The sequence below is a fragment of the Arthrobacter sp. NPDC080031 genome (assembly GCF_040702485.1).
Taxonomy (GTDB): Bacteria; Actinomycetota; Actinomycetes; order Actinomycetales; family Micrococcaceae; genus Arthrobacter.
On sequence record NZ_JBFBLA010000019.1, the window covers coordinates 57,672 to 110,050 of the forward strand.

The 52,379-nt window shown below is 64.5% G+C and carries 47 protein-coding genes and 1 pseudogene (1 of these 48 only partly in view); 21 read left to right on the top strand and 27 right to left on the bottom strand.

Annotated features, from left to right (window positions below):
- The 3 genes from AB0323_RS16240 to AB0323_RS16250 form a co-directional block, all read left to right on the top strand.
- Positions 1 to 779, top strand: the 3' portion of a protein-coding gene (locus AB0323_RS16240) for a transketolase C-terminal domain-containing protein (RefSeq protein ID WP_366178238.1). Its footprint begins 214 nt before the window's first position; 779 of the gene's 993 nt are visible here — the last part of the coding sequence; its start codon lies beyond the left edge, outside the window; it ends in the stop codon at positions 777 to 779.
- 123 nt (positions 780 to 902) lie between these two features.
- Complete coding sequence (locus AB0323_RS16245) at positions 903 to 1,562, top strand: GntR family transcriptional regulator (protein ID WP_366178274.1); 660 nt, start codon at positions 903 to 905, stop codon at positions 1,560 to 1,562.
- A gap of 115 nt (positions 1,563 to 1,677) precedes the next feature.
- Entirely contained in the window at positions 1,678 to 3,093 is a 1,416-nt protein-coding gene (locus AB0323_RS16250) for an MFS transporter (RefSeq protein ID WP_366178239.1), read from the top strand.
- A gap of 1 nt (position 3,094) precedes the next feature.
- Here the strand turns inward: AB0323_RS16250 and AB0323_RS16255 are convergent, their stop codons facing one another.
- From AB0323_RS16255 to AB0323_RS16275, 5 genes are all read right to left on the bottom strand, one after another.
- Positions 3,095 to 5,485: an excinuclease ABC subunit UvrA gene (locus AB0323_RS16255; RefSeq protein WP_366178275.1), complete on the bottom strand. Its 2,391-nt coding sequence runs from the start codon at positions 5,483 to 5,485 to the stop codon at positions 3,095 to 3,097.
- Positions 5,486 to 5,541: 56 nt separating this feature from the next.
- Entirely contained in the window at positions 5,542 to 5,901 is a 360-nt protein-coding gene (locus AB0323_RS16260) for a VOC family protein (RefSeq protein ID WP_364539572.1), read from the bottom strand.
- A 117-nt stretch (positions 5,902 to 6,018) separates the two neighbouring features.
- Positions 6,019 to 6,492, bottom strand: coding sequence for an NUDIX domain-containing protein (locus AB0323_RS16265; RefSeq protein WP_366178240.1), 474 nt, complete (start codon positions 6,490 to 6,492; stop codon positions 6,019 to 6,021).
- Positions 6,493 to 6,511: 19 nt separating this feature from the next.
- Positions 6,512 to 7,159: a TetR family transcriptional regulator gene (locus AB0323_RS16270; RefSeq protein WP_366178241.1), complete on the bottom strand. Its 648-nt coding sequence runs from the start codon at positions 7,157 to 7,159 to the stop codon at positions 6,512 to 6,514.
- A gap of 79 nt (positions 7,160 to 7,238) precedes the next feature.
- A complete protein-coding gene (locus AB0323_RS16275; RefSeq protein ID WP_234753344.1) occupies positions 7,239 to 7,490 on the bottom strand; it encodes a DUF2630 family protein in 252 nt (83 codons plus the stop codon).
- A gap of 159 nt (positions 7,491 to 7,649) precedes the next feature.
- On the opposite strand from AB0323_RS16275, the gene AB0323_RS16280 reads away from it, so the two are divergent.
- Complete coding sequence (locus tag AB0323_RS16280; RefSeq protein ID WP_366178242.1) at positions 7,650 to 8,261, top strand: DUF1992 domain-containing protein; 612 nt, start codon at positions 7,650 to 7,652, stop codon at positions 8,259 to 8,261.
- A gap of 7 nt (positions 8,262 to 8,268) precedes the next feature.
- On the opposite strand, the gene AB0323_RS16285 is transcribed toward AB0323_RS16280, so the two are convergent.
- Complete coding sequence (locus AB0323_RS16285) at positions 8,269 to 9,072, bottom strand: SDR family NAD(P)-dependent oxidoreductase (protein WP_366178243.1); 804 nt, start codon at positions 9,070 to 9,072, stop codon at positions 8,269 to 8,271.
- Entirely contained in the window at positions 9,069 to 9,848 is a 780-nt protein-coding gene (locus AB0323_RS16290; protein ID WP_366178244.1) for a hypothetical protein, read from the bottom strand. Before AB0323_RS16290 ends, AB0323_RS16285 begins: the two co-directional genes overlap by 4 nt.
- 97 nt (positions 9,849 to 9,945) lie before the next feature.
- Here AB0323_RS16290 and AB0323_RS16295 point away from each other — a divergent pair, with 97 nt between their 5' ends.
- Both AB0323_RS16295 and AB0323_RS16300 read left to right on the top strand, forming a co-directional pair.
- A complete protein-coding gene (locus tag AB0323_RS16295; RefSeq protein WP_366178245.1) occupies positions 9,946 to 10,455 on the top strand; it encodes a MarR family transcriptional regulator in 510 nt (169 codons plus the stop codon).
- A gap of 141 nt (positions 10,456 to 10,596) precedes the next feature.
- Positions 10,597 to 10,899, top strand: coding sequence for a DUF4193 domain-containing protein (locus tag AB0323_RS16300; RefSeq protein WP_059389433.1), 303 nt, complete (start codon positions 10,597 to 10,599; stop codon positions 10,897 to 10,899).
- A gap of 54 nt (positions 10,900 to 10,953) precedes the next feature.
- Here the strand turns inward: AB0323_RS16300 and AB0323_RS16305 are convergent, their stop codons facing one another.
- Positions 10,954 to 12,459, bottom strand: a complete 1,506-nt coding sequence (locus AB0323_RS16305; RefSeq protein ID WP_366178246.1) for a CYTH and CHAD domain-containing protein — start codon at positions 12,457 to 12,459, stop codon at positions 10,954 to 10,956.
- A 500-nt stretch (positions 12,460 to 12,959) separates the two neighbouring features.
- Between AB0323_RS16305 and AB0323_RS16310 the strand changes: the two genes are divergently transcribed.
- Complete coding sequence (locus AB0323_RS16310; protein ID WP_366178247.1) at positions 12,960 to 13,259, top strand: hypothetical protein; 300 nt, start codon at positions 12,960 to 12,962, stop codon at positions 13,257 to 13,259.
- A 66-nt stretch (positions 13,260 to 13,325) separates the two neighbouring features.
- On the opposite strand, the gene AB0323_RS16315 is transcribed toward AB0323_RS16310, so the two are convergent.
- From AB0323_RS16315 to AB0323_RS16325, 3 genes are all read right to left on the bottom strand, one after another.
- Complete coding sequence (locus AB0323_RS16315) at positions 13,326 to 13,667, bottom strand: hypothetical protein (protein ID WP_364539545.1); 342 nt, start codon at positions 13,665 to 13,667, stop codon at positions 13,326 to 13,328.
- Between the two features lie 173 nt (positions 13,668 to 13,840).
- Positions 13,841 to 15,553, bottom strand: a complete 1,713-nt coding sequence (locus AB0323_RS16320) for an alkaline phosphatase family protein (protein ID WP_366178248.1) — start codon at positions 15,551 to 15,553, stop codon at positions 13,841 to 13,843.
- A 225-nt stretch (positions 15,554 to 15,778) separates the two neighbouring features.
- A complete protein-coding gene (locus AB0323_RS16325; RefSeq protein WP_366178249.1) occupies positions 15,779 to 17,953 on the bottom strand; it encodes a transglycosylase domain-containing protein in 2,175 nt (724 codons plus the stop codon).
- A 205-nt stretch (positions 17,954 to 18,158) separates the two neighbouring features.
- Here AB0323_RS16325 and AB0323_RS16330 point away from each other — a divergent pair, with 205 nt between their 5' ends.
- The 4 genes from AB0323_RS16330 to AB0323_RS16345 all read left to right on the top strand — a co-directional run bounded on the left by AB0323_RS16330 (position 18,159) and on the right by AB0323_RS16345 (position 22,051).
- Positions 18,159 to 18,431 carry a hypothetical protein gene (locus AB0323_RS16330; RefSeq protein WP_366178250.1) on the top strand — a complete coding sequence of 91 codons (273 nt, stop codon included), beginning with the start codon at positions 18,159 to 18,161 and terminating at the stop codon, positions 18,429 to 18,431.
- Positions 18,432 to 18,565: 134 nt separating this feature from the next.
- The gene (locus AB0323_RS16335) at positions 18,566 to 19,498 is read left to right on the top strand and encodes a threonine/serine dehydratase (protein WP_366178251.1); all 933 of its coding nucleotides are present in this window, start codon (positions 18,566 to 18,568) and stop codon (positions 19,496 to 19,498) included.
- A 106-nt stretch (positions 19,499 to 19,604) separates the two neighbouring features.
- The gene (locus tag AB0323_RS16340; RefSeq protein ID WP_366178276.1) at positions 19,605 to 20,180 is read left to right on the top strand and encodes an adenylate kinase; all 576 of its coding nucleotides are present in this window, start codon (positions 19,605 to 19,607) and stop codon (positions 20,178 to 20,180) included.
- A gap of 41 nt (positions 20,181 to 20,221) precedes the next feature.
- Entirely contained in the window at positions 20,222 to 22,051 is a 1,830-nt protein-coding gene (locus AB0323_RS16345) for a glycoside hydrolase family 15 protein (RefSeq protein ID WP_366178277.1), read from the top strand.
- On the opposite strand, the gene AB0323_RS16350 is transcribed toward AB0323_RS16345, so the two are convergent.
- On the bottom strand, positions 22,016 to 24,658 hold the full coding sequence (locus AB0323_RS16350; protein WP_366178252.1) for a phosphatidylglycerol lysyltransferase domain-containing protein: 2,643 nt from the start codon (positions 24,656 to 24,658) through the stop codon (positions 22,016 to 22,018). The genes AB0323_RS16345 and AB0323_RS16350 overlap by 36 nt on opposite strands.
- 222 nt (positions 24,659 to 24,880) lie before the next feature.
- Here AB0323_RS16350 and AB0323_RS16355 point away from each other — a divergent pair, with 222 nt between their 5' ends.
- Positions 24,881 to 25,741 carry an SGNH/GDSL hydrolase family protein gene (locus AB0323_RS16355; RefSeq protein WP_366178253.1) on the top strand — a complete coding sequence of 287 codons (861 nt, stop codon included), beginning with the start codon at positions 24,881 to 24,883 and terminating at the stop codon, positions 25,739 to 25,741.
- A gap of 54 nt (positions 25,742 to 25,795) precedes the next feature.
- The gene (locus tag AB0323_RS16360; RefSeq protein ID WP_364539505.1) at positions 25,796 to 26,035 is read left to right on the top strand and encodes a hypothetical protein; all 240 of its coding nucleotides are present in this window, start codon (positions 25,796 to 25,798) and stop codon (positions 26,033 to 26,035) included.
- A gap of 74 nt (positions 26,036 to 26,109) precedes the next feature.
- On the opposite strand, the gene AB0323_RS16365 is transcribed toward AB0323_RS16360, so the two are convergent.
- The 6 genes from AB0323_RS16365 to AB0323_RS16390 all read right to left on the bottom strand — a co-directional run bounded on the left by AB0323_RS16365 (position 26,110) and on the right by AB0323_RS16390 (position 34,086).
- Positions 26,110 to 27,507 (bottom strand): ATP-binding protein, encoded by a 1,398-nt coding sequence (locus AB0323_RS16365; RefSeq protein ID WP_366178254.1) that lies wholly within the window; start codon positions 27,505 to 27,507, stop codon positions 26,110 to 26,112.
- A gap of 29 nt (positions 27,508 to 27,536) precedes the next feature.
- A complete protein-coding gene (locus AB0323_RS16370) occupies positions 27,537 to 28,745 on the bottom strand; it encodes a serine hydrolase domain-containing protein (protein ID WP_366178255.1) in 1,209 nt (402 codons plus the stop codon).
- 200 nt (positions 28,746 to 28,945) lie between these two features.
- Complete coding sequence (locus tag AB0323_RS16375; RefSeq protein ID WP_364539497.1) at positions 28,946 to 29,758, bottom strand: bifunctional allantoicase/(S)-ureidoglycine aminohydrolase; 813 nt, start codon at positions 29,756 to 29,758, stop codon at positions 28,946 to 28,948.
- Positions 29,759 to 29,768: 10 nt separating this feature from the next.
- Positions 29,769 to 31,049 carry an aldolase gene (locus AB0323_RS16380; RefSeq protein ID WP_366178256.1) on the bottom strand — a complete coding sequence of 427 codons (1,281 nt, stop codon included), beginning with the start codon at positions 31,047 to 31,049 and terminating at the stop codon, positions 29,769 to 29,771.
- A gap of 2 nt (positions 31,050 to 31,051) precedes the next feature.
- Positions 31,052 to 32,647: a malate synthase A gene (gene aceB / locus AB0323_RS16385; RefSeq protein WP_366178257.1), complete on the bottom strand. Its 1,596-nt coding sequence runs from the start codon at positions 32,645 to 32,647 to the stop codon at positions 31,052 to 31,054.
- A 14-nt stretch (positions 32,648 to 32,661) separates the two neighbouring features.
- On the bottom strand, positions 32,662 to 34,086 hold the full coding sequence (locus AB0323_RS16390) for an NAD-dependent malic enzyme (protein ID WP_366178258.1): 1,425 nt from the start codon (positions 34,084 to 34,086) through the stop codon (positions 32,662 to 32,664).
- 210 nt (positions 34,087 to 34,296) lie between these two features.
- Between AB0323_RS16390 and AB0323_RS16395 the strand changes: the two genes are divergently transcribed.
- On the top strand, positions 34,297 to 35,052 hold the full coding sequence (locus AB0323_RS16395; protein WP_184741615.1) for an IclR family transcriptional regulator: 756 nt from the start codon (positions 34,297 to 34,299) through the stop codon (positions 35,050 to 35,052).
- 89 nt (positions 35,053 to 35,141) lie between these two features.
- Here the strand turns inward: AB0323_RS16395 and AB0323_RS16400 are convergent, their stop codons facing one another.
- The 4 genes from AB0323_RS16400 to pucL form a co-directional block, all read right to left on the bottom strand.
- Entirely contained in the window at positions 35,142 to 36,719 is a 1,578-nt protein-coding gene (locus tag AB0323_RS16400; protein WP_366178259.1) for an NCS1 family nucleobase:cation symporter-1, read from the bottom strand.
- Positions 36,720 to 36,859: 140 nt separating this feature from the next.
- Complete coding sequence (locus tag AB0323_RS16405; protein WP_366178260.1) at positions 36,860 to 37,684, bottom strand: MurR/RpiR family transcriptional regulator; 825 nt, start codon at positions 37,682 to 37,684, stop codon at positions 36,860 to 36,862.
- Positions 37,685 to 37,796: 112 nt separating this feature from the next.
- Positions 37,797 to 39,287 carry a nucleobase:cation symporter-2 family protein gene (locus tag AB0323_RS16410; protein WP_366178261.1) on the bottom strand — a complete coding sequence of 497 codons (1,491 nt, stop codon included), beginning with the start codon at positions 39,285 to 39,287 and terminating at the stop codon, positions 37,797 to 37,799.
- A gap of 164 nt (positions 39,288 to 39,451) precedes the next feature.
- Positions 39,452 to 40,366 carry a factor-independent urate hydroxylase gene (pucL, locus tag AB0323_RS16415; RefSeq protein WP_366178262.1) on the bottom strand — a complete coding sequence of 305 codons (915 nt, stop codon included), beginning with the start codon at positions 40,364 to 40,366 and terminating at the stop codon, positions 39,452 to 39,454.
- Between the two features lie 400 nt (positions 40,367 to 40,766).
- Between pucL and AB0323_RS16420 the strand changes: the two genes are divergently transcribed.
- Positions 40,767 to 40,946 (top strand): hypothetical protein, encoded by a 180-nt coding sequence (locus AB0323_RS16420; RefSeq protein WP_366178263.1) that lies wholly within the window; start codon positions 40,767 to 40,769, stop codon positions 40,944 to 40,946.
- Between the two features lie 92 nt (positions 40,947 to 41,038).
- Here the strand turns inward: AB0323_RS16420 and AB0323_RS16425 are convergent, their stop codons facing one another.
- The 3 genes and pseudogenes from AB0323_RS16425 to AB0323_RS16435 all read right to left on the bottom strand — a co-directional run bounded on the left by AB0323_RS16425 (position 41,039) and on the right by AB0323_RS16435 (position 43,247).
- The gene (locus AB0323_RS16425; RefSeq protein WP_366178278.1) at positions 41,039 to 41,566 is read right to left on the bottom strand and encodes a hypothetical protein; all 528 of its coding nucleotides are present in this window, start codon (positions 41,564 to 41,566) and stop codon (positions 41,039 to 41,041) included.
- A 126-nt stretch (positions 41,567 to 41,692) separates the two neighbouring features.
- Positions 41,693 to 41,809 (bottom strand): annotated as a pseudogene (locus tag AB0323_RS16430) (DUF2510 domain-containing protein); the annotation flags it as partial.
- A gap of 40 nt (positions 41,810 to 41,849) precedes the next feature.
- The gene (locus tag AB0323_RS16435; RefSeq protein WP_366178264.1) at positions 41,850 to 43,247 is read right to left on the bottom strand and encodes an 8-oxoguanine deaminase; all 1,398 of its coding nucleotides are present in this window, start codon (positions 43,245 to 43,247) and stop codon (positions 41,850 to 41,852) included.
- 397 nt (positions 43,248 to 43,644) lie between these two features.
- Between AB0323_RS16435 and AB0323_RS16440 the strand changes: the two genes are divergently transcribed.
- The 5 genes from AB0323_RS16440 to AB0323_RS16460 all read left to right on the top strand — a co-directional run bounded on the left by AB0323_RS16440 (position 43,645) and on the right by AB0323_RS16460 (position 51,048).
- Entirely contained in the window at positions 43,645 to 44,139 is a 495-nt protein-coding gene (locus AB0323_RS16440; protein WP_366178265.1) for a nucleoside deaminase, read from the top strand.
- A 15-nt stretch (positions 44,140 to 44,154) separates the two neighbouring features.
- Positions 44,155 to 45,726 (top strand): NCS2 family permease, encoded by a 1,572-nt coding sequence (locus tag AB0323_RS16445; RefSeq protein ID WP_366178266.1) that lies wholly within the window; start codon positions 44,155 to 44,157, stop codon positions 45,724 to 45,726.
- A 314-nt stretch (positions 45,727 to 46,040) separates the two neighbouring features.
- Positions 46,041 to 47,276 carry an XdhC family protein gene (locus AB0323_RS16450; protein ID WP_366178267.1) on the top strand — a complete coding sequence of 412 codons (1,236 nt, stop codon included), beginning with the start codon at positions 46,041 to 46,043 and terminating at the stop codon, positions 47,274 to 47,276.
- Positions 47,267 to 48,226, top strand: coding sequence for an FAD binding domain-containing protein (locus tag AB0323_RS16455; RefSeq protein ID WP_366178268.1), 960 nt, complete (start codon positions 47,267 to 47,269; stop codon positions 48,224 to 48,226). Before AB0323_RS16450 ends, AB0323_RS16455 begins: the two co-directional genes overlap by 10 nt.
- Before the next feature lie 2 nt (positions 48,227 to 48,228).
- A complete protein-coding gene (locus AB0323_RS16460; RefSeq protein WP_366178269.1) occupies positions 48,229 to 51,048 on the top strand; it encodes a molybdopterin cofactor-binding domain-containing protein in 2,820 nt (939 codons plus the stop codon).
- Positions 51,049 to 51,097: 49 nt separating this feature from the next.
- On the opposite strand, the gene nboR is transcribed toward AB0323_RS16460, so the two are convergent.
- Positions 51,098 to 51,727, bottom strand: a complete 630-nt coding sequence (nboR, locus tag AB0323_RS16465) for a nicotine blue oxidoreductase (RefSeq protein ID WP_366178270.1) — start codon at positions 51,725 to 51,727, stop codon at positions 51,098 to 51,100.
- 202 nt (positions 51,728 to 51,929) lie between these two features.
- Here nboR and AB0323_RS16470 point away from each other — a divergent pair, with 202 nt between their 5' ends.
- A complete protein-coding gene (locus tag AB0323_RS16470) occupies positions 51,930 to 52,121 on the top strand; it encodes a YegP family protein (RefSeq protein WP_364539453.1) in 192 nt (63 codons plus the stop codon).
- 56 nt (positions 52,122 to 52,177) lie between these two features.
- On the opposite strand, the gene AB0323_RS16475 is transcribed toward AB0323_RS16470, so the two are convergent.
- A partial coding sequence (locus AB0323_RS16475; protein ID WP_366178271.1) for a hypothetical protein occupies positions 52,178 to 52,379 on the bottom strand: 202 nt, incomplete at its 5' end.

The window sequence follows — 52,379 nt, forward strand, 5'->3', positions numbered from 1 at the left end:
GCATGGCTGAGCAGCTGCTCTTCGGTGCTGCGGCAGGGTTCGCCGAGACCGGCTTGGTGCCGTTCGCCTCGACCTATTCCGTGTTTGCCGCGCGCCGGGCTTACGATTTCCTGTGCCTCGACATCGCCGAGCCGAACCTCAACGTGAACATCGTGGGCGGACTCCCGGGCCTGACAACGGGCTACGGCCCCAGCCACCAGGCCACGGAGGACATGGCGATCTTCCGCGGCATGCCCAATCTGACCATCGTCGATCCATGCGACTCCGTGGACATCGAACAAGCGGTGCCGCAACTGGCCGCCAGCGACGGCCCGACGTACCTGCGCCTCTTGCGGGGCAACGTCCCCACCGTGCTGGACGAGTACGACTACACGTTCGAACTGGGCAAGGCGAAGGTGCTTCGGGCTGGCAACGACGTCGTGTTCGTCTCCAGCGGATTGATGACCATGCGCGCGCTGCAGGCAGCGGAGGCGCTCGCCGCGCACAAGGTGGATGTCGCCGTGGTGCACGCCCCCACCATCAAACCGTTCGACGCCGCCACCGTCCTGGCGGAACTGAACACCGACCGCCTGGCCATCACGCTGGAGAACCACAGCGTGGTGGGCGGCTTGTTCGAAACCGTGGCCTCGGCCGTGGTCACGGCCGGGCTGGGCAAGCGGGTGGTTCCCGTGGCACTTCCGGACGAGTTTCTCGACGCAGGTGCGCTGCCCACCCTGCATGAGCGCTACGGATTGTCGGTGCAGCGGATCGTCGCGAAGGTCCTCGCTGAACTGGGCTGAGCCTGGCAAATTCGTTGGCAGGAGCGCGGAGCAGGCGGGGGCCGGTTCCGCGCTCCTGCCGTAAGATCAACAGTTAACACACCGACTGTAAACAGTCGACCACTGACATTGAGGACGGACATGATGGCCGGAGCAACAGCACCTCTTCTGGGACTGGAAAAGAAGAGCCTCCGCGAGCAGGCGCTTTCTGCTCTGCGCACCGCCATCACGAGCGGCGAGCTGGAGCCCGGCCGGCACCTCGTGGAAACCGAGCTGTCTGACATGCTCCAGATCAGCCGCGGGACGCTCAGGGAGGCCTTGCGGCAACTCGAGCAGGAGGGCCTGCTGTCCGCTGGTCCGCGCGGCCGGCTCTCCGTCCGCCACCTCGATGCCAAGGAAATCCGCGATATCTACTCCGTGCGGGCAGCCCTGGAGTCCCTCGCCGCGCGCACGCTCTGCGAGTTGCCGGACCGCCAACAGGTGATCGCTTCGCTGCGCTCCGCCATCGACGCCATGGCCGCTGCGGCCAAAGGAAGCCTCGAGGAACAGATCGAGTCCGATCTGGAATTCCACCGTACGATGTGCCGTCTCACGGGCAACGAGACCCTGCTCCATTCCTGGGAGTCCCTGGAGGGATCCATCCGGATGTCCATCATGTTCGCCGGACTGGAAAAGGGCGTCAAGAACATGAGCGTCGAGCGGCACCACGACATCGTGGCGGCCATCGAGACCGGTGATGCATCGCTGGCGCGCAAGACCATCCTCGAGCACATGGACAGCGCTGCCGCGGTGCTGGTGGCCTAAGCGCCCGACGGCGGCGCTCAACTTTCGCCGTAACGGCGCTAAAGATGGGGGTCACTGCCAGTACCCCTCAAGACAGAGTCTCCCTTGTTTTCGGCAAGGGCTGTTTCCTTGAACCATGACTCGTCCCGAAACCACGTTGCCGGCTCCGGTTCCTCCCTCGGCCATGAGCGATGGACCCCGGGCACGGCTCACGCTCGTCATTGCCTCGCTGGGGTTCTTCCTGATCACCCTCGACATCCTGATCGTCAATGTCGCGCTCACCAGCATCGGCAAGGAACTCGGGGGCGGAACGGCAGGCCTGCAATGGGTGATCGACGGCTACACGCTGATGTTCGCCGCGTTGTTGCTGTTCGCGGGGAACCTATCGGATCGGATCGGCGCGAAAAGGGCGCTGGGATGGGGCATTGCGTTGTTCCTGGTGGCGTCCGTCGGGTGCGCACTCGCGCCGACGTCGGGAATTCTCATTGCTGCCCGCTTCCTCCAAGGAGGTGCGGCATCGATCATGCTGCCGGCGTCGATGGCGCTGATTCGGCAAGCCTTTCCCGATCCCCGCCGACGAGCACATGCCCTCGGGATCTGGGCGGTCGGCGGGGCCGTGGCCGGAGCAGTGGGACCCCTAGTGGGCGGCCTCCTCACCACGCTGGACTGGCGGCTCGTGTTCGGCATCAACCTTCCCGTGTGCGTCGCGATGCTGGTGCTCCTGGCTTCCGTTGCGACGTCCCCGCGACAGCCAACTCCGTTCGACTGGGCCGGCCAGGCCGCGGCAATCGTTGCCCTGACGGCGTTGATGTACGGTCTCATCACGGGAGGGACCGCGGGCTTCGGCACGGTGCCCGTCATCGGCAGCCTGGTCCTCGCGGCAATCAGCCTCGCTGCTTTCCTTGTAATCCAGGCGCGCGGCCGGCACCCGATGATGCCGCTTGAGTTGTTTCGCTCCACCGGCATGAGAATCTCGCTCTCGGTCGGTTTCGCGTTCATGGTGGGCCACTTCGGTACCGTCTTTGTCGTCAGTCTCTTCCTCCAACAGCACGTCGGACTCACACCGCTTCAGGCCGGTTTCACGTTCCTTCCTTCCGCGGCGTTCAGCATCGTCGGCAACATCGTCAGCGGTACCCTCTCGAACCGGTTCGGGACGCGGGTACCGGTGGTCGTCGGATTGACGTCCATGGTGGTGGGACTCACCGCGATGCTTCTCGCGGCGCCGCTGGGATCTCCACTACTCGTCGGTACCTTCCTGGTTTTCACGGGTTCGGGTGGATCGATCGCGATGCCGCAGGTCACCGCCGTCGTACTCGCGAGCGTCCCGAGCGAAAAGGCAGGCACGGCGAGCGCGGTCTTCAACACGTTCCGCCAGGTGGGCGGCGCGGTGGCCATCGCGGTCTTTGGCGCCCTCATTGCCGAGCGCACCAACTTCGTCCACGGGATGCAGACCAGCTTCATCATCGCGGCGTCGCTTCTCCTCCTCACCGCGCTCGCCAGCCTTTTCATCCACTCACCGGGCGTTGCCAAGGAGAGCCAGCCGTCCCGCTAGCTCACCCGCCGACGTACGCCGCCAGGTGCTCGCCGGTCAGGGTGGAGCGGGCTGCGACGAGATCGGCGGGCGGGCCCTCAAACACGACCTTCCCGCCGTCGTGACCGGCGCCCGGGCCGAGGTCGATGATCCAGTCGGCATGCGCCATGACCGCCTGGTGGTGCTCGATGACGATGACAGACTTCCCGGAGTCCACGAGCCGGTCGAGCAGACCGAGCAGCTGTTCGACGTCGGCGAGGTGCAGGCCCGAGGTGGGCTCGTCGAGAACGAGCACACCGCCCTTTTCACCCATGTGGGTGGCCAGTTTGATCCGCTGCCGTTCGCCGCCGGAAAGGGTGGTGAGCGGTTGGCCGAGGCTGAGGTAACCGAGCCCGACGTCGGCAAGCCGCTGCAGGATCGCGTGGGCCGCCGGGATCCTGGATTCGCCCGCGGAGAAGAACTCCTCAGCCTCCTTCACGGACATCGCCAACACCTCAGCGATGTTGCGGCCGCCGAGGCGGTATTCGAGCACCGATGCCTGGAACCGTTTGCCTTCGCACTCTTCGCAGGGGGTGGACACAGTGTCCATGAACCCGAGATCCGTATAGATGACGCCCGCGCCGTTGCAGGTGGGGCATGCGCCCTCGGAGTTCGCGCTGAACAGCGCCGGCTTCACGCCGTTGGACTTCGCGAACGCCTTGCGGATCGGCTCAAGCAGTCCGGTGTAAGTCGCGGGGTTGCTCCGCCGGGAGCCCTTGATAGCCCCTTGATCAATCGAAACGACGCCGTCCCGCTTGGACAGCGAGCCGTGGATCAACGAACTCTTCCCCGAACCGGCGACGCCCGTGACCACAACCAGGACCCCGAGCGGAATGTCGATGTCGAGGTTGCGCAGGTTGTTCTCTCTCGCGCCTCGGATCTCGAGTGCGCCGCGCGATGTCCGCACCGTCTTCTTGAGGGCGGCGCGATCCTCAAGGTGACGCCCGGTCAGGGTTCCGCTGGACCTTAGCCCTTCGAGCGTGCCCTCAAAGACCACTTCGCCACCGGCGGTCCCTGCTCCGGGACCGAGATCGACGACGTGGTCGGCGATCGCGATCGCCTCCGGTTTGTGCTCCACGACGAGCACGGTGTTGCCCTTGTCCCGCAGTTGCAGCAGCAGCTTGTTCATGCGTTGGATGTCGTGCGGGTGCAAGCCGATGGTGGGCTCGTCGAAGACGTAGGTAACGTCCGTGAGCGAGGAGCCCAGATGCCGGATCATCTTGGTGCGCTGCGCTTCCCCGCCGGAGAGCGTTCCTGCCGGCCGGTCGAGCGAGAGATAGCCGAGCCCGATCTCAGCGAACGAATCAAGGAGGTGCCGCAGCCCTTTGAGCAGCGGGGCAACCGACGGCTCGTCCAGACCCCGCACCCATTCTGCGAGGTCGCTGATCTGCATGGAGCATGCGTCGGCGATGCTGATTCCCTTGATCTTCGACGAGCGGGCCGCCTCGGTAAGCCGGGTGCCATCGCAATCGGGACAGGTGGTGAAGGTGATCGCCCGCTCGACGAAGGCACGGATGTGCGGCTGCATTCCCTCCGGGTCCTTGGAGAGCATGGACTTCTGGATCTTCGGGATCAGGCCTTCGTAGGTCAGGTTGATGCCCTCGACCTTGATCTTGGTCGGTTCCTTGTGGAGCAGGTCGTGGAGTTCCTTTTTGGTGTACTTACTGATCGGCTTGTCCATGTCGAAGAAGCCGGAACCGCTGAAGATGCGGCCAAACCAGCCGTCCATGCTGTAGCCGGGGATGGTGAGCGCGCCCTCTGCGAGCGACTTGCTGCTGTCGTACAGCGCGGTCAGATCGAAGTCGGTGACGGAGCCACGCCCTTCGCAGCGTGGGCACATGCCGCCCGTGATGCTGAAACTGCGGCGCTCCTTCGTTGTGGTGCCGCCCCGCTCAACGGTGACCGCGCCGGCGCCTGAGATCGAGGCGACATTGAACGAGAACGCCTGCGGCGATCCGATATGCGGCTGGCCAAGCCGGCTGAAGAGCATGCGCAGCATGGCGTTGGCATCGGTGGCGGTACCCACTGTGGAACGGGGGTTTGCGCCCATTCGCTCCTGGTCGACGATGATCGCGGTCGTGAGTCCCTCGAGCAGGTCCACGTCCGGCCGCGCCATAGTCGGCATGAAACCTTGCACGAAGGTGCTGTACGTTTCGTTGATCATGCGCTGCGATTCCGCGGCGATCGTGGCGAACACGAGGGAGCTCTTGCCCGAACCGGAGACGCCCGTGAACACCGTCAGCCGCCGCTTCGGCAGCTCGATGCTGATGTCCTTGAGGTTGTTCTCCCGCGCGCCCTGCACCCGGATCAGATCGTGGGTGTCAGCGATGTGCAGCTCAGGCGACTGCGTGTCCGTGCTCGTGGCTGTGCTCATCATGTCTCCATCTTTAGCGCGGGTCGTCTTCGCGGTATTCGTCGGCGTCTGGTTGGCTACTGGGGGTCCTGAAGCAGCCCGAGGACGTTGCCGTCCGGGTCGGTGACGGTGGCTACTAAACGGCCGCCTCCGACGTCGTGGGCGGCTTCGTTCACTGTGGCGCCCGCTGCAGTTACTTCGGCCAGCTTCGCCTCGATGTCAGAAACGTGCCAGTAGGCCACGGGCGAGGTCATGTGTTGGGGACCGCCGCCCGGCACCAGCCCGATGTGCTGGCCCGCGACGTCGAAGCCGACGTAATAGGGTCCGTCGGCTTGCGGTTGTATGCCAAGCAGCGCGGCATAAACGGCTTTTGCCGCCGCGAGATCGGAAACGGGGTGCAGCACGGTCTTGATTCCCTCGGTGGAAGAGTCGCTCATGATCACTCCTGAAGTCATTGCGGACGAAGCTGGCGTGGACGATGTTGTCCATGACCGCCATTCTAGGCGCGGCCCGGAAGCGGCGCTTCTCCATTCCTGACCGGTCTGGGAGCACGCTCAGGCCTTGCTGCCGAGGTGCCGGATCAACGCGTCGAGGATCGGCACCTGCCCGCTCACCAGTTTGGCGCGGGCAACGGAGTCCGTGGCCCATATGGCGCCGTCGATCTCCGGGTAGCTCCGGATCACGCCGGATCCCCGCGGCCACTCCAGCTCAAAGGTGTTGCTCACGATTCTCTCGGGGTCGAAGTCCGACTCCGCCGTGAAGGCTGTGATGAGCTTTCCCGACGGTTGGCGGAAAGTTCCCAGCTGGAGGTATTCGACAGAGGGTGCAGCCACGCCCATTTCCTCCGCGAACTCACGCTTGGCGGCGGCCAAGGGATCCTCCTCTTCGAGGTATTCGCCTTTGGGGATGGACCAGGCGCGTGCATCCTTACGGGCCCAGAACGGGCCGCCCATGTGGGCTATCCACACTTCCAATTCCGCAGTGGAGTTTCGACGGTACAACAGAATGCCCGCGCTTCGAACTGTCATTTGCCCTCCCAGGCATAGGTTATCCGCAGGGCCGGGCTGCCGGGATCCGCAGCACTCCCAGGGCCTCAACCAAATACGGGACCGGATCCGAATCCGTCCCCGCGGCCCACTGCATCCACGCCTCGAACGTCGCCCCGAGATAAGCGGCGCACACATAGCCTGCCGCGCTTTCGCTGATGCCCAACTCCATGAGGTAAAGCCGCGCCCGTTCCCGCTGTGGAGCCAGGGCATCGTAGCTTCTGCTCGCCAACTCAGGGCGCTCTGCAATCAGGCGCAGGCGCCCGCGCGTGACGGAAAGGTCCGGGATCGCCGAAGCCCCGGCGATCGCTGCCGCCCGCAATCCCGCGAGGATGCCGCCCTCGGAAGTGTCGCCATCGGCCGGGCCCGCTGTGCGGGCGTTCTCCAGCACCTGTCCCGAGGCTTCCACCACCGGTTCCATGCCGCCCCAGACGAGGTCAGCCTTGCTCGGGAAGTAGCGGTACAGGCTCTTCCGCCCGATTCCAGCCTTGCGTGCGATGTTTTCCATCGACGTTCGTTCGTAGCCGTTCTCGGCAAAAAGCCGGAGCGCGACGCCGGCCACGGCGTCCGGATCGATTGTCGCCGGTCGTCCGGCGGAGCGCGCACCGGCCGGCTTCGTATGGTCTGAAGGCACCTCTCCAGTATCCACTCTTGCATCATGGCACGGAGTGTCATGAGGGGTGCCTGCGCATCGGGAAAGAAGGCGGGCGTGTGGACGCCCTGCGTCTTCAGCCGGTGTAGCCCTCCACTTGTTTTGGGGGCCGTGGCTTGGCCTCGTTCGGGTTCTCCCCGTACTGTCTCTTTGCGCGCCGTTGCCGCAGCAGGTCCCAGCACTGATCCAGGTCCTGTTCAATTCGCTCCAGCCGTGCGCGGTCAGGGGCATGCGCAGGACCAGGCGGGGCCGCCTCTGCCTTCTCCCGGAGTTCCCGCTCCTCCTCCACCAGCGATTGGATGCGGTGCAGAATGCCCTGTTCGTCCATGGTGACCCTCTTCCTGAACTAGCCGTTACCAGTCAGGTTAGTGAGCTGTGCTGGGTGTGAACAGAGGCGGTAGTCGCGGGAGCCATCCCGGCAGTCTGCCGTTTGCGGAATACTAGGACGCAGATTCAGGATTTCCGCAAGCGAAGGCGGTGATTAGCCGTGAACGGCGAAAGCAGTGCATTCAAGCGCCGGCTGGAGCGAGCCATGGAGCTACGGAATGTCCGCGCGAGCGGAATGACGGCCGAGGAAGAAGCCGAACTTGAGGCCGCTGAGGAAGAAGAGCGGCAGAAGCGTAAGAAGGTGGACGACGCCGCGCGGGTGGAATACCTGATCCGCGATGCCATGGCGCAAGGGAAGTTCGACAACCTGAAGTACGCGGGCAAGCCGATCCCGGGGCTGGGGGAGCGCTACGATCCCGATTGGTGGGTCAAAGGCCTCATCCAGCGCGAGCATCTCAGCGGCCTTGGCCCGAAGGCGATTCTGCTCCGGACCGAGGATGCCGAACTGGAGGCAAAGCTCGATGCGCTGTACTCGGAAAAGCAGGTGCGCGAGCTCGTGGAGGACTTCAACGCCCGGGTCATCGACGCACGGCGCCAGCTCCAGGGCGGCCCGCCGGTGATCACGAAAACCCGCGACGTCGGCGTCGAGCTGGAACACTGGCGCGAGCGCCGGGAAGCGGCCGCCCAGGCAAGCGCGGTCCAGGAAGCCGTGAATCAGGACCTTGCGGTCAAGCGGCCGTGGTGGCGTCGCATTTGGAACGGTTCGGGATAGGCCGGGCTCAGCGGCTCGGTTTGGTGTTGAACGCGGGCGTTCCTGCCAGCCGGCCGCCGTCGACGGTGAGGACGGTTCCAGTGACGAACGAGGATTGGTCCGAGCAGAGCCAGAGGGCCGCCGAAGCAACATCGGCCGTGGAGCCGATCCGGCCCAGCGGCACGGCCGCGGCCACACGGTCCTGGGCGGCCTGGCCCGCTCCTGCAAGCCGCTCCGTGAGGATGGGGCCGGGAGCGATCGCGTTGACCCGGATCCCCTTGGAGGCGTAGTCGAGGGCAGCAACCCGTGTCAGGCCGCCGACGCCGAACTTGCTCGCCACATAGCCGCTCATGCCCGCGACCCCTTGTTCGCCTGCTGTGGAGGACATGTTCACGATCGCCCCGCCGCTCCCGCTTGCCAGCATGAGCTCGATTTCGTATTTCAGGCAGAGGAACACTCCGCGCAGGTTGACTGCGATTGCACTGTCGAACTCCGCGCTCGCCCACTCGGCCAGCGGCGCCGGGGCCCGCCCGCCGCCCGCGGCATTGTTGACCGCAACGTCGAGCCGGCCGAAGCGGTCCCGGATTTGCGCCATCAGGGCTTTCACCGAGTCCTCATCACCCACATCCGCGGGGATGGCTACGGCGCTCCCGCCGGCCGCCGCGATAGCGGCGACCTTCTCGGACAAGCCCGCGCCGTCACGCGAGGCAAGGACGATGTCTGCCCCGGCGCCAGCCAGCGCGGTGGCGATTTCCGCCCCGATTCCGCGGCTCGCTCCGGTGACGAGCGCGACCTTGCCGGACAGCGACCGGGTGGGATCCGCCGTCGTCATGGTGTTGTCCGGCTTGCGCCGCGCGTTTGGCTTGCGCCGGGCGTTTGGCTTGCGCCGGGCGCGTGTCCGCGGGGCTCTTGGTTCGCGGCAGCCCGGTTGCGTGGGAGGAGGAAGCCGGCAGCAACCAGCCAGAGAAGGCCGCCGAAACGTCCGATCGGCAGCAGGAACTGAAGAGGCTCGATCGCCATGGAAAGGAAGCTCAATTCGGACAGTGCGGCAATGACCAGGCCGGTCCACGCCAGCCAACGGGGCATGAAGCCCAGGATCAGGGCCGGGACTGCGATACCCGCCACGAGGAGGCCGATTCCGACGACGAATCCGACCCCTCCGGTGATGAACGCGAGGAACGCGAGTGCGTGGGTGAGGGTGACATCCGTGGTGATTTCGGGCCGGCTCAGCAGCCACGTCACGGACCCCGACAGCATCAGGAAGATGGCTGCGCTGACGCCGCCAAAGAAGCTGATGGCCGGTCCGGGAACGCGCACGCCGAGCCGGAGCTGCCGGGCGTAGACGGTGGCCGCGTAGATCCCCAACGGCACGGCGGAGCCGAATTGGAGCATGCCGCCGACCCGCATGGCAGCGACGTTTTGCTGGAAGAATGCGGCCACCTGCCCCGTGGAAGCAAAGGGCGAGACGAACGTTTGGCCGCCTGTCAGGACTGCGGACGTGATGAGGCTGGCGAGGAAAATGCCCAGGCTCACGAGGGCAAGGACGCCGGGGTGTGGGCCGCCTGACCGGGCTGGACGGCCTTCGCCGGGAATCGAACGACTACTCATGGCTGAACCTTTCTCGTAGTGCTGAACCTTCGTAATTGAATCACTATTGAAATGGTTCACCTCTAGAATTGTTCTGTCAAGCATGTATTCTGAATCCATGGACTTAGCCACACCGGGCCGGCCGAAACGGACTGCCTTTCTCTTGTCGCAGCTAGGCGCCGTAGCGTCGTCGCGATTTGCCGACCGCACTCGGGAAATCGGCCTCACGCCGAGCGACGCCGGTGTCATCCGCCTTCTCGGACGCGCCCCCGGGCTGAGCCAGCGCTCCCTTGCGGACAGGCTCGGCGCTGTCCCCAGCCGGGTGGTTTCACTCATCGACTCGCTGCAGGACCGCGGCCTCGTGGAGAGGGTACGCAGCAGCACGGACCGGCGGAACTATGAACTCCACCTCACGGACGCCGGCAAACGCGTACTGCGCGAACTGCGCGGGATTGCCGAACAGCATGAAGCGGAACTTTTGGCGCCGCTGACAGACGAGCAGGCCACGCAACTTGGCGCGCTTCTCTCGCAGCTCGCCAGCGGTCACGGACTGGACAGCGACCTCCACCGCGATGTCGGACGCGACGGCGGAACTGGCGGCGGGCGCGACGGCGGACGGAAGGCCTGATCGGGCGCTCGAGCCGCGTGCCGCCGTCGGGAGCTGCCATGACAATAAGGGCACGATTTTCTCCGTTATGTGGGGAATAGCAGCTGCATGGTGTATGTTGCACATTCGCCAGCAAACACACAAGAGAAGAGATAACCCCAGGTGGCAACCGATTACGACGAACTCCGCTCCGACGTCGCGGAATCCCAAAGCACGTCACTTCAGGCACTGCAGTCTGCCAACGCTCCGGACGCTCGCAGCGTTGTACGGGAGCTGGACGAGGCCGATGCTTTTGAAGGCAACGAGGTACCAGGCGGCGAGTTCGTGGCCGAGGAACTGATCATTGCGGTCGTTCCCCAGAAGGAAGACGAGTTCACCTGCTACTCGTGTTTCCTCGTCCGTCACCGCTCCCAGATTGCCCGTGAAAAGAACGGCCACGCGTACTGCGTAGAGTGCGAAGGCTGAGCCTCTGACGCCCGGCGCCGTCCGTCACAATCCGGGCCCCGACAGTTGCGTTCCTCACAGGGGATTTAAGCGCTTCTTCTTGGCGAGCTTTTCATAGCGGGCCTCGGAGTCCGCGGCTCGCTGCTCTTCGGCAGCGAGCAGGGGGCCATAAGGCGAGCTGTCCTCCACCGGTCCGCCCATATCGTTTGCGAGCCGGAGCAGCACCGAACGGCTGACAACGCTGTCCTGGTGCTCTCCTAGGATCTTCTGGATCTTTTGGGCGCGACGGGCCAACTTCGCTGCGGGTTTACCGTGGACGTCCTGCAGGGCTTCGGCTGCATGCCGCAGCCGTTTCGCATCTTTGCGGATTTGGTGCAACGCCATGTCATGTTGTGCGCCAGCCTCCCGGGTCGCGGCCTTCTGGGACCGGCGCACCCGCTTGATCGCTTTCGCGGCGAGCTTGGCCGTGACGGGACGGGCCTTCTTCCCGGCACGGGGTCTTGTGGGAGGCTCGTCGCGGAATTTCTCAAGCGCGTCCAGAAGCCGGAAATAGCGTTTCGTTCCCAAGGAGCGGAGCATCCCGCGGTACCCTGAGTTGAAAGCTTCCTCGAGTTCGGCGTTGATCCTGGTGGCAGCCGAAGCGGGCACGACGCCATCGGGTTGGTCATTCAGCAGTTCCCCGATCCGGTCGCGCAGCACCTCTGCATCCCGGGCCTTGCCTAGCACCTTGGTCAGCCATTTCAGTTCCGCCTTGAGCTGGTCCCCGGCTTCGGCGTCGAAGAGCTTGCCGTAGGCGGACAAAGCCGAGCGGAGCCTGCGGGCGGCCGAGCGCATGCCGTGGACGGCGTCGTCGGCGCCTTGCCGGACACCGGAGTCCAGTGCCGTGATTTCGGCGATCTGTGCGGCTATGTAGGCAACCACTGCGTCTCCCGCGGAACCCTTCGGGCGCGCTTTTGGTGGTGTGGGCACGGCGGATGGCCAGGCGGTCCCGAATGCGCGGGCCAGTTTTGAAGCATGTCCGGAAGGGCTTGCGCCGGCCACTGACAGAACGCGCTCCGCACTCTCAAACAGGTCTTTATCGCCGTGCACCAGTTCGAATTCCCATTCCCGCCATTTCCGCTCCAATTGCATTGGGTGCAAGGTCTCGGCCGTCACATGGTCATCCGCGAAGTCGGCCAGGGTGACATCCTCGCTTCCGTGCAGCCGATGCAAAGTGCGGCGGGTATGGATCCGGGCCACGGGCCTGAGTTCTTCGCCACGGGTGAATACGAGGAGCCGCTCCGCCAGTTCCTCGGGAACGGCCTCAGGCTGCCCTAGGGGCGCATGGATTTCCACACGGGTGTCCCGGTCTGCCGGCAGCTTCAGATGCCAGCCTGAGTCGGTGCCTCCGGTGCGGCGTCGCAAGGTGATGCGGTGCTTGGCAAGGGTGAGGCCGTCCGTGTCGAAGTAGACGGCCTCAAGTTGATGATCTGCCGGGTCAGCGACCCGTTCGACGCCGGTGATGTCCACGAACGCGGGGAGGGGCGTTTCCAAGTCAGCGTCGTACTTGCGTTCTGTTTCCACGGAATCCTGGGTCGACATGTCGTTTCCCGTCCTTCTCGAATCTGGTCCGCACCTATAGGCATCCTCCCACTAGGCCTCGTGCAGGGAAAGACCAGCGCAGGGTAGCGCGCGATCGCCTTGGGCTTGAGCCGGATGTCCTGCACGGCGGTCATCTCCTTGGGCTGTCGAATCCGGCGGGGGTTGCCGACTACCTCTTGCGACGATGAGTTTTTGCAACCTGAGGCGTCCGATTCCCTAGACCGGAATCGGCCCAAGCCCTAAGATCACTCTGACGGCACCAGCCCTGGCTGATCGATGTCCGTCGCGGTCTCACCCTCAGCGTGAGCGCCGGGTCCGTTCCGCGACTCCTGGGTCTTCGAACGGACCCGGTCGGCCTCTGCTTGCCACTCGACGGCGATACCGTTGCGGTCCGCTTAACGCCCGAAGGAACAAACCGCGCGATAGTTAGAGAGTAATTACTCGTAGATGGTGACTACGACCCGCCAACGGAGGATGCTTGATTGGTGGGAGGAAAAATCATGACACGAGATGTGAGTCATTTCGAGCACCTATCGGCGTGGACAGAAAACGACATGAAGCCAGCCGTCGGCAAGTTGCTGCGCGGCAGTGGCATGCCTTCCGAGCAGCCGGAAGACAGCCGTCCGTCGCCCTTGGATTTCCAGATCCCTGATGAACTGGACCGCGCCCTGGAATCGGCTTCACAAACGCTCAGCCTCACGCCCAGCGAGATCCTGCGCGAGGCCCTGTCCGAATGGCTGGGGACCCACGGACAGCCAGCCACGGGCCACCATCCGTTCGGGAAGCACGCCGCGCTTTAACGTGCGCCAGCTTCCCGAGGGCTGGGCATCCACGGCCAGCCCCCGGGTATGGAATGCAAACTGCCTTTAGCCGCCGCAGTACTTGCTGTAATTGGTGCCCGCGTTCTGGTAGTCGTTCTTCATCCCATTGAGCTTCGCGGTATCAGGGTTGTCCTTCGAGGACTCGTCCAGATAGTCCACAAGCGTCTTCAGGGTGGGCTTCAGCTCATCCGAGGACACGGCTTCGATCGGGCGGAGCTGGTTGGCTACGCGGATGGTTCCCGTTTTGTCCGTGGTGTTGGTGGGGTTCGAGATGACGGTCTTGACCCGGCTGCAGGTGTCCGCGGTGCTCAGCTGCTGCGATGCGGAGCAGGCTGAAGCGGAGAGGAGGAGTCCGGCCGCGAGCAGGGTTGTGGTGATTTTCTTCATGGTTCCCTCAGTAGTTGCTGACGTTTGATTGTAAGCAGACGGGGCGTGGCGCCCAATGCGGGCAAAGCCGGCGGAACGGTCCGTTTCGTACTGCCCGGGGTCGGATGGGTACAGAGGAGGGGCGCCTCGGCTGTCCGGCCGAGGCGCCCCTGCAGTGTTTGAAGCGCGCTGGGTCAGCGTTGGGGGAGGGTTTTGGTCCCCTCGATCTGCACGGCCTGCAGCTTGTTCGGGTCCAAGCCAAGGGTCTTCAGGATGGTCGGCGCAATCTGCGTCGTCTCGACAGCGGTGGTTACGGTCCGGGCGTGTTCGTCGTTGGCACCCGAGATTACGAGCGGCACATCGCGGTCGTCCGCGCTGGCTCCGCCGTGTTCGGCGATCTTGGCCTTGCCGCCGGTGTAAACCACGCCGGTCTGGGCGATGCCCAGGATGTCCGGGTAGCGTGCGTCGCTGGTTTGGGTGCCGAAGTAGTTTGCAACTTCGCTGCCCGCGTAGACCTTGCTCAACCCCGAGGTTGTCACGGTCTTGGCAGCTCCGTTGATGTCGTTACCGGCGGCAGAGTGCGCTGCCAGGTAATCCTTGGCGAACTGCGCGGCCGCCTGCGAGTGGTCCGAAAGCCACAGCTGCATGATGTCGTCGTCGGTAGAGAACGCGACGAGGTCTGCGGTGCCGGGGTGTGCGGACTTCCACGCCGCGTTCAGGCCGTCGATGATTGCGCTGTCAGGGACCCTCGTCAGCGTCGAAGAGTCCATCGGTGACTGACCGTGCTTGGCAGAAAGGATCACTGTTGTGTCCTTGGCGCGGCCGGAAGCGGCCAGTGCGGACTCGAACTTCCCCACGGAAGCGTTGACGAAGTCCAGGGCTTTGCTCAAGAGCGGCCCGGGAACTGTACCGCCCTGAAGATAACCGCCGGTGAGGCCGTCCGACGTCGGGAGCTTCTGTGCCGTCGAGACGGCCTGGAAGTTCATCCCGAAGATGCCCGGCACTTCGGCCGTCTTGGTACCGGAGTGGTCCTTGCCGTCGATTTCGTTCAGCACGGCCTGGACCTTGTAACCGTCGTACTGCTGGGTCGCGGCGTTGTCCTGCGTCCAGTCGCCGGTGAACGGAGATGCGGCCTTGCTGTTGATTTCCGGGGTGAACAGGTCATCCAGGCCCTTGCCCGAAGGGCCGTTCAGGATTTCGTAGGCCGGGTGCTTGTCCGACCACGCAGTGGTCAGGCCAGCGCTCTTGGCGACTTCGAAGACCGTGTTTACCTTCAAATACTGGTGCGGGTAGACCGGCTCGCAGGTTGCCGGGTCAACCGGGAGGGCGGCCGGGTCAAGGAGCGTGCCGGGCTGTCCCGTCATGTTCAGGATGCTTGCCGGAAGACCGGGCAAGCCTTGGCCGGCGTCGAGCGCGTTCTGGTTCTTGTCTGCGGCTTCGGTGAATGCCACTTCGGCGCCGGGCGCCGTGTTCTTGCAGTCCGTTGTGCCCGCGGGCAGCAGGGCCCGGTTGAAGGTGTCGTCGTAGTAGACCCCTGTGGTCCCGGGATTGCCGCCGGTCAGCTGGCCGACCAGGCCCGGGAAGGAATCCGAAGGCACCGGAGTCTGGGCGTGCGTGTAGCTGGTGCCGTGGTTGACCAGCGCCGCAAGGGCCGACGTCGGGTGGTTCTTCACATACAAGTCCAGATCCTTCTGGTGGAGGCCGTCCACCGAAAGCAGCAGGACATGCTTGGAGGTTTCACCCTGGCCGCCCTGGTCCTTGTTGCGGTCTGGTCCCTGCTGGCCCTGGACGTTCTGGCCACCGCGTGAAGCGTCGTCGGCCATCGCCGGAGCCACCGCGGATCCGGCCATGAGCACGGCCCCCAGGACCGCTGCTGTGGCAAGCCCGTTCTTCTTGGCTGTCTTCATCAAAATAAGACCCTTCGCTATTGCGTTCTTATCGATCGAGAATGCGTCCCCCGGATGATTCTTGTTGCGGGGGAGGGTCTCCGTCCCGCCGATGGGGCCTCACCGCCGAAACGTTCACGACAGATTCAATTGCGGGTGGCCGAACTCTTCCGAAACTCACAGGAAACCCGCGTACCCCCGCCGGCGACCGGGGGTACGCGGGCTACTGGCCAGGAATTCTGAAGCTCAGTGCGAAGGAGTCGGCGTAGGTGTCCCCGCCATGGACGGGGGCGGCGCAGGGAAGCCCGTTGCCGGGTACAGTCCGCCGACCTGGGTCATGTAGTTGGCCCACTGCGGACCGGCCAGCATGTAGCCGTCAACGGCCGGGTAGAACTTGCCGTTGATGGTGACGTTCTGTCCGGCCCGGGTATGTCCTGCCATGGTGTCGCCGAAGAAGGACGCCGTGGCGAGCCCGGTGGTGTATCCGACAACCCAGGTGGAGCCGTTGCTGTTGTTGGTTCCCGTTTTTGCCGCGGTGGGGAACCGGTCCTGGACTTTCGGTTGGATGTAGACGCCGGATCCCTGTTTCAGGACGTCCTGGAGAACCGAGTTGACGCCGCGGGCAACCTCGGGCTTGATGGCAGGGTGGCATGAACTGGCTTGGGCGGGCAGCTTCCCGCCGGATGGATCCGTGATGCCCACTATCGCGATCGGTGCGCAGTACGTGCCGTCGTTGGCGAACGTGGCAAAGGCGTCGGCCAGCACAAGGGGAGCGACTTCGGTGCCCCCGAGGAGGTTGCCCAGTTGGTGCATGTTCACGGGTGCGTTGTCCACGCCACTGTGGAGACCCACCGCATCCACCACTTTCTGGATGCCGCAGAAGTCCAGTTGGGCCGCCTCGGCAAAGGTTGCGGTGTTGATGGAGTTGTAGAGCCCGTAATTGACGGGCATGGGACGGTAGTAACCCTCGTCGTTGTTGCGGAGATCGTCCGCCGTGCCGAGGCCTGCGACTTTCTGGGCCGTGCTGTACCCGCCGAGTACCTTCCCGCAGCTGTCCCTCCAGGGGAATCCGAGCGGATAGACCCTCTGCGACGCGTCCACCACCGTGGTCATGGACTTGCCCTCGTTGAGCCACTCCGTGAAAGTGAACGGCTTCATGGCCGAACCAGGCTGGAACCCTCCGGCGCCGTTCAGGTCATTGCCGTTGGCGTCTTTGGAATCGACATTGAAGTTGAGCTGGGTATCGAATTTTCCGGGTTCGGGAAGAAATACCGTGTTCTGTGCCATGGCCAGGATCTTGCCCGTGCCGGGCTGCACCGTGACCAAGGAGGCGCCCCACTTGTCCGGGTTCGCGCCTGCCGTGGCATCGACCTGCGTCTGGGCGACTGCCTGCAGCCGGCTGTCCAACGTGGTGGTGATCGTCAAGCCGCCGCTGTACAGGAGCTGTTCCCGGTCCGTGACGCTGGCACCGTAGGCCGGGTCGTTGAGGACGAGGTGGGAGATGTAGTCGCAAAAGTACGCAGCCATGTTTGCGGCGGCGCAGCCTTGCTTCGCTGGCGTGATGGCGAGCTTCAGGGGGGTGGCGACGGCGGCCGCATACGCTGCCTGCTGTATCTTGCCCTGGGCGAGCATGTCGGACAGCACCAGGTTGCGGCGTTGGATGGAGTTGTCGGGATGGACGGAGGGGTCGAAGTAGCTGGGACTGTTGACCAGGCCGGCGAGCAGGGCTGCCTGCGGAAGGCTCAGGTCCTTGGCGGAAACGCTGAAGAAGTGCTGCGCCGCGGCTTCGATGCCGTATGCGTCCCGGTTGAAGAAGACGATGTTGAGGTAGCCCTCCAGGATCTGGTCCTTCGTGAATTTCTTCTCCAGTTCGACGGCGAGTTTCATTTCGCGCACCTTGTCGCCAATGGATTTCTGACCGCTGAGCACCACTTGTCCGGTCTTGCCTGCCGCCAAACGGGACTCGTTGAGTACATTGGTCACGTACTGCTGGGTCAGGGTCGATGCACCCTCGTTGGTGTGTTTGGTGAAATTGGACGCCAATGCCCTGAGAATCCCTTGGGGGTCGACGCCGCCGTGCTCGTAGAAGCGGTTGTCCTCGATGGCGACAATCGCTTCCTTGATGTAGGGCGACATCTGGTCCAGGCTGACCCGAACACGGTTCTCGGCAAAAAAGGTGGCGATCTTCTTTCCGTCTGCGCTGAGCACTTTGGTCGACTGTGACGGCGCGTTGACCACCAGATCACCCGGGAGGTTGTCGAAGTACTGGATCGAACCGCTGACGGCCATCCCGGCCGACGCCACACCGGGGACTACTAGTCCGGCGGCCAATACGCCGCAAACCGCACTCACCAGGAAGAATCCGAAGACCCTTCGCAGGACTCTGGCCAAACCACTTTTCGGGTTGTTCTTCGGCGCCATTTTTCCAGCTATCAACCGTGCGTCTTTATAGATTACGCCGACATTCCACGCGTCACATAGGCCCCGAAATCCTTGGCGACATGGCCCCGGCGGTTATGTTCGTCACTTCGCCCGCGCGCTGACCCGGTCTGGCGTTTTTCCGGATGCATACTGAAGTTATCCGGGCGCGGTGATGGAAGGCAGGTGGCAGCCGGTGGAGACATTGATGGCTGTTGTGAGGAGCGAGTATTTTCCGGCGGGAGCGGTGCTCTTGGGCGTGGTTTTGTTCTGGACACTCGGCTTGCTCGGGGGGTTGTCCTGGTTGAGCGGAGCTCAGCAGCCCTTGGCCATCCTGACGTGGATGATCTTCATCTACGGCGTGGTCGTGCTGTCTCCCATCGCCGGAATCTGGGCCGCCGTTGACCTTGCCCGCCGCTGGTTGCGGAACCGCCAGGCTCGCCGCCAGCAGCTCGGGTCGGCCGACGTCGAGTCCCTCTAGTCCCCACCGGCTCCCAGCCTTCGCAAGCTCAGGCCGGGTCCCGCGCCGGCGTGGGCCCAGACCGGCGGGGGCCCAGGCGATAGCCTGAGGCTAGCGCCTGCCAACGATCGGGCCGCACGGAACGAGGACTCCCTATGATCACACGCGTCGACGTCGATGAAGCTGCCGCCCGGATTGCGGGGAGGATCCGCCGCACACCCGTTTTCGAGGCGGATGCCGGGACGGTGCCCGGGCAATTGTGGTTCAAATGCGAGTTCATGCAGCACACGGGGACGTTCAAGACGAGGGGCGCTTTCAACCGCGTGCTGGCCGCCCGGGAGCGCGGCGAGCTGAAGGACGATGTCGGAATCGTCGTCGCCTCCGGAGGCAACGCGGGGCTGGCGAATGCCTATGCCGCGGCGCAACTCGGGGTGCCCGCGACCGTTTTTGTCCCCGAGACCGCACCGGCCGTGAAGGTCAAGAAGCTCAAGGCCAGCGGAGCCACGGTGGTCCAGCGCGGAACCGAGTACGCCGAAGCGTTTGATGCCGCCCTCGAGTTCGCCGCCGAAACCGGCGCAGTCTACTGCCACGCTTATGACCAAGCCGAAATCGCGGCTGGCGCCGGCACCGTCGGCTCGGAGCTTCTGGAACAGCTGGACGGCATAGACACCGTGGTGGTGGCCGTTGGAGGCGGCGGACTCATGGCGGGAATCGCGGCCGCCGTCGAAGGTCACGCCCGGGTTATCGGCGTCGAGCCGGACAATGCTCCCACTCTCTTTTCGGCCCTCGCCGCAGGGGCACCCGTTGACGTTGCCGTCTCCGGGATCGCCGCGGATTCCCTGGGGGCCCGGCAGATCGGCCGGATCGGTTTCGAGGTGGCCGTCCGCACAGGCGTCCGGACGGTCCTGGTGTCCGACGACGACATCGCCGCGGCGCGCTCCCTGCTCTGGGAGCAGTACCGGATTGTCGTCGAACATGGCGCGGCCGCCGCTTTCGCGGCCGTGAACTCCGGAGCGTATGTCCCGGCAGAAGGGGAACGCGTGGCCGTGATCCTCTGTGGCGCCAATACCGATCCCGCCACGGTCTGAAGTGGCCTGCCGTGGCCCTGCCGCGAGACCTCGACAGTTGCTAAGCTCAAGCCACAATGCCGGGGCACGCAAAACCGCTTCATGAACGGACAGGTGACATGTGCGATTGATCATCATGGGCCCTCCTGGCTCGGGCAAGGGTACCCAGGCTGAGCACATCGCCGGGCACTTCGGCATACCTGCCATTTCCACCGGGGATATCTTCCGCGCGCACGTCGGCGGCAAGACAGAACTCGGAGCCGAAGCCAGCAAGTACATGGACCGCGGTGAGTTCGTGCCCGATCATGTCACCAATGCCATGATCCGTCAGCGGCTTGGCGACGCCGACGTCCTGGCAGGATTCCTCCTGGACGGATATCCCCGCACGACGGCGCAGATCGAGGCATTGGACGGCATTCTGGCCGGCAACCAGCAGCGGCTGGATGCCGTGGTCGAACTAGCGGTCGACGACGACGAGGTCGTCGCGCGGATGCTCCGCAGGGCGCAGGAGCAGGGCCGAAGCGACGACACAGCACCGGTGATCCGACGTCGGCTGGAACTTTACCGTAACGAGACACAGGCAGTGGTTGAGCGATACTCCGAACGCGGAATCGTGCTCGCGGTGGACGGTTCCGGCCAGCGGGAAGAGATCACGGCCAAGGCAATAGCTGCCATTGAATCAGCACTAGGAAAGGGACTGTGAACGGTCAACCGGCTACCGGCCAAAGAATCGAAGACTATGCAATGATCGGGGACCTGCACACCGCAGCCCTCGTCAGCACTGCGGGCTCCATAGACTGGCTGTGCCTCCCGCGATTCGATTCGCCTGCGTGCTTCGCTGCGCTCCTGGATTCCCCTCAAGCCGGGCGCTGGCTCTTGGCGCCGGAATCGGGGGGCATTTGCACTCGCCGCCAGTACCGGGACGGAACCCTCATCCTGGAAACGGAATGGGAAACCAAAGAGGGACACGTCCGGGTTATCGACTTCATGCCGCCGCGCGACGCCGTCGCGGACATCGTGCGCGTCGTTGAAGGGATTCGCGGCACGGTCAAGATGCGTGGGGAACTGATCCTGAGGTTCGACTATGGACACGTGGTGCCCTGGGTGCGCCGTGACAGGCACGGCCTCCGGGCGGTTGCCGGCCCGGACTCCGTCTACCTCAAGACCCCGGCGCCGTTGGTGGGCAAGGACTTCACCACGGTCAGCGAGTTCACCGTGAACGCCGGTGACCACATCCCCTTTGTCCTGACCTGGGCGCCCAGTCACGAACGGCGGCCGCGCACGGTCGAGGCAGACATCGCGCTTGAGGACACCGCAGCATTCTGGACCGACTGGTCCAGGCGTTGCAGCGTCCGGGGGCCGTACCGGAAGGCCGTCCAGCGTTCCTTGATCACGCTGAAGGCCCTGACCTATGCGCCTACCGGGGGCATTGTTGCCGCCGCCACCACCTCGCTGCCCGAACAGATCGGCGGACCGCGGAACTGGGACTACCGCTATTGCTGGCTGCGTGATGCCACGTTGACCCTTCAAGCCTTCCTGGCCGCAGGCTACACCGAGGAGGCCAGTGCGTGGCGGGACTGGCTCCTGCGGGCGGTGGCCGGCGATCCCGCCGACCTCCAGATCATGTACAGCTTGCACGGTCACCGGCGATTGCCCGAGACGGAGCTGACGTGGCTTGCGGGGTATCAGGGTTCGAAGCCGGTGCGAATCGGGAATGCGGCAGCGGAGCAGCTTCAGCTGGACGTCTGGGGAGAGGTCCTGGACTGCCTGTCCCTGACAAGGGCATCGCTGATGACCGTCGGCGATGAGTCCTGGGCCATCCAGACCGCCTTGATGCGCCACCTTGAGAGCACCTGGGACAAACCCGACAACGGACTTTGGGAAGTACGCGGCCCGCGGCGCCACTTCGTCCACTCGAAAGTGATGGCGTGGGTAGCGGCTGACCGGATGGTCCGGGGAATCCGTGAATCCGGGATGCCCGGTCCGCTGGATCGCTGGGAGGCTTTGCGGGACACCATCCATGACGAAGTCATGACCCACGGATACGACGCGGAACGCAATACCTTCGTCCAGTCCTACGGGAGCAAGGAGTTGGACGCGAGCCTTCTCCTCATCCCCAAAGTGGGCTTCCTGCCACACGACGATCCGCGCGTGATCGGCACTATCGACGCCATCCAGCGTGAGCTGACGGAAGACGGTTTTGTGCTGCGCTACCGTCCGCAAGACAGCGACGACGGACTGCCGGGCACGGAGGGCGTCTTCCTTGCGTGTTCCTTCTGGATGGTGGACGCGCTCTTGGGGGCGGGGCGCCGCTCGGAGGCGACAGCCCTCTTCGAGAGGATCCTGGGCCTGCGCAATGATGTGGGCCTGCTGAGCGAAGAATGGGACGCACATGCGGGCCGCCAACTTGGCAATATGCCCCAGGCCTTCAGCCATTTCGGCTTGGTGCTCAGTGCCTTGCAACTTCACCACGGCAAGGCGCATCACAGCAATGTCCCGATCGGCGGGGCCCCGGCGTCGGGCTCTCCGTCGCCAGGGTCAGGTTCGCCGTCGGGGGCGTCCTCGACCGCTTGAGGGGCGGTTCTGGCCTGACGTTCCCGAGCGCTTGGGCCAGCGGAAGATCCGCCTCGCCAAGGCCAGCCCCGCTCCGAGGTTGAGCATTGGCAGGTAGGCCCGTGCCACCGCGGTCCCCACGGCGGGCAGGGAAGCGGCATCGGGGTAGAGCATGTAAAGCGGCTCGTACCGGGGCCGGAATTTTGCTTTGAACGCCAAGAGGGACCTGAACCCGTACACCGGTTCCAAAGTCGCCCCCAACCAGTCGAGCAGGCGGTCGAGGCTGCCGGGAGGCCGGGATCGCGGCTTTGGGCGCGGCACCTCCGATGGGTCCTCTTCGACACGCGCCAGCGGCGCCCCGGAAAGGCTCAGGAATTCGCATCCTTCGTCTTTGAGGCTGAGGGCCGCTGATGCGATGAGGAATTCGATGCTGGCACGGAATCCGCCGCTGCGGCGACGCATGAAATCGAGGGTCCAGCCAACGATGTGCCCGTTGCGGTAGACGGGCAACCAAGAGGTGACTGCGTGTACTGTGTGGCGCTTGTCGATGGCAAGCAGGCAGCGCACCTCGGGGTCGTCGAGTTCGTCAAGGCTGCCCAGTGTAAAGCCCATCTCGGGCATGTTCTTATCTGCTACCCATTCTTCGGAGATTTCCTCGATCTGGACCTGGACCGAGAAAGGGGCCGAGGCGTAACTCGTCCATTCGTAGCGGATGCCTGCCTTCGCGGCATTGTTCAACGCCGTGCGGATGTCCTGGAACTTCTTGCCCTTGAAGGAGACCGAATTCAGTGGCAGGACTGTTTCCTGGGCTACTTGTGCAGAGCTCCATCCGGAGGAATCCGCGTAGTCGCGCAACTCCTGGGGTACGGAGTAGAAACACGGCGTCCATCCGTTGCCCCTGCAATAGCGGGCAAATTCGTCGAAGACGGCGGTCCTCTCGGATTTGGGTCCCACCGGGCCGCCCAGCGTAAGCGCCACCCCCGTGCTGACCCGGTAGGCAACAAAGGACCGTCCGGAAGCGGAGAACCAGTACATGTTTCCCGGCCAAGTGGTCATCCAGGACAGTGAGCTTCCCTCCCACGCCTTGATGACCTTCCGGGCACGCTCAGTACTGGCGTCGTGCCGGGTGTGAGCCTGGTGGAGGAACGTCCTGAAAATGAGGACACCGGCGACCGCCCAAAAGACGACCCCCACGCCTTCGTACACGAGAACGGCGGCCGTGCCTTGGGGGAAGATCGCCGGCGGCACATCCAGGACGAAGCCCAGCGGAAGGAACCGGTCAGGGACATCGGCCAGTAGCTCCGGCAGTCCCGGAACAGGGGAGAAATCCTGCGCGAGGAAGAACCCGGCGCCGACATAGACGACACTGAGCACAGCCGCTATCGCAAGTACCCGGACCGCGAGGCGTCTGTAGGTCCCCTTCGGCGCCTGGACATGAAACAGCCGCCGGGTCGCGAGCAGGATGATGGTCAGCGCAAGGGGCAGAAGCAGCGGCAGAGCCAGGGTGAACGGCTGCGAGGAAGCCGATCCTTCGATAGCGACGATCCCCTCGCTCGCGCCGGTAGCCGAAGTCGTCGGCTGCAGGACTCCGGCGAGTGCAATTCCGGCCAGGACGGAAAGGCCCACCTGGATCAAAAGGGTCCCCACCCAGGCAAAGCGCCGTCCGCGGCGCAGGCCCTCCGCAAGCAGCAGAAGGAGGAAGGACGGAAGAATGGCCATGAAGATCCCGCCGGCACCGGCACGCAACTGCAGCTGTGCGACGGCACAGTCCTTCGCTTGTACCGGGTCCGAGCAGAGGGCCTGGAGCGTTTGGGGATCGACCGGCTGGATGTTGGTAAACAGGAAACGCAGGATGGACAACGGTCCTACGGCATGCGGGATGAGGCCGGCGACTACCGGACCGATCGCCGATACGGCAATGAGCAGCGAAAGCAGCACCCGGCCCTCGTGCCGGGAACTGACCGGGCGCGCAAACCGTGGCCGTCGGCCCATCAGCAGCGGCCCGAGAGCCGTACCCGCACCTGCGGCGCCGAGCCTGACCAGGTCCGCAAACCCTCCGCTGTACAGGGCGAGGAGGAGTAACAAGGCGAAGACGACGAGCCGGATACGGCGCCTCCACAGGGTTGCCATGGACGCAGTTCCCGCCATGGCGGTACCGATGATGAACGCACTGGGACCCACGAAGAGGTGGCCGCCTATCTCCGCAATCCAGCTACCGAGCAATCCTTGGGCCAGGGCAAGGAATCCAAGCGCAATGCCGACGCCCAGAATCTGGCTGGAGACAGCAGCGATTGCGTACGCGCGCCGGCCCATTCGCCGTTCCAAAGGCACGCCCAGCAGCAGCACCAGAGCAGTCTCCAGCACATAGCCAGTCAGGTCCCTTGCCCAGACGGCGGAAGTCATCACAGCCCACCAGTGATCAGGCACGGAGCGGGGCGTAAGTGCGAAATTGAGCCGCAGTTGCGCGTCCGGTCCGGTGGCGAGACTGGAGGTCAGCGCTCCCAATCCCCAGAAAAGGATGACAAAACCCAACGTGAGCTGCGCTGAGCGCAGTCGTCCCGTCCATGATCGCCGCGAACGGACATCGGGGACGGGGTGGGTTTCCGGCTCGGACGCCGGTGCGTGCACGGGGTTCCTATCTGCGCGTCGGAAAGATGGGGTGCGAAATGAAATTCTTCCACACCGGCCGTCCGACGAGGGTAATTCCCACGTCGCCGTGACCTTCCGCGTCCCGATCCAATAGACTCCGACGTAGGCAGGCTGCCGGATCGTCCCGTCACCCGTCTATGAGCAATGCAAAGTTGCCCAGACAACGCTTAAACGAGCAGAAAGCAAGCCCGGGACAGGTCGATGCACAAATCTCGCGTACTCCGCTCCGCCGCATCCGTGATCGCCGCCGGAGTGCTCTTGGCAGGCTGTTCACAGGCGCCCGCTGAACCGGGCGACCCATCCAGTGGCCGGCAGACGGTGGCACCCGTTGCACCCTCGGGGAGTCCGGCGGCTGCGGGCCAAGGTCCCAAGAAACCCGATTCCGGGCCGGATCCGGCAAAGCTTCCCGTGGGGTCCTTGTACAAGAACCCAAGCAACAACCGGAACGAAATCATCCTCGCGGACATCCGGCGCACGGCCGTCCTCATTGGAGACTCCCAGTCGGAGCCAATGGGCTCATGGCCGCGGGAGGCTTTGGGCTCGCTCGGTTACAAGGTGTACTCCGTGGCCCGGGGCGGTACGGGATACGTGGCCGCGACGAGCAAGAGCGGCAACTACATCGATGCGCTGCAACGGGGAGACTGGATCCTGCCTTATGGGTCGCCGCCGCTGATCGTTGTCGAAGGCGGAGGCAACGATGCCTCCCATAACGCCAGCGATGAGCAGATCACGGCCAATGCCAACAGGCTCCTCGCCGCGCTCAAAAAGAGGTACCCGCTGGCGAAGATCGTGATCATCGGAACTCTTGCCAGGGGTGCCAACGCGGGCGGGGGTCGCCGTACCCAGGTTGACGCGCTGCTGGGCAATATTGCAGCCAAGGCCGGGGCTCCCTTCTTCAGCGTCGGGGACTGGATCAGCAAATATCAGGTCGCCGGGGACCTGGTGGACGGCGTTCACCTGAATGCTGCCGGGCACGCCAAGCTCAGCGGTGTACTGGCGGCGGACATGGCCGCGGCGGGACTTCGCCTGCAGCCGGATCCGACCGCGCCAACGGAAGGCTGAGCCGATCGAAGGCTGAAGCTGGCAGAAGTTCGCGCGCCGGAGAACAATTGACTTATGGTCAGCTATTCAGCCCTTGAACAAGCGTCCAGCAAGAATCCGCATGACTGGGGCCGGGCGATGGCAACGGCGATGACGAAGCTCCTTGATGCGGCTCGCATTGACGGACGGCATTTTGAACACGAGTTCCTCTATGGTGAGGAACTGCGCATGAGGATCGACGAGAATAACGACGGAGCCACAGTCAAGCTCACGTGGACGCCCGCGGACCAAGAACAAGAATCCACGGATGCCTAGGCGGCGAATAGCGCAGGCCTATGGTGTTGTCGCGTCCACCACGCAGAAGCGGTTGCCGCCGATGGACAACATGGTTACTCCGCTTCGATGGGCCGATGGCCGTTGCTTCCGAGCAGGCTGCGGGTCAGGGCCTCACCGTCGGCCATGAGCTGTCCCACCGCGGTGCCGAGGTGCGAATCGCCGGGAGTGTCGCCCGCCAGCGCTGCCGCGACCACCGAGCGTCGGATCAGCTCCTTCGCGAACGACGCCGTGGTGCCGGCTGTCCGGTCTGCGGCGGCTTCGATCGACGATGGGGAGAACGCGAGTCCGTTCGAATACAGCCGCAAAAGTTCCACCCGCTCTTGCTTGGACGGAAGTGGGATTTCCACCGCCAGGTCCACTCGTCCTGGCCGCTGGGAGAGCGCCCGCTCCAAAAGGTCCACGCGGTTGGTGGTCAGCACGAACGCGACGTCGGCGTCGTTGTCCAACCCGTCCATGGCGTCCAGCACCTCGAAGAGCAACGGTTTGGGACCGTGGCCGAAGCTGCGGTCTTCGGCGATCAGATCGCAATCTTCCAGCACCACGATGGACGGCGCCAAGGCCCGGGCGATCTTGGCTGCCTCGGCAATCCTGGCGAGCGAACCGCCTGAGAGGAGCACCGCCGTCGTACCCTCGCTTCGGCTCAGCAGATACCGTACCGTGTGTGTCTTGCCGGTCCCCGGCGGTCCGTAGAGAAGGAGGCCGCGCTTGAGATGCTGTCCGTGCGTAGCCAAGATGTCCGCTTGCCGGGCAATGCCCAGAGTGTGGCCCTCCACTTTGTCGAGGAGGCCATCCGGAAGGACCACGTCGCTGCTGGCGAGTTCCGGGCGCCTGATGAAGGTCACCCCACTGATGCTCGGCCCATAATCGCTGACTGCGAGGGCAATGATCTGGCCTTTGAAAACACTTTGGTGCTCCATGTCGCGCCGCACCTCGCCCAGGAGCTCCGAAGCGACGGCGGGGTGGGTGGCCAGGACTTCGAGCGAGGCATTTTGCCGGCCTCGATCCGCCTTGGCACCGCGCTGGAGGACCGCTACGGGTGATCCGGCGTAGCTGAACAGCCAGAGCCCCAGTGCAACGGCCTGGCGCTGTTTGTCCGGACCGGTGGCGAGGTTGGTGTAGTCGGCCTGGGCGAGGGGAAGTTGCGGGTAGCCACTGGATTGCTGCAACATGTCGCTGAAGGACATGTGGTGGCGCTGATCGCCGCCGCCGATTCCTACCAGTCGCCAGTCCGGGTCGCGGCCAGCCAGCCCTTCCATCACGATGTCCACATCCACCAAGCGGTGCGGCGGAATCTCCTCCGCCACGACGGATAGTTCATGTGCGGGTACGCCGAGGTGCCCGGTCAACGCCTGTGGAAGCTGCTCGCGGTTATCGGCATGGTCCAATCCGGACTGGGCCAGCCGAGTCAGTGTTGCGAAGTCTTCGATGAATTTCCCCAATTTTTCATCCATGCACAGACCCTAGCAGGAGGGGCTCCGATTCAGCAGAGCCCGTTCATGGTCGCGATGGCCACCTGCCGGAGCTGCTCGAACTCCGGCTGGCCGCTGCCGTCCGTCGATTCAATGTGTTTGTCCGTGTCGGAGGGATACGCGAAGCTCATGGCTATCTGGCGGCTCCCGTCGCTCGTGGACAACGCGATGCTCGCAAACCAGGTGCTGCCGCCGTAGCCGTAGTAGAAGCCGTTCGTGCATTCGTCATTCCAACGCTGCAGCCCGAGGCCGTGGTTCTCCTGCCATAGGGTTTGCATGTCGCGGAGGGTATTCGCCGTGAGCAGCCGGCCCTGCATGAGCGCTGCATAGAACGTGTTGATATCGCCCACCGTGGAGATGACTCCCTCGGCGGGGGAACCGACCAGGTACTCCGGCTGCGAGGCATTGATGCGCTCGCCGTCGATGAATTCATAACTCTGGATCATGTCGCGCGCATCCCGTTCCGGCTCGGCAGACAGCGAGGTGTGGCTCATTCCGAGCGGCACGAAGATCTCTGAATTCAGGACGTCCCCGATCGGCTGTCCGCGGAGTTTTTGTACGATGGCTGCCAAGGCGAAGTAGTTGGCATCCGAGAAGCGGAACAGCTGGAAGTTGGCGTGTGCCCACGGCACGGTTCCGGCCATCCGGAGATAGTCCTGGATGCTGAACCTGGTGTCGATGGCCTGTTTGGGCGGCATGGCCTTCAAGATGGCTTCCGGTGCGTCGGGCAGGCCGGAGCTGTGGTTCAACAAGGAGCGGATCGTAACGGGACCGGGCGGGTGGACGAGCTGCTCGAATTCCGGGAAGTACTCCGTGACGGGATCCTCCAGGCCCAGCTTTCCTTCCTGGACAAGCTTGAGCACCGAGACTGCCACCATCGACTGCGTGATGCCGCCGGCCTGGATCCGGTCCGTCACGGCTACTGGTTCGCCGGTCTCGACGTCCTGGCTGCCGTAGGCCTGGGACCATTCCCGGCCCCGGACTTTGATCTGGACGACCACGGCCGGTGCGCCCCGGTTGAGCATCTCATGCGCGAAGAAATCCGCAACAGGGGATTCAGGATGTGCAGTTTGCGCATCGGACGTCGGGGTACCCGCCAGGGGTTCACTTGTCAGGGGGTAGGTGCAAGCGCCGGACGCCAAGGTCAAAGCCAGGACGACGGCCACCCGGAATCCCGCCCGGGATATGCGGGAAGTATGAGAGGCCCGCGCAGCCTCCATGGCTGCCTCCTGAAGCTACGCTGCAGGACAACGGCTGGGCGCCGTTGCCCCCGTAGTTTCGATCGTCCTCTTCGGAAGCGAGGGGGTCAACGTTGAGACCGCGGGTGCGGCCCAAACCCAACTGACTCGCAGTAGTTGTCGTTATGAGCGCTCATAACGACATTAACTGCGAGTCAGTTGGGGTAGCCGGGAGGGAGACCCTAGGTCAGTTTGATCTGCCGGTTCATGTCCTTGTACAGCAAGTAACGGAACTGGCCCGGGCCGCCGGCGTAGCAGGCCTGCGGGCAGAAGGCGCGGAGCCACATGAAGTCGCCGGCTTCCACTTCCACCCAGTCATTGTTGAGCAGGTACATGGCTTTGCCCTCAAGCACGTAGAGGCCGTGCTCCATGACGTGGGTCTCCGGGAACGGGATGACCCCGCCCGGCTGGAACGTCACAATGTTCACCTGCATGTCGTGGGCCAGGTCGCTGGAATCCGTGAAACGGGTGGTCTTCCAGGCGCCGTTGGTGTCCGGCATCGCGGTGGGTTCCACCTCGGCATCACTCGTGACGAAGGACTTTGCCTCGTAACCCTCAAGCCGTTCGTAGGCCTTGCGGATCCATTGGAAGGAGACGATGTCGTCGGAGACGTTTTCCAGGCCCCACGATGCACCGGCGGCCAGGTAGGCATAACCGCCCTCCTCGAGCTCGTGCAGTTCGCCGTCGAGAGTCAGGTTGACCTTGCCCTTGGTGACGAAGATGACGCCTTCGACGCCTGCCTCGAACTCGGCCTTGGGAGCCCCGCCTCCCGGGCCGATCTCAACGATCAACTGGGAGAACGTGGTGGCGAATCCGGAAATCGGGCGGGCCAGGATCCAGGAACGGGTGTTGGAGAAACCCGGCAGGGTGCTGGTCACGATGTCGGTCATGACGCCCTTGGGGATCACGGTGTAGGCCTCCGTGACAATGGCCCGTTCCGTGGTGAGGTGGGTCTGCGGCGGCAGCCCGCCCTGGGGGTAGTAGTACTTTCCCATCATTGGATCCTTACTTGGAGGTGGATTGTGCCAGCCGGGGATGCGCCAGTGCAGTCAGCCGGGAGAGTTCGACGCCGGCAAGCGCCAGCACTTCTTCGGAACCCACCGCTCCGCACTGGACGCCGCGCAGGACGAAGGCCGCGAGGGCGCGGGCAGTGGCGGGTTCGTCCATGACGCCGCCTTCGGTGCGGTCCACGTAGTTGCGGAGGCGCGCCGCGGCAGCAGGCAGGCCGTCACGGTAGAAGGCGTACGTTGCCGCGAACCGGCTGGGCAACTGGGCAGCGTGCAGGTCCCAGCCCTGGTAGTAGCCGCGTTCAAGGGAACGGCGGACCAGCCGGCCGTGCAGCTTCCACGCATTTTCCACGTTGTCGCCCACCGGGACGATGTTGGTGGAGCCATCGGAGAGCCGGATGCCCGTGCCCGCAACGGCCAACTGCATGACTTCCTTCGCGAAATCCGCCACCGGGTGCTCCATGGACTGGTACTCCGCGGAGATCTGCAGCGAAGCGGAGTAGTCGTAGGTGCCGTAGTGCAATGCGCTGATCCGGCCCGGGACTGCGTGCGGGAGCCGGGCCACGGGGGAAGTTCCCTCCGGGCCGAGGATCAGCTGGGGCGTTTCCACTTGGACCTCGAAACGGAGCCGGCCCGCCGGAAGCGAGTGGATCTCTTCGAGCCTCGAGACCGCGAAGTCCATGGCCTGTACCTGGGCCACCGTCGTGACTTTCGGCAGGGTCAGGATGAGGCCCTCGGGCAGCTCCCCGGCCGAGGCCAACGTGGAGACGAACAGGTCCAGGGTCTTCAGGCCACGTGCCCGGGTGGGCGCCTCGAAGCACTTGAACCGGATGCCGATGAACGGCGGGGCGGAACCCGCGGCAACGGCTTCGCTGACGGCCTGCGCGGCCGCTACGGCGGCGACGTCTTCTGCTTCGTCGCCCCGGTCGCCGTAGCCGTCCTCGAAGTCGAGGCGCAAGTCCTCGATCGGTTCGCTGCGCAGTTTGGCAGCCACGCGGGTGGCGACGGCGGCAGCCAGTTCGGGCTCCTGGCCCAGCAACGAACCGAGCCTTTCGAGACCGCCGTGGGCCTCCGCCGTCGTGCTCGCCTGGGCGCCCCATTCCGCGGAGAGCGACGGCGTGAAACGGTCCGCCGGGACGTACACCGTGTGCACGGGCTGGCGGGTGCCGTCGTCACCGGGGTAGTTGCGCTCCAGGAGCTGGTCGGTGGCCGCCAGCTGGGAATCGATGGCGGCGAAATCCGACGGAGTCAGGGAAGACGGGAAAGAGGATGCGGCCATTCCTACACCAGCTCGTAGGCGGGAGTGGTCAGGAAGTCCGTGTAATCCTCGGACAGACAGATGTCCGCGATGAGGCGGCTCGCCGGCTCGTAGAACTTCTCGAAGGACTCGGCGTCAACCTCGCTGCGCAGGCGCTCGGTCTCTTCGCCGAGGATCTTGGTCACCAGTTCACGGGTGACGGTGTTGCCCGTGTCCGCCAGGACGGACTTGTTGCGGATCTGCTGCCACACCTGTGAACGGGAGATTTCCGCCGTCGCGGCGTCTTCCATGAGGTTGTGGATCGCGACGGCGCCGCTGCCGGAGAGCCATACGGCAGTGTACGCGACGGCGACGTAGAGGTTCAGGCGAAGCCCGGACTCGGTCACCTGGCCACCGGCGGAGGAAATGTCCAACAGCTGATCGGCGGTCACGGAGACCTCCGGACGCTGCTTGTCCAGCTGGTTCGGCTTGTCGCCCAGGACCGAGTCGAACACTTCGCGGCATGTGGAGACGAGGTCCGGGTGGGCCACCCAGGAACCATCGAAACCGTCGTTGGCCTCGCGCGTCTTGTCCGCGCGCACCTTCTCGAAGGCCTGCGCTGTGACTTCGGGCTCGCGGCGGTTCGGGATGACGGCAGCCATGCCGCCCATGGCGAATGCGCCGCGCTTGTGGCAGGTCTTGACCAGCAGCTCGGTGTAGGCGCGCATGAATGGAGCAGTCATGACCACCGACGCGCGGTCCGGCAGGATGAAGGACTCGCCGGCGTCGCGGAAGTACTTGACGATGCTGAAGAGGTAGTCCCAACGGCCGGCGTTCAGGCCGGAAGCGTGGTCCCGCAGTTCGTAGAGGAACTCGTCCATTTCGAATGCGGCCGGGATGGTTTCGATCAGCATGGTGGCACGCACGCTGCCCTGCGGGATCCCGAGGTAGTCCTGGGCGAAGACGAAGATGTCGTTCCACAGGCGGGCCTCAAGGTGGCTTTCCATCTTGGGCAGGTAGTAGTACGGGCCGTGGCCATTGAGCAGGAGCTGCTTGGCCACGTGGAAGAAGTGCAGGCCGAAGTCCACCAGCGCGCCCACTGTGGGTTCGCCGTCGAGCAGCAAGTGCCGTTCGTCCATGTGCCAGCCGCGGGGGCGGGCGACGACGACGGCGAGCGGCGCGTCCGTGCGGAGCCGGTATTCCTTGCCCTCGGGGGAGGTGTAGCTCAGGGTGCCCTGGGCGGCGTCGCGGAGGTTGAGGATGGCGTCGATGACGTTCGCCCACGTCGGGGTGCTGGCATCCTCGAGGTCCGCGAGCCATACCTTGGCGCCGGAGTTCAAGGCATTGATGGCCATCTTGGCCGGGGAAGCCGGGCCGGTCATCTCGACCCGGCGGTCCTGCAACGCCTGCGGTGCTTCGGCAACTTTCCAGTCGCCGACGCGGATGTGCTGCGTTTCGGGCAGGAAATCCAAGCGTCCGGTGCGGGCCACTTCTTCACGCTTGGCGACGCGCGCCGCCAGCAGCTCGGTGCGGGTGCCCGCGAAACGGCGGTGCAGTTCCTCCACGAAGGCCAACGCCTTGGGAGTCAGGATCTCCTCGGCTCGTTCGATCGGCCGGGGGTCTGTGACTGTGAGAGCCATGGGATGGTCCTTTCCTAGAGAGCGCTAGCGGACTGCGTTTGCTGCTGCCGCGCGTTTGCGGCGTTTGCTGCGTTTGCAACGGCTGCGGCGACGTCGGCGGCAACGTGGGGGTCGAAGACGCTGGGGATAATGTAGCTCGCATTCAGTTCATCATCTGCAACCCGGTTGGCGATAGCCTCCGCGGCGGCCACGAGCATTTCCGGGATGATGTCCGATGCTCCGGCGTCGAGCAATCCGCGGAAGAAGCCCGGGAAGGCAAGCACGTTGTTGATCTGGTTGGGGAAGTCGCTCCGGCCGGTGGCGACCACGGCTGCGTGCTTGGACGCAATCACCGGGTCGATTTCCGGGGTGGGGTTGGCCATGGCGAACACGATCGCGTCCTCGGCCATCGAAGCGACCTGCTCTTCGCCGATTACGTGAGGAGCGCTGACGCCGATGAACACGTCCGCACCGTCGAGGGCTTCGTGCAGCGTGCCCGAGAAGCCGGCCTCGTTGGTGTTCGCGGCAATCCAGGAGCGGTGCTCGTCGTCGTACTTTTCGCCCGAGTGGATGGCGCCGGAGCGGCCGGCCGCGACGATGTGCTGGGCGCCCTGGGCCTTGAGGAGCTGGATGATCGCCGAGCCCGCGGCGCCCACGCCGGAGACCACGATCTTGACCTCGGACAGCTTCTTGTCCACGACACGCAGCGCGTTGACGAGCGCCGCGAGCGTGACGATCGCCGTTCCGTGCTGGTCGTCATGGAAGACGGGGATGTCCAGCTCGTCGCGGAGCCGCTTCTCGATTTCGAAGCAGCGCGGGGCTGCGATGTCTTCAAGGTTGATGCCGCCGTAGACCGGAGCCATGGCCTTGGCGATCATGATGATTTCCTCGGTGTCCTGGGTGTCCAGGCAGACTGGCCAGGCGTCGACGTTAGCGAACTGCTTGAACAGCGCGGCCTTGCCTTCCATGACAGGCAGGGCTGCGGCCGGGCCGATGTTGCCCAGGCCAAGGACGGCCGAACCGTCAGTGAGGACGGCGATCGTGTTGCGCTTGACTGTCAGGTTGCGGGCGGCGGCGGGGTCCTCGGCGATGGCGAGGCAGACGCGTGCGACGCCGGGAGTGTAGGCGCGCGAAAGGTCGTCGCGGTTGCGCAGGGCCACCTTCGGTACGACCTCGAGCTTGCCGCCCAGGTGCATGAGGAACGTGCGGTCCGACACGTGCTGGACCGTGACGCCGTCGAGCGCGTTGAGGGCGTCCTTGACGCGGTTGGCGTGGTCTTCGTCCGTGGTGTTGCAGGTGACGTCGACAACCAGGGTGTCGTGGTGCGACTCGGTCACATCCAGTGCGGTGACGGCCGCACCGGCGGCGGCGGCTGCTGCGGCCAGCTCGCTCGTGGCTGTGAAGCTCGACGGCGCGGCGACGCGCAGGGTGATCGAATTTCCGGGGCTCGGGTTCGCCATTGAATTTCCTCCTCGTACAGGCCCGTAGTGGGCCTCCGCTCAAACCGAATGTTTTCGTATTATGGATATTATTATCTACAAAGTGGAAACACAAGCCCTAGTTGGTGGGCAAGCAATCCGGCGTCGCGTGCTGTATCTTGAGTGTTCTAAGCAATTCTTTTCACGATGCGGATAAGAGTTGTCGGATTCCGAGCCATAGGAGACAACGGAATGGCTGAAAAGCCCTCGGGAGGCGTGCAGTCCGTCGAGCGCGTCTTCGAACTGCTGGAACTCATCACCGACGCCGGCGGAGACGTCACGTTGAGCGAACTGTCGTCGTCGACAGACCTGCCGCTCCCCACCATCCACCGCCTGCTGCGCACCTTGGTGTCCCTCGGCTACATCCGGCAACTGCCCAATCGTCGCTACGCGCTGGGCCCCCGGCTCATCCGGCTTGGCGAAGGCGCCAACAAGCAACTCGGTGCTTTGGCCCGTCCCCAGCTGAAGTCCCTCGTGGACCGGCTTGGCGAAACGTCCAACATGGCTGTCCTGGATTCGGACATGGTCATCTACGTTGCCCAGGTGCCGTCGCTGCACTCCATGCGCATGTTCACCGAGGTGGGCCGCCGCGCCCATACCCACGACACCGGCGTCGGGAAGGCCATCCTGGCCCAGTTGGATGACGAGGTGGTCCGCGGGATCGTGGCCCGCACGGGCATGCCGACTCCCACGGCAAAGAGCATCGGGGACATCGAGTCCCTCCTCGCCGATTTGAACCGGATCCGGGAACGCGGCTACTCCATCGACGAGGAAGAGCAGGAGATCGGCGTCCGTTGCTTCGCGATGGCCGTACCCAACGCTCCGACGCCGACCGCTATTTCCGTTTCCGGACCGGTGTCCCGCGTGGACCAGCACTTCGCCGACCGCGCCGTACCCTTGCTGCGCGAGGCTGCCCTCGCGATCTCGGCCGAGCTGAACCAGAACTAGCGCCCGCTTTCTCGCGCGAACTGGCAGCTGTTGCCCCTTTTCCTGCGGTTTAGGGGCAACAACTGCCAGCTCGGCGGGAGGATAGTCCCTTAGACGAGGGCGCCGTCGTTCGCTTCGACGCCGTTCGGCTCCAGGTTGATCATGGGCGAGCGCTTTTCGAAGTACCAGAAGGTCAGCAGGCCCAGGGCGCAACCGAGGAACCAGCTGTAGTTGCCGATCCAGGTTGCGTTGACCGTGGTGGCTCCTGAGTCCAGGAGCGCCTTGGGGATCAGTACAGAAGCGATGGAGACGACGCCGCTGATGGCCACTGCTTTCACCGCGTTGGGGTTGTAGCCGTTGCGGAACCAGTATTTGCCGTTGGGCTTCATCGTGTACATGTCCTCAACCCACACCTTCTGCTTGCCCACCAGGTAGTAGCCGGCGATCAGGATGCCGAAGAGCGGGCCGATCAGCGCACCCAGTACGCCAAGCGTGTAGTGGATGGCGTCGTCGTTCGAGTACCAGTTCCAGGGGGTCAGGATGACGGATCCGCCCGCGGCGATCATGCCGCCCATGCGCCAGCTGATCTTCTGGGGGCTCACGTTGGAGAAGTCGAACGCCGGCGAGATGAAGTTGGCCACGATGTTGATGCCCACGGTTGCGATGACAAAGGTCAGTCCGCCGAGCAGCACGGCGAACACCGAATCGATTTCCTGGACGGTCTTGACCGGGTCCGTGATGAGGTGCCCGAACACCGGGATGGTAGCCGACGCCGTGATGACGGTCAGCAGCGAGAAGAATAGGAAGTTGACCGGCAGGCCCAGGAGATTACCCTTCTTGACGGCCTTGAAGCTCTTGCCGTAGCGCGCGAAGTCGCCGAAGTTGAGCATGGGACCCGAGAAGTAGGACACTACCAAGGCGATTGCGGAGATCATGACCGGGATGGACGCAGCGAAGTCGAGTGGTTGGCCGGCGGACAGGTTCAGGCTGATGTTGCTGATGCCGGCCTTGGAAACCAAGTAGATGGCCAGGACCAACATGACCACGTACACGGCTGGACCGGCGAAGTCGATGAACTTGCGGATGCTTTCCATTCCGTTCCAGAACAATGCGGCCTGGGCCACCCAGAGGATTCCGTAGCAAATCCAACCCAGGGCAGAGAGGCCGAGGAAGCCGTATTGATGCACGTCGTACAACGGTTTCATGGCGGGGAAGAACTTCAGGAACACGATCACCAAGGCTTCGGAGGCCAGGAAGGTTTGAACTCCGTACCAGGCGACGGCGATCAGGCCGCGGATGATAGCTGGAATGTTGGCGCCCTTGACGCCGAAGACCGCGCGGTTGATCACCGGGTACGGTACGCCGGTCTTTTGGCTGGGCTTCGCCACGAGGTTGCAGAAAACCTGGACGATAACGATGCCCACCAGCAGGGCGACCAACACTTGCCAGCTGGCCAGGCCGAGGGCGAAGAGGCTGCCCGCCGTCACATAGCCGCCGATGCTGTGGACGTCTGACATCCAGAAGGCGAACAGGTTGTAGCTGCTCCAGCGCTGGTTCTTCAGGGGCGCCAGGTCTTCGTTGCTGAGCCGCGGATCGCGGTGTACTGCGGCTTCGTCAATCGGGCTGCCCAGCAGGGTGCCGGTTTTCTCTGTGCCGGTTTTCTCTGGGGCGAGTTGTGCTTCGGCCATCGGTTCCTCGAATCAGGGTTATCCACGACAGGGGCAGTCGTTTCACTGATTCAATTGAATGGAACAGATGTTTCAACGCCGTTTCCGGGCCGCTAACTCTTCTTTACGCTTGCTCGACGCCGGGTTCGGGCCGCGGCCGCCTACCGCCGCTCGATCTCCCCCAGAGAGTCGTAGACGCCGGTTATTTCCCTGACACGGTCCCTTCCCGGGCGCCCCCGGGCGGTCAGCACGCCGTTCGCGAGGACGCTCATGAGGCTCATGGCTGAGGCATAGCTGTCAAAGGCGGCGCTGCCCTCCACAGGGCACTCGATCCAAACGGAGGCCTCCGCCGCAAGCCAACGGGCGCTCGGGTCCGCGATCAGGATGGTGCTCGCGCCTGTGGCGGTGGCGGCCTTCAGGACCTGGTGGAAGCCGTCCGGCCGGCGCCGGAAGCCGATCAGGACCACGACGTCGTTCGCGTCCAGCCCTGCCAGTTCCTCGCCCACGCTTTGGCCCGGCTGTGGGGCGAGGCTTACCGAGGGACGGCACTGCAGGAGCTGCTGCCGTAGGTGAAGGGCTACAGGGAAACTGTTGCGGAAGCCGATCAGCAAGACCTTGCCGGCCTCGGCCAATTGCTGCGTCACCCTGTGGAGGCGATCGTCGTCGAGCGTTTCGAAAAGCCGGTTCAGGCTCTGCTGTTCCGTTGCCAAATGCAGGGGGATTCCGCCGTCGGCCTCCTGTTTGGCGAGCGGCACTCCGCTGGATCTCATGTTCCGGGTGTGTTCCTTCACCTCATTGAAATCGGCGAATCCGAGGCGGCGAAAGAGCCTGCTCATGGTGGCTTTGGAGACCCCGCTGAGCTGTGCGAGCTCGGCCGCGTTGTAGACAGCCAAGTCGCCGAGGCGGTCCAGCAGGGTGTCTGCGGCCTTTTGCTCCTGCGGCCCAAGTTCCGAATAGTGTTGTTCGATCCGCTCATCGATCCTCATGAAACAACCGTCTCACGCGGACGTGGCAAAAACGTATGCAACGCGAACTGGCAGGTGCTGCCCGTTCCTTTGCGGGAAGGGCAACACCTGCCAGTTCGGCGGAGCAAAGGGGTCAGTGCTCGGCCGAAGTGTCCGACTTGAGCGGCACTTCCTTGCCCTCGGCGTCGATCAGTTTGCCGTTCTCGAAACGGTCGCCGTGCGCGAGGCATTTGACGTCCGCCTCGGTCACCACGCGGCCCGTACCTGCCACGAACACCGATTGGTTGTCCGAGTTGCCGGCTTTGAAGTGGTTGAACAGGACATTCAGGACGATCGCCATGAGGGCGGCTGAGCTGATGCCCGAGTGGAAGATCGTGGAGAACCAGGACGGGAACTGGTCGTAGAACTTCGGGGCGGCGATCGGGATCATGCCGAAGCCGATGGACGCAGCCACGATGATCAGGTTCATGTTGTTGCGGTACTCCACTTTGGAGAGAGTCCGGATACCGCTCGCGGCTACCGTTCCAAAGAGTACGACGCCGGCACCGCCCAGGACGGGCGTCGGAACCGCTGCGACAACCCGGCCGAGGATGGGCAGCACGCCGAGGACCACCAGGATGAGCCCGCCGGCGCTTACCACGAAGCGGCTCTTGATGCCCGTGATGGCCACGAGTCCGACGTTCTGGGCGAAGGCGCTCTGGGTGAAGGAGTTGAAGAGGGGCGAAACGGCACTTGAGAGCATATCGGCGCGCAGGCCGTTGCCGATGCGCTTGGAATCGACCTTGGTGCCTACGATTTCCCCGACGGCGATGATGTCCGCCGAGGTCTCGGTCAGGGTGACCAGGATGACGATCAACATCGAAACGATGGACGCGATCTCGAAGGTTGGAGCACCGAACGCGAACGGCGTGGGGAAGGCTACCACCGGACCTTGGCCGACCTTGGAGAAATCGGCCATTCCCGTGGCGAGGGCGATGACGGTTCCGATCACCATGGCAAGGAGGATGGAAAGACGGGAGATGGCCGCGTTTCCAACCTTGCTGAGGAGCAGGACGATGCCCATCGTGGCCGCAGCGAGTCCGATGTTCGCCACGCTGCCGTAGGTGGGGGCGGCGGCGTTGCCGCCCATCGCCCAGTTCGCCGCGACCGGCATGAGGGTCAGCCCGATGGTGGTGATGACGGTACCCGTGACGACGGGTGGGAAGAATTTGATGATCTTGGAGAAAAGCGGTGTGATCACCAGGCCGATGAGGGACGCCACGATGACCGAGCCGAACACCGCTTGGATCCCGCCGCCGCCGTGGACGATCGCCACCATGGTGGAAACGCCGGCGAAGGACACGCCCTGGACCAGCGGCAGCTGCGATCCGAAGAACGGGATGCCGACAGTCTGCAGAATGGTGGCGAGGCCTCCGACAAACAGGCAGGCAGCGATCAGGAGGCCGATGTCCTGCGAGGACATGCCTGCGGCGGCTCCGATGATGAGCGGCGGGGCGATGATGCCGCCGTACATGGTCAAGACGTGCTGGAAGCCGTAGGCGAACGTGCTCCCGATCGAGAGGCGCTTGTCCTCGGGGCGGGCTGGCCCGGAAGTTGTGGGGCGGGTTTTATTCTTCGTGTTCATGGCAGACTTTCTTGGTTCATGGCAGACGTCTTTGTCTGGCTAACTTTGTCTGGCTAACAATGTGGTTTTTGGGTGCGGGTGAGTGCCCAACTGGCTCGCATTTGATGTCGTTTTGGGGCTCCAAAACGACACTTGCTGCGAGTCAGTTGGGCGGATACCCGGGGTCAGCAGAAGCCGGCGATGCCGTTCCACGCAGCCGGGGCAGGTGTGGTGTTCTCGCGCTGGACCGTGGCTTCGATCAAGCCGTACGGGCGGTCGGCGGCGTAGAAGACCTCGTTGGGGTTGTCGAGGCCGAACGGGCTGAGGTCCACCAGGAAGTGGTGCTTATTGGGCATCGAGAACTTGATCTCGTCCACTTCGCTGTGGGCCTCCAGGACCTTCTTGCCCATGTCGAACAGGGTTTGCTGCAGGGCGTGGGAGTAGTTCTCCGTGAAGCCTTCCAAAAGCAGGGCCTTGATGTCCTCGTAGCTCTTGTTGAAGTCGGTGCCGGCAGCGTCCAGACCGGTGTTGTAGCGCCAGCGGGCCGAGACATCGGTAGCGAGGATGCGGTCCGTGGTCTCGGGCAGCGTGGTGTACCGGTCGCGGGGGTAGCCCACGAAGCCGGATTGCGTGGTCTTGAGGACGGTCAGGTCCTTGAGGCCGGAGATGACGTGCGTTGTGTTGCCTTCACGGACCACGACGGCGGTGCGGACTTCCTGCCCCTTGCGGACAAAGCTGTGGTCGTGTTCGGAGCCGTGTGCCTGGATGCGGTCCCAAGTGTAGGCCTCGGCTTCCCAGCGGCCACCCGTGACCCACTCGAAGCCCGAGGTGAAGTGTTCGCTCAGGCGCAGGAGGAAGGCTTCGGGCGAGCCGATGCCGTCACGGGCGAAGGCGTAGATGGTGTTCTTCTGGGTATCCGTGGCGACGACGTGCGCGTTGTCGCCCTGGAGGTGCGCAGCCTGGAAGTCGCCACGCAATTGCGAGGTGACATTCAGGTCTTCGATCTGGTGGCGGTCGGTATCGCGGGTGACTTTGACGACGCGGACTTCTGCCTTGCCGTACTGGTTGTCGCCGAGGACGATGTTGTTGCTCATGGTCATATCCCAACTTCTACGAGGTGGAACCACTAAGGTCCACCAATGAAATTAAGCGCGTGTTTCATACGCGTTTCTGGTGGAGCCGACCCAACAAAAAAGAGCCGGCATCCATTGATGCCAGCTCATTACGACCCTGCCTGCTGCTCCCAGGTTACGTGACCTGCGCCACGAATTGAAGAAAGCCTAGCCCACGTTTGCCAGTGGTGTACATCACTTCCGGCGAATCGTTACCTACTTTTTGATTGTGACCGACGGCGGCTGGCGGCCGGGGCGTGGTCCGATGGGCACCCCTTGACGAGGCTCGAGGATCCCACCTACCATTTCCATATAACAAAAATTGTTTTCCAGTATGTGGAAAATGACATCGCCACGGAGAACTTGAGCGCATGAAATAGGAGGACAGATGGACTCGCAGGATAAGAACAACGTCGTGGAATTCCCGGCGCCCGGCCAGGAACTGTACCTGCCCTTCGGCGCTACGGATCCTGACTTCTACATTCCGGCCGACTGTGACCGCATGCCCGGGACTTTCTCCCGTTGGCTGCGCGCCCTTCCGGTATTCGGCCGGCAGGGTTCCTCTTAGGCGAATACGTGGGTGTGGCCCGGGTGCTGCGTTCCAGAACGCAGCACCCGGGCCACACCCACGATCTCGGTCAACGTGGAGCGAGGAGAACCCTACGCCGGCAGGGCCTTGGCGATAGTCGAAACGATCATGCTCACTTTGACGGCTACGAGGATGAAACTCACAGCAAACAGGCCAATCAGTGCCCAAACCGGTGCGAGTCCGCGCTGTGGGGCGACCTTGTGGACGATCACGGAGCGGCCCACCACGTAGACTCCTGCGCCCAGGAAGGCCCATGCCCAGTGGAAGGGGCGGACCACCCCGTCCCTTTGCAGCTTTTGCCAGTCGAGGTAGGACAAGAGAACGCTGACGCCGTAGATGAGCCAACCTGTGGCGACGAGTAGGAAGTATGGAACGCTGAAAGAGCTGGGATCGAGGACCGGCACACGCCTGGCGCCCGCGTACCGCACGTGGAAGACCGGATTCCAGAGCAGCAGGATAATCAGCGTGATGACCGGCAGCAGCGTGACGAGCCAGATGAACGGATTGTAGACCGGCGTCTGCCTGCTGATTTCCGGGCGCGGCGCGGGCTGGACAGGCGCCCCGTATTGCCCAGGCGCACCGTATTGCCCAGGTCCCACGTATTGCCCTGGCCGCGCGGCCGCGGGCCACGCTGTGCCGGCCTGACCTGGGACGGCCTGACCTGGGCCGGCCTGACCTGGACCGGCCTGACCTGGGCCGGCCTGACCTGCGCCGGGCTGACCGGGTGGGTTCCAGGCGTTTTCAGTCCAGGCGTTACCGTCCCACCAGCGTAGTTGCCCGGAGCCCGAGGGATCCGGGTACCAACCTGGAGGAGTCGGCGTATTGTGCTGGGGGACGGTCATGATTTGCCTCCTGATCTGCGACCTAATCGAGAGGCTACCCCTAACCGCTGATGATTTTCTGTGCGGCGGCTGAGTGTTTGGCAATAAGTTCCGGGATGTCCAGATCGGGAATCTGGCCGTCCACAACGCGCCATTTGCCACCTACCATGACGCGGTCGGCGCGGTCCGCCGCGCAGAGCAACAATGCCGCGACGGGATCGTGGCTGCCGGAGAAGCGCAGCCCCTCGGGCTTGAACAGGGCAAGGTCTGCCTGCATGCCGGGAGCGATCTGGCCGATGTCGGTGCGGCCCAACACCGCAGCGGATCCCCGCGTCGCCCAGCCGAGGGCGCGTTCGACGGGGACGTCCGCTCCGTAGCGCAGCCGTTGCAGATACAGCGCCTGCCGCGCTTCGAGGATCATGTTGGAGGCATCGTTCGACGCCGAACCGTCCACTCCCAGCCCTACCGGAACCCCGGCCGCCTCGAGCTCCAGAACCCGTGCGGTGCCGGACGCGAGCCGCATGTTCGACGTCGGGCAGTGCGCGACGGCGGTGCCCGCGGCACCCAGCCGGGCGATCTCCTCGTCGTCGAAATGGATGCCGTGGCCAAGCCAGGTGCGCTTTCCGAGCCAGCCGACGCTGTCCAGATAGTCCACGGTGCGCAACCCGAACATCTCACGGCAGAAATCTTCCTCGTCGATGGTTTCCGCGAGGTGCGTGTGCAGCCGGACATCCAACCGTTCGGCCATGGCGGCGCTCTCGGCCATGATCTCCCTGGTCACCGAGAACGGCGAGCAGGGGGCCAGCCCGATCTGGATGACCGCGCCGTCTCCCCGTTCGTGGTACTTCCCGATCAGCCTTTCGCTGTCCGCGAGGATCACCTCCGGGCGCTGCACAGTGGAGCGCGGCGGCAGGCCGCCGTCGTCCTCGCCCAGTGTCATGGACCCGCGGGTGAGCGTGGCGCGCATGCCGAGTTCACGCACGACGCCGACCTCGACGTCGATCGCGTCCTCAAGTCCCGCGGGGAAGAGGTAGTGGTGGTCGGCCGCCGTGGTGCAACCGGAAAGCAGGAGTTCCGCAAGGGCTACTTTCACGGCAAGTTCGAGGCTGTCCGGCGTCAGCCGCGCCCACACGGGATACAGGTTCCGCAACCACGGGAAGAGCGGAGCGTTCGCCACCGGGCCCCAGGCACGGGTGAGCGTTTGGTAGAAGTGGTGGTGCGTGTTGATGAGGCCTGGCAGCAGGACATGGCTGCCGGCGTCGAAAGTTTCACGGCACGGCGCGGAAGGGTGTTTTCCGGCGGGGACGAGCTCCGCGATTTTCCCATCGCTGACCACGATGCCGCCCCGGGCGTCGAGCCCGTTGGCGGTGAACACATCGAGGGGATTCTTGATCCAGAGCCGGGATGAGGCTGGATCCGTTGCCGGGGCTGCCGGCTGGAAATCAGGTTTAGGGGACACTGGAATCCTTGTCTGGTCGGCGTAGTTGCGTTCCAGCTCAGTGGTTCCTGTCTGCTGATCCAGGTTCCGGCAGGTCGTCCCTGCCGATGGCACTCAGCGTAGGTGGCTCGCCGAAGTGCGTCAATGTGACCGACGCCCGGACCCGGTTCCCGCCCGGTTCTACCCCGTTGCTTGGTCGAATTTCACATGTCGAAACTTTTTTTCCAGAAACTATGGCGCGGCTCACATCTCTGGTGCTAATCTCAATTTGCCAAAGGCGGGCACCCGGACTCCGGGAAGCTATCTACCAGGCGAAACCTTCAAAAGCACATGCTGAAGCCTGGTAATCGCAGCACTGGTCTGTCATGTTCAGATGCCTCCCTGGTTACAGGCTTCCTCAGCACTAAGGAAGTCGCACATGAGTACCACCGTCACGGCCGAACATTTCTTGGCCACATCCATTGAGCTGGCAACAGCCAATGTCCTCAACAGCGGCGGGCCGTTCGGCGCCGTCATTGTCACCGCGGATGGCCGCGCCTTCGAAGGCGTCAACCGGGTCACCGCAAGCAACGACCCCACGGCGCATGCCGAGGTCACCGCGATCCGCAACGCCTGCCGCGAGCTCGGCACCTTCGATCTCAGCGGAGCCACCCTCTACACGAGCTGCGAGCCATGCCCCATGTGCCTCGCCTCGGCGCTCTGGGCCCGCATCGGCAACGTGGTCTTCGCAGCCGATCGGCACGACGCCGCTTCCGTCGGCTTCGACGACGCCGTCTTCTACGAATACTTCGAAAACGAGGACCGGAACACGCTGATGCCGGTCACCAAGCTGGAACTGGGCGACCCCCAAGCACCGGCCATCCTGGAACCGTTCAACACCTGGAACACGCTTGACTCCAGGATTGACTACTAGGGCCGGTGGCTGAAAATGACAATCCTGGACCCCGCAGAAATGCGAACGGCAACTGAAAAGCAGGCTGCGCTTTCCGGCGCAGGGCAGACAGAGGCACGCGAAAAGCACACGGCAACCGGACTGGCACAGCGGGGCAACAGCCCCAGGCCCCCGGCGTCGAACTCCTTCCTGGATCGTTTCTTCCAGATCACCAAGCGTGGCTCCACGCTGGCCCGCGAATTCCGCGGCGGCATCGTCACGTTCTTCACGATGGCGTACATCGTTATCCTCAACCCCCTGATCCTGGGCGGATTCTCAGCCCAGAACGCACCCACGGACGTGGCTGGCGGATGGTTGTCCGCAGCGCAAGTGGGGGCAGTCACCGGCCTGACCGCCGGCGTCATGACGGTCCTCTTCGGCCTCATAGCGAACCTTCCGTTCGGGCTCGCCGCAGGCTTGGGAATCAACTCGTTCCTCGCAGTCGCCGTCATCCATGAAGTCACCTGGCCGGAAGCCATGGGCCTTGTGGTCATCAACGGCATCCTGATTGTCCTGTTCGGCGTCACGGGCGCCCGGACCGCGATCTTCAAAGCCGTCCCCAAGGAACTCAAGGCCGCCATCACCGTTGGCATCGGCCTGTTCATCGCCTTCATCGGCTTCGTCGATTCCGGCTTCGTCCGCGCCACGAAAGGCGGACCGCCGGTACAGCTCGGCAACGATGGTTCCATCACCTCCATACCTACCCTCGTTTTCATTGTCGGTCTGCTGGTCATGGGAATCCTCGTGGCCCGTAAGATCCAGGGCGGCCTCCTGATCGGAATCGTCGCCACCACGGTCCTCGCCGCCGTCGTCGAGGACGTCATGCACATCGGGCCTGGCAGCGCCGCCAATCCCGGTGGCTGGCACCTCAACACCCCGGTACTGTCCGGCCAGCTGGTTTCCGCCCCGGACTTCAGCCTGGTGGGCCACTTCGACCTCTTCGGTTCGTTCTCGCGGATCGGCGGCTTGGCGGCCACGATGCTGGTGTTCACCCTGGTGTTCACCAACTTCTTCGACGCCATGGGCACCATGACCGGCCTCGCCAAGAGCGCCGGCGTCGCCTACAAGGACGGGACGTTCCCCAAGCTCAAATCGGCCTTCATCGTCGAAGGCCTGGGCGCGGTAGCCGGCGGCGCGACGTCGGGCTCGTCCAACACCGTGTACATCGACTCCGCTGCCGGGATTGGCGAAGGCGCCCGCACCGGCCTGGCGTCGGTGGTCACCGGCCTGCTGTTCCTGGGTTCGATGTTCCTGACCCCGCTCACCAGCGTGGTTCCGCTCGAGGTCGCTGCCGCGGCCCTGGTTGTGGTCGGCGCCATGATGATGGCACAGATCCGCGAGATCAAGTTCTCCAAGTTCTCCGTGGCCCTGCCTGCCTTCCTCACTATCGTCACGATGCCGCTGACATACTCCATCGCCAACGGCATCGGGGTCGGATTCATCTCCTGGGCCGTGATCCACGCGGCATCGGGGAAGGGCAGGAAAGTCCATCCGCTCATGTGGGTGGTGACCCTGGGCTTCTTGATCTACTTCGCCCGCGGGCCGATCAGCGCCCTCTTGGGATCGTGACCGAGGGTAGTCGGCCAGGAGCGTAGCCGGCCATTGAGACGGCGGTCCGGCCGCAAAATTACCGCAATGAATAGGCGTCCGCCGATCGTCAACCGCATCAAGCGAACGACGACGGCGGGCGGCGGTGGGGTGCGGCCGCTCCGCTAAGGACCGGGGTGGGAAATGAGAGGCCCGCCCCGGTCCTCTTCACGCAACGGGGTACGTGTTTACCCGAAGCTCTCCTGTACAGACGCAAGGAATGAGAATATGAGGCAAGATCGCACACTGCCCCGGGCGGGTCGCCGGTCCGGGACCTCGGTAAAGGAGGTGTTGCCATGCTGGATTTGATGCCTTCGCTGGGCACATGGCGGCCCGCGGTCTCCGGTCAGCGATGCGCCGTCGCCACCATCGTGGCCGCGGGAGGCTCCGTGCCCCGTCCCCTCGGCACGTCCATGCTGGTTTCCGAACACGGCGATGTCCTTGGCAGCCTCTCCGGAGGGTGCGTGGAAGGCGCCGTGGTGGAGGCTGCCCTTCAAGCAATGCACGACGGCGGCAGCCGCCTCGAGTCGTTCGGCTACAGCGCCGAGGACGCGTTCGCCGTCGGGCTCACCTGCGGCGGCGAGCTGGAAGTCCACATCCAGCCAATCCAATCAACCAGCGCCGCCGGGCTGGACGAGGCCTTGCTTAATGCCGCTTCCGGTGGTTCTTCCCTGGCGCTCGTCCGCAGGCTCGACGCCGGGGGAGGCGCCGTCGTCGTTCCTGATCCGGCGCGTTTCTCCGCCACAGGTTCACGGGAACTGTCCGCCCTTCTCGGCGGGAATGACGCCCTGATCCGCTCGGCCGCGGCCCAGCTCGAGCCTCTCCTGCATGGCGGACGCACAGGACTGGTGAGGCTCGCCCCGGCCGAAGGCTGCGGGGGCTCCACGCCCGAAGCCGAACCCATTACCCTCTTCGTGGAAAGCCGCTTGCCCGCGGCCCGGATGCTGATCTTCGGCGCCAACGACTTCGGCGCGGCCTTGCTCCCCGCCGGGAAGCTCCTGGGCTACGAGGTCACTTTGTGCGATGCGCGGCCCGCGTTTTCCGGCCAGGGCCGATTCCTCGCCGCCGACCAGCTCGTCACCGACTGGCCGCACCGCTATCTTGCCGCGGAAGCAGCCGCGGCCCGGATCGATTCCCGCACGGTCGTGTGCGTGCTCACCCACGATCCCAAATTCGATATTCCGCTGTTGGAAACCGCCCTTGCCTTGGATCTCGCCTATGTGGGAGCCATGGGTTCCAGACGCAGCCACCGGCAGCGCATCGACGGACTGCTGGAGCGCGGGGTTCCGGTCGAGGTCCTTGAACGCCTGCATTCGCCGATCGGACTGGACCTTGGTGCCGTCACTCCCGCGGAAGTCGCGGTGTCCATTACGGCCGAGATCCTCGCGTCCCGCGCTCCGCGTCCGGCCTCTGCCTGTGCACCCTATCCAGCCTCCGGCTGGGGTTCGCTCAAGGACGGAACAGGGCCGATCCACCAGAGCGCTCCCGAATACAACACCCCCGAACAAAGCAAGGTGACCACATGGACATGAACACCATCGAGTCCGTGGTCGCCACCACGGATCCAGCCCTGTGGCGCGAGGGCGACGCCTGGCTCGCCGGCGGTACGGTCTTGTTCTCCTATGGCAGTCCGGTCGGCAGCGAAGAGCCGCTGAAACGACTCCTGGATCTGGGCCAGGCAGGCTGGCCGGCCGTAACCGTGAGCGACGCCGGCATTGAGCTGGCCGCCACCTGCACCATCGCCGAGCTCTACGCACTTCCGGTGTCGGACGCCGTGGCCGGCCGGGACTGGCCGGGACTGGATCTTTTCCGCCCGTGCTGCGACTCTTTCGTGGCCTCCTTCAAGGTGTGGAACATGTCCACTGTTGGCGGCAATGTGTGCACTTCGCTCCCGGCCGGGCCGATGATTTCACTGTGCGCCGGATTGGACGCGAGGGCCACCATCCTTGGCCGGCACGGCAGCAGCCGCACCGTTCCGGTGGCCGAATTCGTCACCGGGGACGGGACAAACTGCCTGGCACCGGGTGAGCTCCTGCGCAGCATCCAGCTGCCGGCGTCGGCGTTGGCGGCGAAGGTTGCCTTCCGCCGGCTCTCTCTGAGCAACCTCGGGCGGTCCGGGGTGCTGCTGATCGGAAGGCTCGACGCCGATGGCGGCCTCGTCCTCACCGTCACCGCCGCCACTAAACGGCCTGTACAGCTGCGGTTCGCCACCGCGGAGTTGCCGGACGCAGGCCAGCTGGCCGCCGCCGTCGGGCATTCGATCCCCACGGAGCTGTACCACGACGACATCCACGGGCTCCCGGAATGGCGCCGGGACATGACCTTCCGCCTTGCCGAAGAGATCCGCGCGGAGCTGTGCGGCCCGGGGGAGCCGGGCGGACCGCTCACGGTCTCGGGCGATTTCTGGCCACCGCACGCCACCTCGCCCCAACCGTCTACCCAAGCGGAATCATTCAACACCGAGCAGCAGAAGGAGGCCTGAGCATGGCAATCGAGATCAACGGAACAGCCACCGAGGCCGCACCCCGCCCGGGCCAGTGCCTTCGGACGTTCCTGCGCGAACAGGGCAACTTCGGCGTCAAGAAAGGGTGCGACGGCGGCGACTGCGGCGCGTGCACCGTCCACGTGGACGGTGAACCTGTGCACAGCTGCATCTACCCGGCCGTCCGCGCCGAAGGGCACTCGGTCACCACCATCGAGGGGCTGTCGAGCGGGGACGGGCTGCACCCTGTGCAGCAGCAGTTCCTGGAACACCAAGGTTTCCAGTGCGGCTTCTGCACGGCCGGCATGATGATGACCGCCGCCACCTTCGACGAGGAACAGAAAGCCAACCTCCCGCGAAACCTCAAGGGAAACCTGTGCCGCTGCACGGGCTACCGCTCCATTGCGGACGCTGTGTGCGGTGTGGTCCGCATCGGGCAAAGCACCTCCGACGGCGGTGCGGCCGCCCAAGCCCACGCAGGCCGGCTCGGCGACAACGTTCCCGCGCCTGCGGGACACGCGGTCGTCACCGGTACCGCCCGCTACACGCTCGACGTCCCCCCGGAGCAGCTCCCGGGACTGCTGCATCTGAAGTTGCTGCGCTCGCCGCACCCCCATGCCCGGATTGTTTCCATCGATACGACGACGGCACTCCAGGTACCCGGGGTCGTCGCGGTTTTCACTCATGAGGACGCGCCGGCCCGGTTGTTCTCAACGGCCCAGCACGAGCTTTACACCGATGATCCCGACGACACCAGGGTCCTCGACGACGTCGTGCGCTTCATCGGCCAGCGGGTTGCCGCCGTCGTCGCTGAATCGGTGGGCGCGGCGGAAGCCGGCGCCCGGGCCATCAAGGTTGAGTACGAACTCCTCGACGCTGTCTTCTCGCCGCAGGAGGCGTTGCTGCCCGGGGCACCCGCGATCCACGGCGAGAAGGATGGGGAAACAGCCCGGATTTCACGCCCGCAGAACAACGTCGTGGCGGAGGTCCATTCCGAGCTGGGAAACGTTGAAGCCGGATTCGCAGCGGCCGACTTCATCCACGAGAACACGTACCAGACCCAGCGCGTACAGCACGTCGCCATGGAAACGCACTGTTCCATCGCATGGGTGGAGCCATCCGAGAGTCCAGGAGAGGACCGGCTCATGGTCCGTTCCTCCAGCCAGGTCCCGTTCCTGGTCCGGCGGACCCTCGCCCGCGTGTTCGATCTCCCTGAGGACCGCATCCGCGTGGTCGCCGGCCGCGTGGGCGGCGGATTCGGCGGCAAGCAGGAAGTACTCACCGAGGACCTCGTGGCCATGGCGGCCCTCAAGCTCCGCCGGCCTGTGCAGGTGGAGTTCACCCGCACCGAACAATTCACCGCCACCACCACACGCCACCCCTTCACCATCAAGGTCAAGGCCGGGACGAGCCGGGACGGCCACCTGACGGCGATGCAACTGGACGTGGTCACCAACACGGGCGCGTACGGAAACCACGCGCCCGGAGTGATGTTCCACGGTTGCGGCGAGTCGTTGGCCGTCTACAAGTGCGCCAACAAGAGAGTGGATGCGCAGGCCGTCTACACCAACACGGTCCCGGCCGGAGCCTTCCGTGGCTACGGACTGAGCCAGATGATCTTCGCGATCGAATCGGCCGTGGACGAGCTCGCCGTCGGTGTCGGCATGGACCCCTTGGAGTTCCGGCTCAAGAACATGGTCCGGCCCGGTGACGACATGCTCTCCACCAACCCTGACCCTGAAGAGGACGTGTTCTACGGGAGTTACGGACTGGACCAGTGCGTGGCGTTGGTCCGGGATGCCCTCGAGCGCGGCGGCCAACGCTACCGGGACGCCGGGCTGGACGATCTCGGTCCGGAGTGGGTCACCGGGGTCGGTTCGGCCCTGTCCATGATCGACACCGTTCCGCCTCGCGGGCACTTCGCCCATACGCGCCTCACGCTCCTGCCGGACGGCACGTTCGACGCCGCCGTCGGGACCGCGGAATTCGGCAACGGCACCACCACGGTCCACGCCCAACTGGCGGCGACCGCACTGTCCACCACAGCGCCGAACGTGGCCGTGCGCCAGTCCGACACGGACCTCGTGGAGCACGATACCGGCGCGTTCGGCTCAGCAGGCACCGTGGTGGCCGGGCAGGCAACCTTGCTCGCGGCGCAGGAGCTCGCAGTACGGATCCGGGCCGTGGCCGCTGCGTTCCTCGGTGTTCCGGAGGCGGACTGTGTTTTGGAGGACGGTGCCGCGCGCTGCGGTGAGCGGGTCTTGGCGCTCGCGGAGGTGTACGACGCCGCGCAGCAGCAGGGTGTGGAACTCGCCACCGACGGGCGTTGGGGCGGAACCCCGCGTTCGGTCGCCTTCAACGTCCACGGATTCCGGGTAGCCGTGAACACCGGCACGGGGGAGCTGAGGATCCTGCAGAGCGTCCAGGCGGCCGATGCCGGCGTCGTGGTCAATCCTCGGCAGTGCCGCGGCCAGGTGGAAGGCGGAATCGCGCAGGCTCTTGGTGTCGCGCTGTATGAGGAAGTGCGCGTGAGCGACGCCGGCCGGGTCACCACGGACATCCTGCGGCAGTACCACATCCCTTCCTTCGCGGACGTGCCACGCAGTGAGGTGTACTTCGCGAAAACGAACGACCAGATGGGGCCGCTCGGTGCGAAGTCCATGAGCGAGAGCCCGTTCAACCCCGTGGCGCCCGCGCTGGCCAACGCCATCCGGAACGCCACCGGGGTGCGGTTCGCTTCGCTCCCGATCGCCCGGGACAAGATCTACCTGGCGCTCAAGGATGCCGAAGCCTCCACCCCCACCCAACTGGCTCGCATTTAGTGCCGTTTTGAGGCCCCATAACGGCACCTACTGCGAGTCAGTTGGGCGGCTAGTCGCTGAGGAGGTGCAGCTTGTCCTTCGTGTCGACGTCGGCACCGTCGGCGAGGTCGCTGCAGTCGACGACGTCCACGAGCCCGGGGTGCGCCTTGAGGAAGCGGCGTGCTCCGGCGTCGCCGACGGCGGACTCGGCGACGTCGGCACGGAGGGTGGCGTCGATGATCAAGGGGTGGCCGCGCCGGAGATTTGTTGAGTTGCTGCCTTTGTAGACAGTGTCCGGGTAACCCGCCGCGGTCACTCGGCCCGGCTGGTGCGCGGCGAGCAACCGGGCGACGACGGCGGGCGTCATCCCGGGCTGGTCCACGAGGGCCACCAGGACGTTGTGGCTAGGGGTTGCGGCCGCAACACCCGTACGAAACGAGCTGGCCATGCCGGACGCCCACTCCGGGTTGTCCACTACGAGGTACCCGCCCAGGTCCGTCCCGCGGCGGACATCCTCGGCTCCGGCACCGAGCACCACGACGACCTTGAGGCATCCGCCGTCGAGCAATGTCCTGGCGAGAACCTCCACCAAGGTCTGGCCGCGGAAGGGCAGCAGCGCCTTGGGACCAAGGCCCAGGCGCGTCCCCGCGCCGCCAGCCAACAGCACGCCAGTGGTGGGAGCAGCGCTGGAATCGTTCATGGGGTTCACCCTATCCGTGTGCCCTCGCGAGGTCTCCAGGTTCACCTTGCATTCCAAGATAGGTCTACCGAAAAAGGTTGAATATTACCCGTGGGTAGGCCTTCTGGCAGGCTTCCCTGGCCGATATTCTCTTATGGACTTCACGAGAGTCAGTGGTCATCGAAGGGGATGCAATGACGCATCCGCGGTGGAAAGAGGTTCTATGTCTGGCATTTTCGAAATCTTGACAGCGGGGGAGCAATCGTTCCGTTTCCGGTTGAAGGCTGATGATGGAACGGTAGTGGCGGTATCGCCAAAGTTCCCGGATATTGCGGCCCTTGTGGCCGGTATCAACGCAGTCAGGGAGAATGCCGCCACAGGATTCGTGGTGGATCGCCGCTCGCTCGGAACGTAATAGCAAATCGGCGGTAGTGCTCAAGGAGCACTACCGCCGATCCTTTTTTAAACTTCTTAGGAGTCGCCCCCTGAACCGCCGGTGGTGCCGGCAGTCACGTCGAGGAGCTTGTACCGGTCAATGGCGTACGACGGCGCACTCGGGTCAACTTCGCCCCTCGCCGCGAGGAGTTGCAGGGTTTTCACGACGATGGAGTGGGTGTCGTTTTTGAAGAAGCGGCGTGCGGCCTGGCGGGTGTCGGAGAATCCGAAGCCGTCG

Excerpts from the sequence above, each read along its gene's own strand:
- AB0323_RS16245 (WP_366178274.1), top strand. The coding sequence starts at position 903 with ATGGCCGGAGCAACAGCACCTCTTCTGGGACTGGAAAAGAAGAGCCTC.
- AB0323_RS16250 (WP_366178239.1), top strand. The coding sequence starts at position 1,678 with ATGACTCGTCCCGAAACCACGTTGCCGGCTCCGGTTCCTCCCTCGGCC.
- AB0323_RS16255 (WP_366178275.1), bottom strand. The coding sequence starts at position 5,485 with ATGAGCACAGCCACGAGCACGGACACGCAGTCGCCTGAGCTGCACATC.
- AB0323_RS16260 (WP_364539572.1), bottom strand. The coding sequence starts at position 5,901 with ATGAGCGACTCTTCCACCGAGGGAATCAAGACCGTGCTGCACCCCGTT.
- AB0323_RS16265 (WP_366178240.1), bottom strand. The coding sequence starts at position 6,492 with ATGACAGTTCGAAGCGCGGGCATTCTGTTGTACCGTCGAAACTCCACT.
- AB0323_RS16275 (WP_234753344.1), bottom strand. The coding sequence starts at position 7,490 with ATGGACGAACAGGGCATTCTGCACCGCATCCAATCGCTGGTGGAGGAG.
- AB0323_RS16285 (WP_366178243.1), bottom strand. The coding sequence starts at position 9,072 with ATGACGACGGCGGATCCCACCCGGTCGCTGTCCGGCAAGGTCGCGCTC.
- AB0323_RS16290 (WP_366178244.1), bottom strand. The coding sequence starts at position 9,848 with ATGAGTAGTCGTTCGATTCCCGGCGAAGGCCGTCCAGCCCGGTCAGGC.
- AB0323_RS16295 (WP_366178245.1), top strand. The coding sequence starts at position 9,946 with ATGGACTTAGCCACACCGGGCCGGCCGAAACGGACTGCCTTTCTCTTG.
- AB0323_RS16305 (WP_366178246.1), bottom strand. The coding sequence starts at position 12,459 with ATGTCGACCCAGGATTCCGTGGAAACAGAACGCAAGTACGACGCTGAC.
- AB0323_RS16310 (WP_366178247.1), top strand. The coding sequence starts at position 12,960 with ATGACACGAGATGTGAGTCATTTCGAGCACCTATCGGCGTGGACAGAA.
- AB0323_RS16315 (WP_364539545.1), bottom strand. The coding sequence starts at position 13,667 with ATGAAGAAAATCACCACAACCCTGCTCGCGGCCGGACTCCTCCTCTCC.
- AB0323_RS16320 (WP_366178248.1), bottom strand. The coding sequence starts at position 15,553 with ATGAAGACAGCCAAGAAGAACGGGCTTGCCACAGCAGCGGTCCTGGGG.
- AB0323_RS16325 (WP_366178249.1), bottom strand. The coding sequence starts at position 17,953 with ATGGCGCCGAAGAACAACCCGAAAAGTGGTTTGGCCAGAGTCCTGCGA.
- AB0323_RS16330 (WP_366178250.1), top strand. The coding sequence starts at position 18,159 with ATGGCTGTTGTGAGGAGCGAGTATTTTCCGGCGGGAGCGGTGCTCTTG.
- AB0323_RS16335 (WP_366178251.1), top strand. The coding sequence starts at position 18,566 with ATGATCACACGCGTCGACGTCGATGAAGCTGCCGCCCGGATTGCGGGG.
- AB0323_RS16345 (WP_366178277.1), top strand. The coding sequence starts at position 20,222 with ATGATCGGGGACCTGCACACCGCAGCCCTCGTCAGCACTGCGGGCTCC.
- AB0323_RS16355 (WP_366178253.1), top strand. The coding sequence starts at position 24,881 with ATGCACAAATCTCGCGTACTCCGCTCCGCCGCATCCGTGATCGCCGCC.
- AB0323_RS16360 (WP_364539505.1), top strand. The coding sequence starts at position 25,796 with ATGGTCAGCTATTCAGCCCTTGAACAAGCGTCCAGCAAGAATCCGCAT.
- AB0323_RS16365 (WP_366178254.1), bottom strand. The coding sequence starts at position 27,507 with ATGGATGAAAAATTGGGGAAATTCATCGAAGACTTCGCAACACTGACT.
- AB0323_RS16370 (WP_366178255.1), bottom strand. The coding sequence starts at position 28,745 with ATGGAGGCTGCGCGGGCCTCTCATACTTCCCGCATATCCCGGGCGGGA.
- AB0323_RS16375 (WP_364539497.1), bottom strand. The coding sequence starts at position 29,758 with ATGGGAAAGTACTACTACCCCCAGGGCGGGCTGCCGCCGCAGACCCAC.
- AB0323_RS16380 (WP_366178256.1), bottom strand. The coding sequence starts at position 31,049 with ATGGCCGCATCCTCTTTCCCGTCTTCCCTGACTCCGTCGGATTTCGCC.
- aceB (WP_366178257.1), bottom strand. The coding sequence starts at position 32,647 with ATGGCTCTCACAGTCACAGACCCCCGGCCGATCGAACGAGCCGAGGAG.
- AB0323_RS16390 (WP_366178258.1), bottom strand. The coding sequence starts at position 34,086 with ATGGCGAACCCGAGCCCCGGAAATTCGATCACCCTGCGCGTCGCCGCG.
- AB0323_RS16395 (WP_184741615.1), top strand. The coding sequence starts at position 34,297 with ATGGCTGAAAAGCCCTCGGGAGGCGTGCAGTCCGTCGAGCGCGTCTTC.
- AB0323_RS16400 (WP_366178259.1), bottom strand. The coding sequence starts at position 36,719 with ATGGCCGAAGCACAACTCGCCCCAGAGAAAACCGGCACAGAGAAAACC.
- AB0323_RS16405 (WP_366178260.1), bottom strand. The coding sequence starts at position 37,684 with ATGAGGATCGATGAGCGGATCGAACAACACTATTCGGAACTTGGGCCG.
- AB0323_RS16410 (WP_366178261.1), bottom strand. The coding sequence starts at position 39,287 with ATGAACACGAAGAATAAAACCCGCCCCACAACTTCCGGGCCAGCCCGC.
- pucL (WP_366178262.1), bottom strand. The coding sequence starts at position 40,366 with ATGACCATGAGCAACAACATCGTCCTCGGCGACAACCAGTACGGCAAG.
- AB0323_RS16420 (WP_366178263.1), top strand. The coding sequence starts at position 40,767 with ATGGACTCGCAGGATAAGAACAACGTCGTGGAATTCCCGGCGCCCGGC.
- AB0323_RS16440 (WP_366178265.1), top strand. The coding sequence starts at position 43,645 with ATGAGTACCACCGTCACGGCCGAACATTTCTTGGCCACATCCATTGAG.
- AB0323_RS16445 (WP_366178266.1), top strand. The coding sequence starts at position 44,155 with ATGACAATCCTGGACCCCGCAGAAATGCGAACGGCAACTGAAAAGCAG.
- AB0323_RS16450 (WP_366178267.1), top strand. The coding sequence starts at position 46,041 with ATGCTGGATTTGATGCCTTCGCTGGGCACATGGCGGCCCGCGGTCTCC.
- AB0323_RS16455 (WP_366178268.1), top strand. The coding sequence starts at position 47,267 with ATGGACATGAACACCATCGAGTCCGTGGTCGCCACCACGGATCCAGCC.
- AB0323_RS16460 (WP_366178269.1), top strand. The coding sequence starts at position 48,229 with ATGGCAATCGAGATCAACGGAACAGCCACCGAGGCCGCACCCCGCCCG.
- nboR (WP_366178270.1), bottom strand. The coding sequence starts at position 51,727 with ATGAACGATTCCAGCGCTGCTCCCACCACTGGCGTGCTGTTGGCTGGC.
- AB0323_RS16470 (WP_364539453.1), top strand. The coding sequence starts at position 51,930 with ATGTCTGGCATTTTCGAAATCTTGACAGCGGGGGAGCAATCGTTCCGT.